Annotated in this window: 52 protein-coding genes, 1 other RNA gene and 1 pseudogene (2 of these 54 cut by a window edge); 30 read left to right on the top strand and 24 right to left on the bottom strand. The window is 66.6% G+C overall.

From position 1 onward, the window contains the following. Nucleotides 1-756, top strand: partial view of an ABC transporter ATP-binding protein gene (locus K4G67_RS03440; protein WP_239804984.1) — the 3' portion only. 183 nt of this gene lie to the left of the window's left edge; only the last 756 of its 939 coding nucleotides appear in the window; its start codon lies beyond the left edge, outside the window; its stop codon occupies nt 754-756. Nucleotides 757-769: 13 nt separating this feature from the next. On the opposite strand, the gene K4G67_RS03435 is transcribed toward K4G67_RS03440, so the two are convergent. From K4G67_RS03435 to K4G67_RS03420, 4 genes are read right to left on the bottom strand one after another with little or no spacing between them, the layout of a single operon-like run. After that, nucleotides 770-1327 (bottom strand): NUDIX hydrolase, encoded by a 558-nt coding sequence (locus K4G67_RS03435; protein ID WP_239804983.1) that lies wholly within the window; start codon nt 1325-1327, stop codon nt 770-772. Further along, a complete protein-coding gene (locus tag K4G67_RS03430) occupies nt 1324-2004 on the bottom strand; it encodes a TPM domain-containing protein (RefSeq protein ID WP_239804982.1) in 681 nt (226 codons plus the stop codon). Before K4G67_RS03430 ends, K4G67_RS03435 begins: the two co-directional genes overlap by 4 nt. Next, nucleotides 1998-2852 carry a TPM domain-containing protein gene (locus K4G67_RS03425; protein WP_239804981.1) on the bottom strand — a complete coding sequence of 285 codons (855 nt, stop codon included), beginning with the start codon at nt 2850-2852 and terminating at the stop codon, nt 1998-2000. Before K4G67_RS03425 ends, K4G67_RS03430 begins: the two co-directional genes overlap by 7 nt. Before the next feature lie 32 nt (nt 2853-2884). Then, a complete protein-coding gene (locus K4G67_RS03420; protein ID WP_239804980.1) occupies nt 2885-3559 on the bottom strand; it encodes a LemA family protein in 675 nt (224 codons plus the stop codon). Nucleotides 3560-3685: 126 nt separating this feature from the next. Between K4G67_RS03420 and mscL the strand changes: the two genes are divergently transcribed. After that, the gene (gene mscL / locus K4G67_RS03415) at nt 3686-4213 is read left to right on the top strand and encodes a large conductance mechanosensitive channel protein MscL (RefSeq protein ID WP_239804979.1); all 528 of its coding nucleotides are present in this window, start codon (nt 3686-3688) and stop codon (nt 4211-4213) included. 7 nt (nt 4214-4220) lie between these two features. After that, nucleotides 4221-4565: a transfer-messenger RNA gene (ssrA, locus tag K4G67_RS03410) on the top strand. Between the two features lie 37 nt (nt 4566-4602). Here the strand turns inward: ssrA and K4G67_RS03405 are convergent. From K4G67_RS03405 to K4G67_RS03370, 8 genes are all read right to left on the bottom strand, one after another. Next, nucleotides 4603-4815, bottom strand: coding sequence for a hypothetical protein (locus K4G67_RS03405; protein WP_239805095.1), 213 nt, complete (start codon nt 4813-4815; stop codon nt 4603-4605). 137 nt (nt 4816-4952) lie between these two features. Then, a complete protein-coding gene (locus tag K4G67_RS03400) occupies nt 4953-6206 on the bottom strand; it encodes an N-succinylarginine dihydrolase (RefSeq protein WP_239804978.1) in 1254 nt (417 codons plus the stop codon). Further along, a complete protein-coding gene (locus K4G67_RS03395) occupies nt 6203-7216 on the bottom strand; it encodes an arginine N-succinyltransferase (RefSeq protein WP_239804977.1) in 1014 nt (337 codons plus the stop codon). The genes K4G67_RS03400 and K4G67_RS03395 overlap by 4 nt, the downstream gene beginning before the upstream one ends. After that, nucleotides 7213-8430, bottom strand: coding sequence for a hydrolase (locus K4G67_RS03390; RefSeq protein WP_239804976.1), 1218 nt, complete (start codon nt 8428-8430; stop codon nt 7213-7215). The genes K4G67_RS03395 and K4G67_RS03390 overlap by 4 nt, the downstream gene beginning before the upstream one ends. Nucleotides 8431-8534: 104 nt before the next feature. Next, entirely contained in the window at nt 8535-9356 is an 822-nt protein-coding gene (gene rsmA, locus K4G67_RS03385) for a 16S rRNA (adenine(1518)-N(6)/adenine(1519)-N(6))-dimethyltransferase RsmA (RefSeq protein WP_239804975.1), read from the bottom strand. After that, nucleotides 9353-10348 (bottom strand): 4-hydroxythreonine-4-phosphate dehydrogenase PdxA, encoded by a 996-nt coding sequence (gene pdxA / locus K4G67_RS03380; RefSeq protein WP_239804974.1) that lies wholly within the window; start codon nt 10346-10348, stop codon nt 9353-9355. The genes rsmA and pdxA overlap by 4 nt, the downstream gene beginning before the upstream one ends. A gap of 21 nt (nt 10349-10369) precedes the next feature. Beyond that, entirely contained in the window at nt 10370-11752 is a 1383-nt protein-coding gene (locus K4G67_RS03375) for a peptidylprolyl isomerase (protein WP_239804973.1), read from the bottom strand. A 225-nt stretch (nt 11753-11977) separates the two neighbouring features. Continuing rightward, on the bottom strand, nt 11978-14377 hold the full coding sequence (locus K4G67_RS03370; RefSeq protein ID WP_239804972.1) for an LPS-assembly protein LptD: 2400 nt from the start codon (nt 14375-14377) through the stop codon (nt 11978-11980). A gap of 122 nt (nt 14378-14499) precedes the next feature. Between K4G67_RS03370 and K4G67_RS03365 the strand changes: the two genes are divergently transcribed. The 3 genes from K4G67_RS03365 (at nt 14500) to ndk (ending at nt 16935) form a co-directional block, all read left to right on the top strand. Then, nucleotides 14500-15960, top strand: a complete 1461-nt coding sequence (locus K4G67_RS03365; RefSeq protein WP_239804971.1) for a leucyl aminopeptidase — start codon at nt 14500-14502, stop codon at nt 15958-15960. Nucleotides 15961-15980: 20 nt separating this feature from the next. Next, nucleotides 15981-16409, top strand: a complete 429-nt coding sequence (locus K4G67_RS03360; protein ID WP_239804970.1) for a DNA polymerase III subunit chi — start codon at nt 15981-15983, stop codon at nt 16407-16409. Nucleotides 16410-16512: 103 nt separating this feature from the next. Then, complete coding sequence (gene ndk, locus K4G67_RS03355) at nt 16513-16935, top strand: nucleoside-diphosphate kinase (RefSeq protein WP_202082905.1); 423 nt, start codon at nt 16513-16515, stop codon at nt 16933-16935. Nucleotides 16936-16995: 60 nt separating this feature from the next. Here ndk and K4G67_RS03350 read toward each other — a convergent pair whose 3' ends face one another. Together K4G67_RS03350 and purN are read right to left on the bottom strand one after the other, a co-directional pair. Continuing rightward, complete coding sequence (locus K4G67_RS03350; protein ID WP_239804969.1) at nt 16996-18213, bottom strand: sulfotransferase family protein; 1218 nt, start codon at nt 18211-18213, stop codon at nt 16996-16998. Nucleotides 18214-18227: 14 nt separating this feature from the next. After that, a pseudogene (gene purN / locus K4G67_RS03345) lies at nt 18228-18818 on the bottom strand (phosphoribosylglycinamide formyltransferase); the annotation flags it as partial. A gap of 167 nt (nt 18819-18985) precedes the next feature. On the opposite strand from purN, the gene K4G67_RS03340 reads away from it, so the two are divergent. After that, nucleotides 18986-20065 (top strand): AI-2E family transporter, encoded by a 1080-nt coding sequence (locus tag K4G67_RS03340; protein ID WP_239804967.1) that lies wholly within the window; start codon nt 18986-18988, stop codon nt 20063-20065. Nucleotides 20066-20072: 7 nt separating this feature from the next. Here K4G67_RS03340 and purM read toward each other — a convergent pair whose 3' ends face one another. Then, entirely contained in the window at nt 20073-21215 is a 1143-nt protein-coding gene (gene purM, locus K4G67_RS03335; protein ID WP_239804966.1) for a phosphoribosylformylglycinamidine cyclo-ligase, read from the bottom strand. A 62-nt stretch (nt 21216-21277) separates the two neighbouring features. On the opposite strand from purM, the gene K4G67_RS03330 reads away from it, so the two are divergent. The 5 genes from K4G67_RS03330 to K4G67_RS03310 all read left to right on the top strand — a co-directional run bounded on the left by K4G67_RS03330 (nt 21278) and on the right by K4G67_RS03310 (nt 25871). Further along, complete coding sequence (locus tag K4G67_RS03330; protein WP_239804965.1) at nt 21278-22618, top strand: heavy-metal-associated domain-containing protein; 1341 nt, start codon at nt 21278-21280, stop codon at nt 22616-22618. 8 nt (nt 22619-22626) lie between these two features. Continuing rightward, nucleotides 22627-23241, top strand: coding sequence for an HdaA/DnaA family protein (locus K4G67_RS03325; protein WP_239804964.1), 615 nt, complete (start codon nt 22627-22629; stop codon nt 23239-23241). A 43-nt stretch (nt 23242-23284) separates the two neighbouring features. Then, nucleotides 23285-23995, top strand: coding sequence for a serine O-acetyltransferase EpsC (gene epsC / locus K4G67_RS03320; RefSeq protein WP_239804963.1), 711 nt, complete (start codon nt 23285-23287; stop codon nt 23993-23995). A 34-nt stretch (nt 23996-24029) separates the two neighbouring features. After that, nucleotides 24030-24365: a DUF2794 domain-containing protein gene (locus K4G67_RS03315; protein WP_239804962.1), complete on the top strand. Its 336-nt coding sequence runs from the start codon at nt 24030-24032 to the stop codon at nt 24363-24365. A gap of 96 nt (nt 24366-24461) precedes the next feature. Further along, the gene (locus K4G67_RS03310; protein WP_239804961.1) at nt 24462-25871 is read left to right on the top strand and encodes an OprO/OprP family phosphate-selective porin; all 1410 of its coding nucleotides are present in this window, start codon (nt 24462-24464) and stop codon (nt 25869-25871) included. Between the two features lie 6 nt (nt 25872-25877). Here the strand turns inward: K4G67_RS03310 and K4G67_RS03305 are convergent, their stop codons facing one another. The 4 genes from K4G67_RS03305 to K4G67_RS03290 form a co-directional block, all read right to left on the bottom strand. Continuing rightward, nucleotides 25878-26585 (bottom strand): HAD-IA family hydrolase, encoded by a 708-nt coding sequence (locus K4G67_RS03305; RefSeq protein WP_239804960.1) that lies wholly within the window; start codon nt 26583-26585, stop codon nt 25878-25880. Nucleotides 26586-26734: 149 nt separating this feature from the next. Beyond that, the gene (locus tag K4G67_RS03300; protein ID WP_202082922.1) at nt 26735-27418 is read right to left on the bottom strand and encodes a carbonic anhydrase; all 684 of its coding nucleotides are present in this window, start codon (nt 27416-27418) and stop codon (nt 26735-26737) included. 40 nt (nt 27419-27458) lie between these two features. Continuing rightward, on the bottom strand, nt 27459-28865 hold the full coding sequence (locus K4G67_RS03295) for an ATP-binding protein (RefSeq protein WP_239804959.1): 1407 nt from the start codon (nt 28863-28865) through the stop codon (nt 27459-27461). Next, the gene (locus tag K4G67_RS03290) at nt 28865-29575 is read right to left on the bottom strand and encodes a response regulator transcription factor (protein ID WP_239804958.1); all 711 of its coding nucleotides are present in this window, start codon (nt 29573-29575) and stop codon (nt 28865-28867) included. The genes K4G67_RS03295 and K4G67_RS03290 overlap by 1 nt, the downstream gene beginning before the upstream one ends. Nucleotides 29576-29800: 225 nt before the next feature. Between K4G67_RS03290 and glmU the strand changes: the two genes are divergently transcribed. The 5 genes from glmU (at nt 29801) to K4G67_RS03265 (ending at nt 36164) form a co-directional block, all read left to right on the top strand. Beyond that, the gene (glmU, locus tag K4G67_RS03285; RefSeq protein WP_239804957.1) at nt 29801-31162 is read left to right on the top strand and encodes a bifunctional UDP-N-acetylglucosamine diphosphorylase/glucosamine-1-phosphate N-acetyltransferase GlmU; all 1362 of its coding nucleotides are present in this window, start codon (nt 29801-29803) and stop codon (nt 31160-31162) included. Nucleotides 31163-31166: 4 nt separating this feature from the next. Continuing rightward, nucleotides 31167-32990: a glutamine--fructose-6-phosphate transaminase (isomerizing) gene (gene glmS, locus K4G67_RS03280; protein ID WP_239804956.1), complete on the top strand. Its 1824-nt coding sequence runs from the start codon at nt 31167-31169 to the stop codon at nt 32988-32990. Between the two features lie 105 nt (nt 32991-33095). Next, entirely contained in the window at nt 33096-33590 is a 495-nt protein-coding gene (gene dps, locus K4G67_RS03275) for a DNA starvation/stationary phase protection protein Dps (protein ID WP_239804955.1), read from the top strand. A gap of 76 nt (nt 33591-33666) precedes the next feature. After that, the gene (locus K4G67_RS03270) at nt 33667-34446 is read left to right on the top strand and encodes an SDR family NAD(P)-dependent oxidoreductase (protein WP_239804954.1); all 780 of its coding nucleotides are present in this window, start codon (nt 33667-33669) and stop codon (nt 34444-34446) included. An 83-nt stretch (nt 34447-34529) separates the two neighbouring features. Next, nucleotides 34530-36164, top strand: a complete 1635-nt coding sequence (locus K4G67_RS03265) for a mechanosensitive ion channel family protein (RefSeq protein WP_239804953.1) — start codon at nt 34530-34532, stop codon at nt 36162-36164. Here the strand turns inward: K4G67_RS03265 and K4G67_RS03260 are convergent. Next, nucleotides 36107-37108: an alpha/beta hydrolase gene (locus K4G67_RS03260; RefSeq protein ID WP_239804952.1), complete on the bottom strand. Its 1002-nt coding sequence runs from the start codon at nt 37106-37108 to the stop codon at nt 36107-36109. The two genes, K4G67_RS03265 and K4G67_RS03260, sit on opposite strands and share 58 nt — an antisense overlap. A 138-nt stretch (nt 37109-37246) precedes the next feature. On the opposite strand from K4G67_RS03260, the gene K4G67_RS17650 reads away from it, so the two are divergent. From K4G67_RS17650 to K4G67_RS03245, 3 genes are read left to right on the top strand one after another with little or no spacing between them, the layout of a single operon-like run. Next, nucleotides 37247-38029, top strand: a complete 783-nt coding sequence (locus tag K4G67_RS17650) for a Crp/Fnr family transcriptional regulator (RefSeq protein ID WP_239804951.1) — start codon at nt 37247-37249, stop codon at nt 38027-38029. After that, entirely contained in the window at nt 38026-40248 is a 2223-nt protein-coding gene (locus K4G67_RS03250) for a DUF305 domain-containing protein (protein WP_338026387.1), read from the top strand. Before K4G67_RS17650 ends, K4G67_RS03250 begins: the two co-directional genes overlap by 4 nt. 39 nt (nt 40249-40287) lie before the next feature. Then, a complete protein-coding gene (locus tag K4G67_RS03245) occupies nt 40288-41040 on the top strand; it encodes a fatty acid desaturase (protein ID WP_239804950.1) in 753 nt (250 codons plus the stop codon). Here the strand turns inward: K4G67_RS03245 and fghA are convergent. The 4 genes from fghA to K4G67_RS03225 are packed head-to-tail and all read right to left on the bottom strand — an operon-like array spanning nt 41037 to nt 43778. Next, nucleotides 41037-41870 carry an S-formylglutathione hydrolase gene (gene fghA / locus K4G67_RS03240; protein WP_239804949.1) on the bottom strand — a complete coding sequence of 278 codons (834 nt, stop codon included), beginning with the start codon at nt 41868-41870 and terminating at the stop codon, nt 41037-41039. The genes K4G67_RS03245 and fghA overlap by 4 nt on opposite strands. Before the next feature lie 28 nt (nt 41871-41898). Beyond that, the gene (locus tag K4G67_RS03235) at nt 41899-42288 is read right to left on the bottom strand and encodes a VOC family protein (protein WP_239804948.1); all 390 of its coding nucleotides are present in this window, start codon (nt 42286-42288) and stop codon (nt 41899-41901) included. A gap of 31 nt (nt 42289-42319) precedes the next feature. Continuing rightward, a complete protein-coding gene (locus tag K4G67_RS03230) occupies nt 42320-42658 on the bottom strand; it encodes a hypothetical protein (protein WP_239804947.1) in 339 nt (112 codons plus the stop codon). A 13-nt stretch (nt 42659-42671) separates the two neighbouring features. Then, nucleotides 42672-43778, bottom strand: a complete 1107-nt coding sequence (locus K4G67_RS03225; protein WP_239804946.1) for an S-(hydroxymethyl)glutathione dehydrogenase/class III alcohol dehydrogenase — start codon at nt 43776-43778, stop codon at nt 42672-42674. Between the two features lie 107 nt (nt 43779-43885). On the opposite strand from K4G67_RS03225, the gene K4G67_RS03220 reads away from it, so the two are divergent. From K4G67_RS03220 to K4G67_RS03175, 10 genes are all read left to right on the top strand, one after another. Further along, nucleotides 43886-44809, top strand: a complete 924-nt coding sequence (locus K4G67_RS03220; protein WP_338026386.1) for a LysR family transcriptional regulator — start codon at nt 43886-43888, stop codon at nt 44807-44809. An 88-nt stretch (nt 44810-44897) separates the two neighbouring features. Continuing rightward, entirely contained in the window at nt 44898-46016 is a 1119-nt protein-coding gene (locus K4G67_RS03215) for an NADH:flavin oxidoreductase (protein WP_239804945.1), read from the top strand. A gap of 84 nt (nt 46017-46100) precedes the next feature. After that, on the top strand, nt 46101-47642 hold the full coding sequence (locus K4G67_RS03210) for a flavin-containing monooxygenase (protein WP_239804944.1): 1542 nt from the start codon (nt 46101-46103) through the stop codon (nt 47640-47642). After that, complete coding sequence (locus tag K4G67_RS03205; RefSeq protein WP_239804943.1) at nt 47639-48457, top strand: SDR family NAD(P)-dependent oxidoreductase; 819 nt, start codon at nt 47639-47641, stop codon at nt 48455-48457. Before K4G67_RS03210 ends, K4G67_RS03205 begins: the two co-directional genes overlap by 4 nt. 2 nt (nt 48458-48459) lie before the next feature. Continuing rightward, nucleotides 48460-49416 carry an alpha/beta fold hydrolase gene (locus K4G67_RS03200; protein ID WP_239804942.1) on the top strand — a complete coding sequence of 319 codons (957 nt, stop codon included), beginning with the start codon at nt 48460-48462 and terminating at the stop codon, nt 49414-49416. A gap of 62 nt (nt 49417-49478) precedes the next feature. Then, nucleotides 49479-51119 carry a long-chain-fatty-acid--CoA ligase gene (locus K4G67_RS03195; RefSeq protein WP_239804941.1) on the top strand — a complete coding sequence of 547 codons (1641 nt, stop codon included), beginning with the start codon at nt 49479-49481 and terminating at the stop codon, nt 51117-51119. A 390-nt stretch (nt 51120-51509) separates the two neighbouring features. Continuing rightward, the gene (locus K4G67_RS03190) at nt 51510-52286 is read left to right on the top strand and encodes an ATP-binding cassette domain-containing protein (protein WP_239804940.1); all 777 of its coding nucleotides are present in this window, start codon (nt 51510-51512) and stop codon (nt 52284-52286) included. Between the two features lie 5 nt (nt 52287-52291). Beyond that, on the top strand, nt 52292-53836 hold the full coding sequence (locus K4G67_RS03185; RefSeq protein WP_239804939.1) for an ABC transporter permease/substrate-binding protein: 1545 nt from the start codon (nt 52292-52294) through the stop codon (nt 53834-53836). 206 nt (nt 53837-54042) lie between these two features. After that, a complete protein-coding gene (locus K4G67_RS03180; RefSeq protein ID WP_239804938.1) occupies nt 54043-54768 on the top strand; it encodes a Crp/Fnr family transcriptional regulator in 726 nt (241 codons plus the stop codon). A gap of 62 nt (nt 54769-54830) precedes the next feature. Continuing rightward, on the top strand, nt 54831-56193 hold the beginning of the coding sequence (locus K4G67_RS03175; RefSeq protein ID WP_239804937.1) for a chemotaxis protein CheB. Its footprint extends 3065 nt past the window's final position; only the first 1363 of its 4428 coding nucleotides appear in the window; its start codon is at nt 54831-54833; the stop codon falls past the right edge of the window.

Here is a 56193-nt window from a genome sequence, read left to right as displayed (position 1 = left end):
CTGGTCGGCAAATCGTCGGGGAGCGCGTCGATCTGGGGCTTCGACATCGATTCGCAGCGCCGCAATGCAAAGCGCGCCATCGGCATCGTGCCGCAGGAAATCGTCTTCGACCCGTTCTTCACGCCGTATGAGGTGCTGGAGAATCAGGCCGGATTCTATGCCGTGCCGAAGGACGAACGCCGCAGCCGCGAATTGCTCGCCGCCGTGCATCTGTCGGACAAGGCGAATGCCTATGCCCGCACGCTGTCGGGGGGGATGAAGCGCCGGCTGCTCATTGCGAAGGCGATGGTGCATTCGCCGCCGGTGCTCATCCTCGATGAGCCGACGGCGGGCGTCGATGTCGATCTGCGCCGGCAATTGTGGGAGCTTGTCACCCAATTGAACGACGAGGGCGTGACCGTGGTGCTGACCACGCATTATCTCGAAGAGGCGGAGCAGCTTTGCGACCGCATCGCCATCATCAACCATGGACAGCTGATCGCCGATACCTCGACCCGCGAATTGCTCGAAACCGCGCGGGAAAAAGTGGTGGAGGTCGTGCTCGACAACCCGATCACCGCGGCGCCGACGCATCCGGCGTTTCACAAGTCGGCGCTGATCGGCGAACGCTCGGTGGCGATCACCTATGACAAGGACCGGATGACCGCGGGCGAGGTACTCTCCATCCTTCAGGATCAGGGCCGGGCCATCGTCGACGTGACCACGCGCGAGGCCGATCTGGAGGAAGTGTTCGTCAACCTCACCCGCGACCGGTAAGCGGCGCGGGGTTTCAGCCCGCCATTTCCTGCGCACGGGCGAGCAGGCCCGGCGACAGCAGCATCAACAACCGCACGTCGATCCCCTTGCCCTGCGCGCGCTGTTCATCGAGGAAAGCCTCGATCCCGGAAAGCGGCACGCGGTGGACGGTGATGTTCTCCATGTCGGTCCCGCCGCCTTCGCCCACCTGGGTCAGGCCGCGGGCCAGCACCATGGTGAAGCTTTCGCTGACCATGCCGGGGCTGGAATAGAAATCGCCGATGTCGATGAGTTCCGCGGCGCGATAGCCCGTTTCCTCGATCAGCTCGCGCCCCGCGGCGGCCAGCGTATCCTCGCCCGCGACGCTTTCGTAATCGCCGACGAGGCCAGCGGGCATCTCGATGCTGAAACGGCCCATCGGCACGCGATATTGTTCGACCAGGATCACGTCGCCCGCGTCGATGGCGAGGATCACGGCGGCGCGCATGTTGCGCGGGCGGGTGACATATTCCCACCGTCCGCGCGTCTTGGCGACGACGTAATCGCCCTGCCACTCGATACGTTCGGGGGCGTCGTGGTCGGGAACGCTCATATCTCGATCAACCTGTCGGGAATTTCATTGGGATTGGTGTGGTCGGCGGGCAGATGCTCGGTCAGGACCGCGCCCACGCGCTCGATCGCGGCGACCATGCCCGCCGTCGTATCCCCGCGTTTCAGATGGACCAGCATCGCGGCCATTGCCTCGCCCCAGATGTCATCGGAAACCTTTGCGGCAATGGCCTCGTCGGCGAGGATCTCGGCGCGATGTTCCTGCATGGAGAGGTAGATCAGCACGCCGGTGCGGCCGTGGGTGCGGCGTTCGGCCCCGACGCGGAAGATCGAGATGGCCCGTTCGTGCACCCGCTGCGTCCGCACGCGACCGGGCACCGTGGCAAAGCGCAAGCGGTCGAACCCCAGCGCCAGCCACAGGCCAAGAAAGCCCACGATGCCAAGCGCGGCCCCTGCCTCCAGCACGGGGCCGGGGGCATATTGCGTGTCCCATCCCCCCTGCACCATGTCGAGCAGGGCGAGCAAAGGCGCGGGAAACAACCCCGCCAGCACGATCAGGCCGAACCCGAACAAAGCCGCCCAGGCAAGGGCAATATCGCTATACCCGTCGGAGCGGTCGGCGAGCACGGTCACGAGTTCGCCCGAGGTGCGCGCCTCCGCCCGGCTGACCGCCGCCGAAATCGCATCGTGGTCGGCGGGGGTGAGGATCGCGCTCACCATCCGCCCCCGGCACCGCCGCCGTTAAAGCCGCCGCCCCCGCCGCCGAAACCGCCGAAGCCGCCACCAAAACCGCCATCGCCGCCGCCGATTCCGCCGCCGCCAAAGCCGCCGCCACGATCATGGCCGCCGCCCATCGCATTGCCGATGGCGGACCACAGGATCACGTCGGCGACCGCATTGCCCGCGCCGTAACGCCGCCGCCGGCCGCGCCGCCCGCGTCCGCCCCCGCGCCCGAACATGAACATGAAGGCCACGATCATCACGACCCAGAAGATCGCGCCGCCGATGGTGCCGGCGTCGACCTCGCCCTCCTGCGCGGCGGCGGCGGCGGCGGCCTCGGCCTCCGCGATGGCTTCGGCCTGCGCCGGCTCCATGTTCAGCCGTTCGATGATCGCGTCGACGCCCGCGGCGATCCCGCCGGGCAGGTCCCCTTCGCGAAAGGCGGGAAGGACGACATTGCGCACGATGCGCCCCGTCGAAATATCGGTCAGCCGGGTCTGCACCCCGCGCGAGGTGGTGATGAACACCTCGCGTTCGTTCGGCGCGACGAGCATCAGCACGCCCTGCTCCGTTTCCTCGCCGCCGATGCCCCATGTTTCGGCCAGCCCCTGCGCATAGGCAAAGGGTTCCGCGCCATCGAGGCTCTCCACCGTGGCGACAATGACCGCATTGCCGGTTTCGCGGTTATAACGCCGCAATTTTCGGTCGAGCGCCGCCTCTTCCGCCGTGGGGAGGACATTCGCCGCGTCCAGCACCGGGCCATCGGGGCGCGCGGGATAATCCTGCGCGCGGGCCGTCCCGGCGACCATCGCCATAACAGCGATCAGCAGGGCGAGAACAAACCGCATGGGCAAACCCGCGGGCAAGGAAAGGCGGGCGGTCAATTCGCCGCCGCTGCGGGCGCCTGCGTGCTGTTGTCGTTGGCGGGGGCGGCACCGGGTGCCATGCCGGGCGCGCCCATGTTGCCGAAATCGACATCGGGCGCCGTCTGTGCCGACGGTTCGGCGGTGAACGCCTGCATCGGTTCGGCGCCGTGAATGATCTTCGCCCCGATGACGGAGGGGAAGGTGCGGATCTCGGTGTTATATTCCTGCACCGCGTCGTTATAGCGGGTGCGGGCGGTGTCGATGCGGTTCTCGCTGCTTTCGAGCGAAACCATCAGATCGGCGAACCGGCCCTGGCTCTGCAATTGGGGGTAGTTTTCGACCACCGTGCGCAGCTGGCCCAAGGCCTGCGTCAGCTGGTTCTGTGCCTGTTGAAACCGTTGGAATTCCGCGGGGTCGGACAGGTCGTCGGTCGTGACGGTGATGCCGGTCGCGCGGGCACGCGCCTCCGTTACATTGGTCAGGATCTGCGTCTCCGACTGCGCTGCGGCACGGACCGTCGCGACGAGATTGGGGACGAGATCGGCACGGCGCTGATACGCGCTTTGCACGTCGGCCCAGCGCGCCTTGGCGTTTTCCTCCGCCGTGGGAACCGAATTGATGCCGCACGCGGAAAGGCCGAGCGCGAGAAGACCGGCCACGGCGATGCGAAAGCTGCGCAGAACAGGCATTGACGAAAGATCCCTTGCAATAAGATCCGCCGCCCGAAAAACCCGCGCGGCAGGTGTATTGCCAGTATAAGGCGCCTGTGCGCGCACGCAATGGTTTTCGCCCCGGATTGCATGGCTCGCGGGGCCATGCCACATGATCGTTTCGACCAGACGGGCGTGCGGAGCGCCGGCATACGGGGGACATCGGTGTTCAACGAGTTCAAGAAATTCATCGCGCGCGGCAACGTGCTGGACCTCGCGGTGGGCGTCGTAATCGGCGCGGCGTTCGGTAGAATCGTGACCTCGCTTACCGAGAGCATCATCATGCCGATCATCGGCGCGATTTTCGGGACGATCGATTTTTCCAACCATTTCCTGCGCCTCGGTCCGATCCCCGAAGGCTATAGCGGCGCGCCCGACAATTATGCCGCGCTCAAGGAAGCGGGCGTGCCGATGCTCGGCTATGGCGATCTCGCGACGCAGGTGGTCAATTTCCTGGTGATTGCGGCGGCGCTGTTCCTGCTCGTGAAATCGGTCAATCGCGCGCTCGACGCGATCGAGGAGGAGAAGAAAGCCGCCGATTCGACCTCCGACACGAACAAGGCGCCCACCGATTCGCAGCTCGACGTGCTCAAGGAAATTCGGGACGCGTTGAAAAATCGCGACGCGACCTGACCGTCTTCCCCTTCACATCGCGCGCCGATGCCCTATATGGGGAAGTGCCGGTTTCGACCGGCTATGGCGATAAATTGTGATGTGCAATAGGCACAGCGGACCCGGGGGCAGTACCCGGCGGCTCCACCATATACCCCGTTTCGATGGGGCGCATGACGGGGCCGAACCAGGATCGACGTGTGTTGAAAGACATTATTTTTGCCCGGGCTGAGTAACCCGTAAAACTGTTCAAAACACACAAGTGCCAACGATAACGAAGCACTCGCTCTCGCCGCGTAATGTGACGGCCTAACGGCCTGAATTTACAAAGCTAAAGCGCGGTTGGACCCACCGGGCAACAGAAGTGGATTCCGGGGCTCCGGGGGTAGCTAGCAACAGAAACCCCCACCTTATTCCTGCATCGTCGTGCCTTCGTCCCCATGGTCGGCCTCCGCCGCCCGGGCCGCGGCCTCATGGGCGAGGCAATCGAACAGCTTCACCCCTGCCATGAACACCGAACCCGTGCAGGCGAGGAACAGCAGCCGTCCGCCCCAGCCGGGATATTCGACGAGATAGGCCGAACCGCGCTCCGCCGCGCCGAGCGCGAGGGCGTAGATCACCATCGACGCCTCGAACCGCGTCTTGATGACGAAAAGCCTGCCGACTTTCCGCAACCTGTCCCGCACCTTGCCGATTCCCGATCACCCTTTCGCCGTGGAATATGCGAAAGGATAGGCGGCCCACCGGCGTTGACAAGCTGTTAACCAAGCTCCTCAATATCGAGCACGGTCAGAAGCGCATTTCGCGCCGTTTCAACGGTTTGCGCCAGCGCATCATCGCCCAGCCGGTCCGGCGCGATGGTTTCGGGCCAGTGTTCGGCAATGACCGATTCGATTCGCGCCGCCTTCTCCTCGTTCAGCAGAAAGCGCGCATCGACATGTGCGGGATCGCACGCCACGCGCAGGCGCAGGCATGCCGGACCGCCGCCATTGGCCATGGATTGGCGCACGTCCACGGGCAAGACCTGCCGGATCGGGCCATTGCCGGCCAGCATCGTGTCGAGCCATTGTCGCACCGCCGGATCCTCCCAGGTTTCGCGCGGCACGATCAATGCCATGCCCCCTTCGGGAAGCGTGACGAGTTGGGCATTGAAGAGATAGCTCGCCACCGCCTTTTCAAGGCTGACGGCGCTGGCGGGGACGATGACGAATTGCGCGCCCGGAACGATGGCGCGGATCGCGTCATAGGTGCCTTGCGCATCGGCAAAGGCCTGTTCATGCGCGAACAGCACGGTTTCATTGGCCACCGCGACGACATCGTTGTGGAACGCGCCAGCCTCGATCGCCTCGGGCGCCTGTTCGACGAACAAGGTGCGTTCGGGGGAAAGGCCGTGCAACCGGGCGACGGCGCGGCTCGCCTGTTCATGCTGCCGCGCGGGAAAGCGGCCACCCTGGCGCCCATAGACGAAGATTTCGAGCGCGCGATCGGCATGGCCGGTGCCCATCCGCATGTGATTGGCCGCGCCCTCGTCGCCATAGGTGGCGGGCACCGGCCCGTGCACCGCGAAATGATCGTCGGCAAAGGCGAGCCGCAATTGCCGCAAGGTGTCGGGCCATTCGATCGAGCGATGCGCCATGGTGACGAGATTGGCGACGGTCAGGTGACAGCGGCCGTCCGCGGTATCGGGCGCGGGCGAAACCGTCGCGGCGTTGGCGGTCCACATGGACGACGCCGACCATGCGGAGGCGAGCAGCGCCGGGTCGAAATCGCGCCCCTCCGTAACCCCCATCGCGGCGGGAAACGCACGATTGGGACGGGGCAGCGGCACCAAAAACCCCTGCGCCAAGCCTAGCGCCATGTTGTGCCGCATCTTCGCCACGCCCTGCAACGCGGCGGCGCGCGGGTGCGACACATCGCCCTTGTGCCGGGTCGCGGCCAGGTTGCCGAGGCTCAGCCCCGCATAATTGTGCGAGGGGCCGACGATGCCGTCGAAATTGATCTCCCGAATGCTCATCGCGCCACGCTCCAGATTTCGTCGCCGGTTTTCACGTTCAGCAGGCGCTTCGCCTCGGCATCGATGGCGACGCCGTCCTCCTCCACCTTGCGATGGCCATAGCAGCAGCGAAAATCGCCAAGCCTCCCCGTCGCGATCAGCGCGCGTTCCCCGTCCGCGCCATCGGCGTCGAGCAAAGGAGCGGCATGCGCGTCCGCGATCGTGCGCACATTGTCCGTGCGCGCCGTCATGGTCGGCCCGCCGTCGAAAATGTCGACATAGCCTTCGGCCGCGAACCCCTCGTTTTCGAGCATGCGCATCGCCGGGCGCCCGGTTTCATGCGGCACGCCGATCGCCTCGCGCGCGCTGTCCGAAATCATCGAGACATAGATGGGATGGCGGGGAAAAAGGTCGGCGATGAACTGGTTGCCGTGCACCGCGTTGAATTCGTCCGCCTCGCGAAAGCTCATGCCGAAGAACCGCCCGGCGACCCCGTCCCAGAACGGGGAATTGCCCTGCGCGCCGACGATACCGCGCAATTCGGCGAGCAGGCGCTCACCGAACCGGTCGCGGTGCATGGCAATGAACAGGTACCGGCTACGCGCCAGCAACATGCCCAGCCCGCCCGCGCGTGCATTGGGATGGAGGAACAGCCCGCCGACCTCGCTCGCCCCTTCGAGATCGGTGACGAGTTGCAGCGTTTCGTTGCGGAAGGTGCGGTCCAGCTCGCGGCTGTGCTGCGTCTGGCTCGTGATGCGGTAGGAGTAGAAGGGGAGATCGCCGCCGATGCTGCTGAAAATCTGGCAGGTGCCGCGCACCGCGTTGTCCTCGCTATCCTCGAGCACCATGACGAACAGATCGTCGCCGACACCGCTCGCCTCGCGCCCCGTCGCCTCCGCCGAACGGGACAGCTTCTTCATCAATGCGTCGCGATGCGGCGGCAGGTTGGTGAACCCCCCACCCGTCAGCTTCGCCATTTCATAGAGATGCTCCAGATCGTCGGTGCGCGCGGGCCGGATGAGATAGCTCATGCCAGTTCCCCCGCGGCGATGCGGTGCAGGACCAGCGCCGACAATCCCGCACGCTCGGCCAGCGAATCGACGATCATGAATTCGTCCGCCGAATGGATCGACCCGCCGCGCACGCCCATCGTGTCTACCACCGGCACGCCGCAGGCCGCGATATTATTGCCGTCGCACACGCCGCCTGTATCCTTGCGCCCGAATTCCTGACCGAGGTCGCGGCCGGTGCGCTGCACCAGGGCGAACAGTTTTTCCGCCCCTTCGTCGACCGGCTTGGGCGGGCGCGAAATGCCGCCGTGCAATTGCATGGTCACGTCGTGGGCACGCGCGATATTCGCGATCATCCCGTCGAGCGCGCGGGTAAAGCTTTCCGCCGCCGCGTGGCTCTTGGGCCGGATGTTGAAGCGCAATACGGCAAGGTCGGGCACCACATTATTGGCCCCGCCGCCGTCGATCCGCGCCGGATTGATGGGAATGTCGGCGTTCTGCAATTCCTTCAGCCGCACGGCCAGCTCCGCCGCCGCGACGATGGCATTGCGCCCGTCGCCGGGGTTGCGCCCCGCATGGGCGGACTTGCCGGTGACGGTCACGCTGTAATTGCCGGACCCGCCGCGCGCGCCCGCGAGCGTACCGTCGGGAAGCGTCGCCGGTTCATAGGTCAGCGCCGCATGCTTTCCTTGGGCGAGCCGGTCGATCAGCGCGGCACTCCCCGCGCTTCCCGTTTCCTCGTCCGAATTGATCATCACGTCATAGCCGAGCCGGCCCGCATCGGCGCTGCTTTCGAAGGCCTTCAAGGCTTCCAGTATCACGCACAGCCCGCCCTTCATGTCGGCAAGGCCGGGACCGTTGAGCACGCCGGGTTCCAGCTCGGCAATATCCTGAAACGCGGAATCGGCGGGAAACACCGTGTCCATGTGCCCGGTGAGGAGGACGCGCCGCTCCGCATCGGGCCGGACGGAGAGGACCATGTGGCGCCCACGCTGCACCTCTTCCTCGCGGCCGTCGGGGGCGATGGCGGTGACGGGGTCGGGTTCGATCATGGTGACATCGCCCGGCAATTGGGAAAACGCCTCGGCGAGAAGGTCCGCCTGATGCGCGAGACCGTCCAGATTGGCGGTGCCGGTGTTGATCCGGCTCCACGCCAATGTGCGGTCCAGCATGGCGGAGGCGTCGATGGTGTCCAGAAGCGCGGCTTCGGTCGGATTGAGTGATGCTGCTTTCATATGCGACCAACTCCTAAGCCGCGCGGAGCGAATTGGCCAGTGTGGTTGCATCAGGCGCGTGCCCGGAGCAGGCGCGCCCCCGGATCAGGCGCGGATGGCGTGCCTCACGACAGTGCGCGCGCGATCGCGGTAAATTCCGCGATGGTGAGCGTTTCGGCGCGCCGCTGCGCATCGATGGCAAGCGTGTCGAGCGCAGCCAAGGCGCCCGGCACACCCTTCAGGCTTTGGCGCAGCATCTTGCGCCGCTGGCCGAAGGCCGCCTCCGTCACGCGGGCGAGCACGCGCATCGACACGCCCGGCGGCGCATCGGCGGGCGTGACGTGGACGATCGCGCTCATCACCTTGGGCGGCGGGGTAAACGCGCTCCGGTGCACCTTCATCGCGATTTTCGCGCGCGCCCTCCATCCGGCCAGCACGGACAACCGGCCATAGGCACCCGTGCCCGGTTCGGCGACGATGCGCTGCGCGACTTCCTGCTGAAACATCAGGGTGAGCGAGGTCCATTGCGGCGGCCACTCTTCCTGCCCCATCCAGCCCGTGAACAGCGCCGTGCCGACATTATAGGGCAGGTTCGACAAGATCGCATAGGGACCGGGAAAGAGCGTCGCCGGGTCGATGGCCATGGCATCCCCCTCGATCACGCGGAGCTGTCCGGGAAACGCATCCTGCAACTCGGCGAGCGCGGGGAGGCAGCGGCGGTCCATCTCGATCGCCGTGACCTGCGCGCCCGCCCGCAACAACGCGCGCGTCAGCCCGCCGGGCCCCGGCCCGACTTCCAGCACGTCGCGCCCGGCAAGATCGCCCGGTATCGCCGCGATACGGTCGAGCAATTGTTCGTCGAGCAGGAAATTCTGACCCAGTGCCTTGCTCGCCGACAAACCGTGCCGCGCGATCGTTTCGCGGATGGGCGGAAGGGTTTGCGTCACGCGGCCAGCCGGCGAAGGGCGCAATCATGGGCCATGCGGATCGCGGCGATGGTCGGGCCGGCGTGGGCCGCATCGGTGCCGGCGATGCCGAAGGCCGTGCCGTGGTCGGGCGAGGTGCGCACGATCGGAAGGCCCAGCGTGACATTCACCCCGGCATCGAAATCGAGCACCTTGAGCGGGATCAGCGCCTGGTCGTGGTACATGCACGCGGCGAGATCATAGCCTGCGCGCGCGGCGGCGTGGAACATCGCATCGCCCGGATGCGGGCCGGTGATGGCCATTCCCGCCTCGCGCAGCGCGGCAATGGCGGGGGCGATGATGCGCGCTTCCTCGTCGCCCATGCGCCCGTTCTCCCCGGCATGGGGGTTGAGCCCGGCAACCGCGATGCGCGGGGCGGCAATGCCGAAATCGCGGGTGAGCGCGGCCGCGGCAATGGTGATCCGCTTCTCGATCAGCGCCGCGCTCAGCCGGCCCGGCACCTCGGACAGCGGGACATGCACGGTCAGCGGCACCACGCGCAGCGACGGCCCGGCCAGCATCATCACCGCGTCTTCGGCCGGTACGCCGCAGGCCTCGCCGACGAATTCGGTCTGTCCGGGATGGGCGAAACCGACGTCCTGCAACGCTGCCTTCGCGATCGGCCCGGTGATCAGCGCCGATGCCTCGCCCATGACGGTCAGCCGCGCGGCCTCCCCCAACGCGGCGAGGGCGAGCCGTGCGCCATCGCGGTCCGGGTGTCCGGGGCGGTAGGGGACGTCGCCGAGGTCCAGCACCGGCATCGCATCGCCCGCCGCGTCCATGTCGGACAGGCTGGCGATGGTTGCGATGTCGACCGAGAGCCCGTGATGCGCCGCGACGCCGCGCATCAATTGCGCGCTACCGACGATGGCGAAAGGCGGGAGACCCTGCGCCGCGCGGTCGCAAAATGCCTGCGCGAGCAATTGCGGCCCCACGCCCGCCGGATCGCCGACGGAGGCCACCAAGGGGCGCATGTGCGGCGTCACGTGCGCGGATCAGTTATATTCGATGACGGCATCGCGGCGCAGGTCGCGCAGGTAGATCTGCGCCCGCTTGTTGATGCGCTCGTCCTCGATCTGCGACATGAGCTGATCGAAATCGGGGCCGGACGCGGCGGTCGGCTCGCTCCGCCCGCACAGCATCAGCACGCGCACGCCTTCCTCGACCGAGCCGAAGGGCTGCGTCACGCCGCCCGGCGGCAGGGTCATCATCGTATCCTGCAACGGGGCGGGAAGATCGCGCACGCGGACATTGTCATTCGACACGACCTCGGCGCCCAGCTGTGCCGCCGCGGCATTGACGCCGCCGCAACCGCCGAGATTCTGCACCCCTTCGGAGAACCGTTCGGCCCGCGCCGCCGCTTCGTCCTGCGAAATGCCGGCGGGGAAGGCGATCGAAATCTGCTTCAGCGAGAGCAGCGCATCCTTCGGATCGGAGACGAGCACCTGGCGCTTGTCGATGAGATAGAGGATGGAATAGCCGCCCGTCAGCGGGATCGGCCCGACGAGCTGCCCCTGCTGCATCTGTGCTGCGGTGCGGGCGAGTTCGGGGGGCAGCGTGCCGAGCCGGACCCAGCCGAGATCGCCGCCGACCGCCGCGGTGGAGGCCTCCGAATATTGCCGGGCATAGGCGACGAAACTGCCGCCCTGCTGAATCTGCTGCATCACCTGCTGCGCGCGCTGTTCGACGGCGGCGGCGTTCTCGCTGGTTGCCGAAAGGAAAATTTCGCCGACGCGATATTCCTCGGTCCCCTTGTCCGCCTCGAGCCGGTCGAGCCGTTCCTGAACCTCTTCTTCCGACACGTTGATGAAGGGCGCGATATTGCGGCGCAGCAGGCGCTGCCACGCGAGTTCGCCGCGGATCTGCTGCTTCATCGAACGGGGGGAGGAGCCGATGGATTCCAGATAGGCATCCAGCTCCGCCGGGGTCAGGTTGAAATTCTGCTGCGACACGCGGTTGTAGGTCGCCTCCACCTCGGCGTCGGACACCGGGACCTCGGACGCGGTCGCTTCCTGAATCTGCAGCGTCTCGTCGATCAGGTTCGTCTGAATCTGTGCGCGCAGGCGTTGCCGGTCCTCGGGCGAAAGCTCCGTTTCATTTGCGGCCAGCACGATGGCGAGCCGGTGGTCGATATCGGTGCCGGTGATGATGTCGCCATTGACGATCGCCGTCGCGCCGCGGAACCCGCCGCCGGTGTCGCCGCTGGTGAAAACCTGCGGCTGTGCGGGAATGTCGAGCGGCTGCGTCGCGCCGGGATCCTCGCGATTGGCGGCCTGCGCCGCGTCGGAGGCGACCTGTGCCAGCACCGGCGTCACCGTGAGCGCCATCGCACCAAGCGCGCAGGCGGTGCGGGAAAAGGCGCGCAGGCCGACGCCCATCGGTCCGGTTTTTTTCGGCAAGGAAGAACTGTTGCTCATCATGTCCATTCTGTCGTTTCGCCGCCCCATGGGCCGGCCCCTATCTGCCGTCATTTGCCGCGCCGGCGGTGAACGGCGCATGAGTGAACCGCCCCTGCCGCCGGGCGATAGCCGCTTTCACCCGGGGTGAACAGGCCCGCGGCGCATATCGCCCGTCATCGCGCGCCCATCATTGCGCGTTGACGCTCACAGGCCGAGATTGCGGAGCGCAAAATCGAACAGGAACGTGCTGCCGCGCTGTACGTCGCCCGATTCGAAATTGTCGTAGCGCCATGTGACCGCGAATTGCAGGCACTCATCGTCATAGGCAACGCCGAGCCGCGTGCGCAACGCCTCGAACCCGTCGGAGGCGAATTGCGGATTGATCGCCTGATCGGTGAGGTTGATGACGGTCGATCCGAACACCGACCAGTAGCTCGCAAAGGCATAGCGCCCGGCGAGGCGCAATTCCTCACGGTCCTGCAGATCCTCCAGCACGACGGGGATGTTGCGATCGAGCTTGAGATAGCCGATTTCCGCATAGGTTTCGCGCGTGCCGACGGTGAGATCCCATTCGTTGCGGCGAAAGGCGAGATTGTCCTTGTCGATGCGAAACCGATAGGCCGCCTTCACGAAATCGCGGAACCGCAATTCGGCGCGCCCGACCACGTCGGAGGTGCGATTGACCAGCCCCGTGCCGTCGGGGAGCAGCGTATCGTCACGCGTGATGCGATAGCTTTGCCCGATCGTCGCCAGCGCGCGCCAGTCCGGTCGGGTCCAGCGCCAGTCCAGCCCGTAGGTGAAGCGCGTCCCGTCCTCCACCCGGTCATAGCCGGGAAAGCGGTTGAGCGCGAAGAGATTGGAATCCTCAAGGTCGATCGCGCGCGAATCCTCGTTCGGGATGACGCTGTTGCGAAATTGCGGCGCCGCGACGAGCTGCACCCGCGGGGTCAGCACCTGCTGCCCGCCGAACAGCCCGCCGGTGAGCGGCCATTTCACGTCCACCGCACCGAGCGCGATCCCGCGCCCGTGCCAGCCCGGATCGCCGCGATATTGGAGGATCGTGCTGCGGTCGTTCTCGTCCGAATGATAGACATCGCCGCGCAGCAAGGCCGTCGCCGTCACCTGCTGTCCCCAGGGGGTGACCGCGTGCCGGCTCCACGTCGCGCCGGCAAAGGCGCGCTGCGTATCCTGCCCGTCGGTGCGGACGAGCGCGAGCGAGTTCGCCTGCAGCATGATGCGCCCGCCCAGCAGCGGATCGTCCACCCGGCGGCGATAATCGATGAGCGGGAGCGCGAAGGGGACCTGCCCCTGATCGTCGCCGAAGCGCAGCGTCTGCGCACCCCAGCCGGTGAATTCGAAAAAGCTGTCGTCGTCGATCCGGCGCAGCGACACGGTCGAGCGGAGCCGGTCGTCCCGGCTGATGTCATAGCGGCGCAGGAACGTGCGGTCGGTCGTGACGCGCACCGAACCCGTGACCGATAGATGCTCGTTCAGGTTGTAGCGCCCGTTCCCGTCGAGATAGCCGCGAAACGATTCCTGTTCCGTGCGGGTGGGGTTGTTGCCGACCGGCACGCGCGAACTGCTCGTCGCGTATCCGGTGACCTGATACGCGCCCTTTTCGGTCAGGGCGCGATAGCGGGCCGACACCATCGGGAGCACGTCGGAATAGACGTTCGCGCCCAGCGTCAGCTCGCGATTGGGGGCGATGCGCATGTAATAGGCGGCGGAAACCTGCACCCCGTTCGATTGGGTAAAGCGCAGGTTCGGGCTGGTGATACCGGACACGGCGCGGTCCGCCGCCAGGATCGAAAGCGTCGGCAGCGGCAGCGCCACCGTGTCGAACAGGACAAGCCGCGCCCCGTCGAAATCGATCTTCTGCGTCGCGGGATCGTAATGCACCTGCCGCGCGGTGATGCGCCAGCTTGGCCGTTTGGGGCATCCATCGCCGGTCTCGATCGCGCAGGCGGTGTAATTCGTGGAATCGAGCGTGATGCTGCCATCGTCGGCGCGGGTGCCCGAACGCGCGGCGAGCCGCCCCCCTTCGCCCAGCACGATGAGCAGGTTTTCAAGCGCACCCGCCCGCAATTCCTCGGTCAGGGCGATGCGGTCGGTGTAAAGGACATTGCCGCCATCGTCGACCGACCGCACATTGCCGACAGCGACGATCGCCCCGCTCGCCCGGCTCCATTCCACCGTATCGGCGCGCACCTCCTGGCGTCCCCGGCGGAGCAGGACATTGCCATTGGCGGTGACGATCTGTTGATCGGTATCGTATTGCAGTTCGTCGGCGGCGAAACCCACCGTGCCGTCGGCGGGTTCGTCCAGCTCGAACGCGGGGACGTACCAGCGGTCGTCGCCGGGCGCGGCGCCATCGGGGCGATTCTCGTCGATCTCCGGCTGGTTGTCGGGGTCGCCTTCGTCCCAGAATTGCGGTGCATCGGGGCCGGTGGCCTGCGCGAAGGCCGGCACGGCACACACCGCCATCGCGCCCAGCGACGCCGCGGCCAGCCAGTGGCGCGCGCAAAGGGATGCCCGAACCGGCGATCGGTCCGGGGCGGCAGTGCGGTCAAACGGTGTCGTCACAGGGTCGGCGCGGGGCGGCATGGCTTGCCTATCGCACCGACGATCCTTAACTGCAATCCACGATCACGCGGCCCCGCGCATATGCAAACGGCATGGGCGCCGGGCCGCGACCAGAACAGAACATAAAGCCCGCAGGAGCTGCCATGAAAACCCGTTTCGAAAGCGCCATCCCCAATGATGCGCGCACCGTCGCCTATATCGTCGATACCGATTCCCTGCCGGGCGACCTGCCCGCATCCCTCAAGGACGGCGCGGAAATCAGCCGCTTTACCGGCAAGGCAGGGCAGGTCTTCGAAGGGTTCGGCGAGGCGGGCGGCAAGACCCGCCGCACCGTGCTGGCCGGCGCGGGCAAGCCCGATGCGAAGGACCGCCAGGCCGCTTTGGAAAAGGCGGGCGCGGCGCTGGTCGCGAAATATCTGACCTCTGGTGAGGGCATGCTGGCCATCGATTTCGGCATCGGCTCGCTGGGTGCGCAGGATGCGGCGGCGGTGCTGACCGGCGCACGGCTCCGCGCGTTCCGCTGGGACAAATACCGGACGAAGATGAAGGACGAGCAGAAGGTTTCGCTCACCGAGATCGTCGCCGTCAACGCGCCCGACGGGACCGAGACGGCATGGAACGACGATGCCGCCGCCGTTGCCGCCGGTGTCGAATTCACGCGCGAGCTGGTCACCGAACCTGCGAACATCATCTATCCCGAAAGCTTCGTCGAACGGTGCCGCGAACGGTTCGAGGGCACGGGCGTCGAGATCACCGTGCTCACCGACGAAGACATGAAGCGCATGGGCATGGGCGCCATCCTCGGCGTGGGGCAGGGTTCGGCCCGCCCGCCGCGCATCATCGCCATGCACTGGAAGGGTGGCGGCGACGAGGCGCCCATCGCGTTCGTCGGCAAGGGCGTGACCTTCGATTCGGGCGGCATTTCGATCAAGCCCGGCGCCGGCATGGAAGACATGAAGTGGGACATGGGCGGCGCCGGCGCGGTCGCGGGCGCGATGCTGGCCGTGGCGGGGCGCAAGGCGAAGGCCAACGTGGTCGGCATCTGCGGCCTTGCCGAGAACATGCCCGACGGCAATGCGCAGCGCCCGAGCGACGTCGTCACCACGATGAGCGGGCAGACGGTCGAGGTCATCAACACCGACGCCGAAGGGCGCCTCGTGCTCTCCGATTCGCTGACCTGGACGCAGCAGACGTTCAAACCGTCGCGCATCGTCGATCTCGCCACGCTGACCGGGGCGATCATCATCACGCTGGGCAATGAACACGCCGGATTGTTCAGCAATGACGACACGCTCGCGGGCGAACTGACCGCGGCGGGGCAGGCCGTGGGCGACAAGATCTGGCGCCTGCCGGTGAACGATGCGTATGACAGGCTGATCGATTCGCCGATCGCCGACATCCGCAATGTCGGCCCGCGCGGCGCAGGCTCCATAACCGCGGCGCAATTCCTGCAACGCTTTATCGAGAACGACACCCCCTGGGCGCATATCGACATCGCCGGGATGGTGTGGGCGGACAAGGCCGGCGCGACCTGGGACAAGGGCGCGACCGGGTTCGCCGTGCGGCTGATCGACCGGTTCGTGCGCGACACGGCGGAAGGCTGAACGACCGGAAGGGGCGGGACATGCGCGTCGATTTCTACCATCTGACCCGCGATCCCGCCCCGCAGGCCATCGCCGAAATCGCGCCCAAGGCGCTTGCCCGCGATCTGCGCATGCTGATCGTGAGCGGTCATGCGGAGCAGCGCTACGCGGTGTCGCAGGCGTTGTGGAATGCGCCCGGCTTTCTCGCCCATGGGGAGGCGGGCGGCGCGGCCGATGCGCGGCAACCGTTGCTCCTTTCCGACCGGGTCGATGCGGCCAATGGCGCGCACATCGTCGGATTCGCCGATGGCCAATGGCGGGAGGCCGACGGGTTCGAGCGCGCGATGCTGTTCTTCGACGAAAGCGCGATCGACGCGGCGCGCGACACTTGGCGTTCTCTCAAATCCCGCGAAGGGGTCGAGCGGCACTACTGGAAACAGGAGGAGGGCGGCTGGCGCGAAATGGGGTGATCCCCGTTTTGCCCTGCGCACTTGCCCGTGGCGCCGCTCCCCGCTAGGGGCGCGCGCAACCCATTCGCGTAATTTCATTTCGATTCTGCAAAAGGATATACCCATGGCTGCCACGCGCACCTTTTCGATCATCAAGCCCGACGCCACCCGCCGCAACCTGACCGGCGCCGTCACGAAAATGCTGGAGGATGCCGGCCTGCGCGTCGTCGCGTCGAAGCGTATCCAGATGACCAAGGAACAGGCCGAGGGCTTCTACGCCGTGCACAAGGAACGCCCGTTCTATGGCGAGCTGGTCGATTTCATGATCAGCGGCCCGGTCGTGGTCCAGGTGCTCGAAGGCGAGGACGCGGTGAAGCGCAACCGTGACGTCATGGGCGCGACCAACCCCGCCGACGCGGACGAAGGCACGATCCGCAAGGCCTATGCCGAATCGATCGAAGCCAATTCGGTCCACGGTTCGGACAGCGAAGAAAACGCGAAGACCGAGATCGCCTTCTTCTTCGACGAGAACGAAATCGTCGGCTGATCGCCCGCGCGGTTTGAACGATTGAAAGGCCGCTCCGCCACCGGGGCGGCCTTTTTCGGTTCAGCGTGCCGTGCCCGCGCGTGGCAGGCCGAAATCCGCCGGGTCGTAGCGGTGCCGCCGGTGCGGCGAATGGCGCGCCCGTTTCATGCGGGCGGCCATCGCGGCTTCGGCCTGAGCCGAGAGGGGCAGGTCGAGCCCTGCGTAACACCGCCCGATCGCCGCGCGCCAGTCGGCATCGAACTCGGCAAAGGACAGGCGCACGAACGGGCCGTCCCAACACTTCAACGCCGCCTCCATCCGCGCCTCGCGCAGCGCGACCTTGCGCGTCCATTCCGCGCCGATCCACGCCGGGTCGACATGGTCCGACTGCACGATCATCTGGTTCGCGACGAGGGAGGCCGCGCTTGCCGTGACGTCGCGGCGGGCGCGGTCGATCGTGACGATGCGGGCGTCGGGAAATGTCGCCATGACGGCGGCGAGGTCTTCGCTGAATTGCGGGACCTTCAACACCCGCGGGCGATCCGCATTGCCGCGATGCGCCGCATCACTGGCGAGGATGCGGGCAAATTCGCGGTAGCACGGGGCGGGGTCGCGCGCCTCGCTCCATGCCGAAAAGGACGGAATGCGCCATTGCGCCTCGAGCGCGGGGTGCAGCAAGGCGGTGGTGAGCCAGCCCAGCTCCTCGTCCACCCGCGCCGCGCCGAAGGGGTGCAGCGAATCGATCCACGGGTCGAGCCGTCGCGCGATCCAGAGCATGACCCCGCCCATCAGCGGACGCAGATCGGGCGTCTGCGGCACCGGCGACCAGCTGTCGCAGAACCGGGTCGCCGACAGGGCCGGATCGGCGGCGAGCAGGCGGTGCAGGCGCGTCGTGCCGGACCGCATCTGCCCCACCACGATGATCGGCGGCGCCATCGGGGTGCGCGCCATCTCCGGCCTGTCCCGCCACAGCCGGCCGAGGCCGAGATGCTGCCGCATGATCCGCACGATCTGCCCATGCGCCATCGCCCGGCCCAGCGGATTGAGCCGCGCCTCCTCCTCCAGCGCGGTGCTCAGGCGGCGCACCCGTTCGGCAAAATCGGCGACGTCGGCGGCGCTGCGCCCGAAATTCTCGCAATCGCCCGAAAATCCGCGCCGCGCCTTTGCCCAGAGCGCGTCCGGGTCGAGTGTAGGATAGGGCAGCCAGCCGCGCCGCCATGCCGCCGCCAGCGCATCGCTCGCCCGGTCGGCCAGCCGTCCGCGCGCCAGCGGATCGCGCGCATCGCGCATGTCGTTCATCGCCCGGTCCGCGCGCGATCCGCCTTCACCAACGCGGCGAGACAGCGCGCGTAGAGCTGATGCTCCGCAATGAGCACGCGTGTGGCCAGCGACCCCGCATCGTCACCCGGCAAGATCGCGACCCGCGTCTGGCCCAGCACCGGCCCGTCGTCGAGCTCCGGCGTCACCAGGTGGACGGAGCACCCGCCATGCGAATCGCCCGCGGCAATCGCGCGGGCATGGGTGTCGAGCCCCTTGTACGCCGGCAGGAGCGAGGGATGGATGTTCACCATGCGCCCGGCCCAGCCGGCGACGAAATCCGCGCTCAATATCCGCATATATCCCGCGAGCGCGACATAATCGCACCCCGCGCCGCGCAGCCGTTCATCCACGGCCGCATCGTGGTCGGCGCGCGTTATGCCGCCATGCGGGATGGCGAAGGTATCGATCCCCTCGCCCGCGGCGAGCGCGAGCCCCGGCGCCTCGGCACGGTTCGACCCGACGACCGCGATCTCGAACGGGCAATCCGCAGCGCGCGAGGCATAGAGCAGCGCCGCCATGTTCGTGCCGCTGCCCGAAATGAGCACGCCGATGCGCGCTCGCCCCCCGTTTGTGACGGTTGTCATTGCGGGGGGAGGACGGGCATGGGATAGGAGGACGGGCGCATGCGAAGCGGCCGCGCGGCAGAGCGAGGGATCATCATCATCAGACGCCTACACCTATGCGCAGCGGCGCCGCGCGGCAATATGCTGCATGCCCGCGCCGCCATGCAATCGCGGGGGCGGAACTGCACATGCCGATGATCCGCACGCCATTCGCCCCCCGGCCCGAGGACATGCCCTTCCTGCGCAAGATCGCGTGGCTCGTGGTGATCAGCGCGGCACTGCTCATCGTGTGGCGCGCGGCGAGCCTGCTCATCCTCGTGTTCGGGTCGGTGCTGGGCGCGGTGGTGTTCCATGCCGCGGCCCGGCTGTTCCGGCGCATCGGGATCCGGGGGGAGGGCGCCTCGCTCATCCTCGGCATCCTGCTGGTGCTGTCGGTGGTGGGGCTGATTATCTGGCTGTTCGCCTCGCAATTCGGGTATCAGATCCGCAATCTCGGCACCGAACTGCCCGCTGCCCTCACCGAACTTGCCGACAATGTCGACGACACGCCGCTCGGCCTGACGGCGGTGGCGGCGGTGCGGGATGCGATCGACGGCGCCGCGTTTCGCGAATTGCTCGGCAGCCTGAGCTTTGGCGTGGTGGAGATCTTCCTCAATTCCATCATCGTGCTGGTGGGCGCGCTGTTCTTTGCCGCGAGCCCCGATGTGTACAAGCGCGGGCTGGTGGTGATGACGCCGCCCGCCGCGCGCGAAAAGGTCGGCATCGTGATCGAGGAGATCGCGCTTGCGCTCCGGCTGTGGCTCGTCGCGCAATTGCTGTGCATGGCGTCGATGGGGCTGCTGGTGGCGGGTGGGCTGTGGCTGATCGGGGTCGAGGGGTGGGCGATGCTCGGCCTGCTCGCCGGATTGTCCGAATTCGTGCCCTATGTGGGGCCACTGGCCGCGATGGTGCCGACGCTCGCGCTCGCCGCGCCCGAAGGAGGGCAGATGATCGGCCTCGTCTTCGTCGTATATTTCGCCGTGCGGATGATACAGACGAACCTCATCACCCCCTTCGTCACACGCTCGGTCGTGTCGATCCCGCCGGCGCTGACCCTCTTCGTGATCCTCGGCGTGGGGGCGGTGTTCGGGATTTACGGGCTGTTCTTTTCTGCCGCGATGCTGGTCGTGGCGTTTGTCGGGATACGCGAGATCTACCTGCGCGATACGCTCGGCGAGGAAGGGATCGAGGCGATTCCGCAGGAGGTCGACGAGGACGAGCCGCAATAGGCGCGGCTCATGCCTCGTGGACGGCGCTCCACGGCTCCCGCGCGGCCCAGTGCGTGCCCGACACGGTGCAGCCGCGCTGGCCCTCGACGATCTCGCCGATGCGGTGCACGGTTTCGCCCGCCGCCTTCAGATCGGCGGTGAGGCTTTCCACCTCGTCCGCCGCCACCGACAGCACCATGCCGATGCCGCAGTTGAAGGTGCGCGCCATCTCCTCGGGCTCGATATTGCCCTGCGCCTGAAGAAACGCCATCAACCGCGTCTGCGGCCAGCTGTCGGCGTCGATGCGCGCGTGCAACCCTTCGGGCAGGACGCGCGGCACGTTTTCGAGCAGGCCCCCGCCCGTGATATGCGCCAGCGCATGGATGCGCCTCGCGCGCACGGGACCAAGCAGGCTCCTCACATAAATCCGCGTCGGCGCGATGAGCGCGTCGATGAGCAGGACATCCTGATCGAAGAGGGCCGGGCGGTCGAGCTTCCACCCCTTGTCGGCGGCGAGCCGGCGGACCAGCGAATAGCCATTGGAATGCACGCCCGACGAGGCAAGGCCGAGCAGCACGTCGCCCGCCGCGACCCGGTCCCCGGTCAGCTGCTCGCCGCGTTCCACCGCACCGACGCAGAACCCCGCAAGATCGTAATCGCCCGGCCCGTACATGCCCGGCATTTCCGCCGTTTCCCCGCCGATCAGCGCGCAGCCCGCCTGTTTGCACCCCTCGGCGATGCCGGCGACGACTCGCACCGCGACATCGCTTTCCAGCTTTCCGGTCGCGAAATAATCGAGGAAGAACAGCGGCTCGGCCCCCTGCACGATTAGATCGTTGACGCACATGGCGACGAGATCGATGCCGATATGGTCGTGCCGGTCATGGTCGATGGCGAGCTTTACCTTGGTGCCCACGCCGTCGTTCGCCGCGACGAGCAGCGGATCGGAATATCCCGCCGCCTTCGGGTCGAAGAACCCGCCGAACCCGCCCAGCTCCGATGTCGCGCCGGGGCGTGCCGTCGATTTCGCGAGCGGGCCGATCGCCTTGACCAGCGCATTGCCCGCGGCGATGGAAACGCCGGCCTTGGCATAGCTGTAGGATTCGTTCGTGCCGTGCGCGCCATCGGGGCGGGCGGCATCGGGGCGGGCGGCGTTGGGTTCGTCGGTCATGTTTGCGCCGGTAATGCTTTCGCGCTTGGATTTCCACGCATCATTGGGCAAAGAGGCGCGAAATGTTGTCCTTTCCCGCCCCCACCCCCGCATTTTCCGGTCTTGGCACGCGTGCGTTGCGTGGCTGGCGGCTCTTGCTCGTCGTGGCGGGCGTGGTCCTGCTCGCCCTGATCGGGTGGCGCGCCATCGCGCAGGTCGATGGCGACCGCGGCATTCCGCCCATCGCCAGCACCGGCGATTTCGAGATCGGTGGGATCACCGTCAACACCACGGGTAAAAACGCGACCGACGCGCGTCAGAACGGCTGGCGCGAGGCGCAGCGCAAGGCGTGGGGCGTGCTCTACGCCCGCTCCAACGGCGGGGCCGAAGCGCCCGAACTTCCCGATTCGCGAATCGCGTCGATGGTCTCCGCCGTCGTGGTGGAGGAAGAACGCATCGGCCCGCGCCGCTATGTCGCGCGGCTCGGCGTGATCTTCGATCGGGCGCGTGCGGGCGAAATCCTCGGCTCCGTCGGCGGGGCGCAGGCCCGGTCGGCGCCGATGCTGGTCGTGCCGGTCACGTTTTCGGGCGGCGTGGCGTCCCTGTACGAAACGCGCACCCCGTGGCAGCGTGCGTGGGCCGAGTTCCGCACCGCGCAAAGCCCGATCGATTATGTCCGGCCGAGTGGTTCGGGCTACGAATCGCTTATTCTCAATGCGGGGCAGATGGGCCGGCGCAGCCGCAGCTGGTGGCGGGTCGTGCTCGATGAATTCGGGGCGAGCAGCGTCGTGTTCCCGGTCGCGCGGCTCGAACGGCAATATCCTGGCGGCCCGGTGAAGGGTACGTTCACCGCGCGCTTCGGGCCGGAAAACGATTATCTCGGCAGCTTCACCATGACGGCGGAAAGCGAAGAGGCGCTGCCGGTCATGCTGGCACGCGCGACGCAGCGGCTCGACCGGATCTATGCCAATGCGCTGGCGGCCGGGCGGCTCGGCGTCGACGATACGCTCGACATGCAGGAGCAGGCCCTCGACCCCGCGGTGCTCGAGGCGCTCGCCCGCGACCTGCGCCAGGCCGCCGCACCCTCCGCACCGTCGCCGTCGCAGGCACCGCAGCCCGCACCGTCCGCCGGATCTTCCGCCGGCGAGGGCACGAGCAGCCCGCAACCAGCGCCCAGCACGCCGGCGATCGCGAATTACACCGTGCAGGTCGCCACGCCCGATCCGGCCGCATTCGACGGCGCCCTCTCCGCCATCCGCAGCGTTCCGGGCGTGCAATCCGCGACGGTCGGATCGACGGCGATCGGCGGGACGTCGGTCGTGCGGGTCGGCTATGCCGGCGATCTGTCCGATCTCGCCGCGTCGCTTTCGGCACGGGGATGGCGCGTGACGCAAGGGTCGGGTGCGCTCTCGATCAGCCGGTAGGCACGCGCTTGGCCCGTCAGATTCCCCTCCCGCTGGCCGCCGGCGACGGTGAGCAGCGCATCGTCGTCGGCAATGCGAACGAGCCCGTTCTGCGCGCGTGTCAGGATGCGGCGAACTGGCCGTTTCGCACCGCATTGCTGTCGGGCCCGCGGCGGTCGGGCCGGTCCCTGATCGCGCGCTGGTTCATGGAATCGGGGCAGGGGCACGCCATCGACGATGCCGAGGATGCGGACGAGGCGGAGATTTTCCACGCCTGGAACCGGGCGCAGGCAGGCAATGTCCCGTTGCTGATCATCGGGCGCCCGGTGCCCGATGTGTGGCCGGTACGCCTGCCCGATCTGCGCAGCAGGCTTTCCCCGGCGCTCAACCTCGCCATCGGGGAGCCGGACGATGCGATGCTGGCCGCGCTGATCGAGGCGCATGCCCGGCAAAGGGGGCTTGTCCTCGGCGAAGGGGCCACCACCTATCTGGTTCCGCGCTGCACCCGCAGCTTTGCGGGTGTCGAGGAACTGGTCGCGCGGATCGATCGTATCAGCCTCGAACGTAAGAGTTCCGCCACGCTGGCCATCTGGCGGGAGGCATTGGCCCGTCCGCGCGGGCCGGTGCAGGACGGGCCGAAATAGCCCCGCGCTTGCCAGCCTGCGCGGCAAATGAGAGAATGAGCCGATGTTCGAACGCCTGATTGCCTATCTGGACTCCATTCGCGCCCGCGACCCTGCGCCCCGTTCGCGCTGGGAAATCCTGCTGTATCCCGGCGTGCTGGCGGTGGGGCTCTACCGCGTGTCACACTGGCTTTTCGATGGCGGGCTGTTTTTCGCGGCGCGCTTCGTCAACCATCTCGCCCGGTTCCTCACCGGGATCGACATTCATCCCGGTGCGACGATCGGGCGCAATCTGTTCATCGACCACGGGTTCAGCGTGATCGGCGAAACCGCGGAGATCGGCGACAACGTCACGATCTACCAATGCGTCACGCTGGGCGGGACCAACCCCACCAATGGAAAGGCGGGCAAACGCCACCCGACCCTGCTCGACGGGGTGATCGTGGGGTCCGGCGCGCAGATCATCGGGCCGGTGACGGTCGGGCGCCGCGCCCGGATCGGCGCCGCGGCGGTCGTGACCGACGACGTGCCCGAAGGGGCGACCATGGTCGGTATCAAGGCCCGCTCCACCGTGGTCCCTGTCGAAACGTGGCAGCGCGAATTCGTCCCCTACGGCACCCCGTGCAAGGATCCGTGCGAGCCGATCAACCCCCGGATCGAGGATCTTGAGGAACAGATCGCCGCGCTTCGTGCCGAGCTATCCGCGATGCGCCGCGCCGGTGCCGAGACGCAGGACGCCGAGCCAAGACGGACCGACGAGGCAGGCCACGGATGAATCGCGAGCGCGTGCGAATCGAAGGCTGCGGCGCATGAGCAATATCGTCCCCCTTCCACTGGGCAAGGCCGGCCAGGTCGGGTTCGAGCGGATCGAATTGTCGCGCATCATGGATCTTTACGGGCGCATGGTCGCGGCGGGCGAATGGCGCGATTACGCGATGGATTTCGACAAGGACGCGGCCAGCTTCTCCGCCTTTCGCCGGGCCGCCGAACGGCCGCAGATGCGCGTGGAAAAGCGCCCGTCGCTGCGCGGTCGGCAGGGCATGTGGACGCTTTTCGGGGAGGTGGGACAGGTGCTGAAACGCGGGCACGAATTGCCCGGCGTGCTGGCGGTGATAGAGCGCAGATTGCTCAAGATCGTCGAGTGATCGTGCCGTTTGTACGAAATCTGTAGGATGAATGTTAGATTTCTGTAACAAAAACGTCATAGCGGCGATGCTCTCGATCATCGAAGGCCTCTCGCTATGCATAAACGACCGCTTATTGCCCTGCTCGCCGCCGCCACTGCGCTGACCGCGCCGCCTGTGTGTGCGCAGGACAGCGAAGTCGACATACTGCGCAGCGAGATCGAGGCGATGCGCGCCGAGATGCAGGCGATGAACGCGCGCATGGATGCGCTGCAATCCCGCCTTGCCGAGGCACAGGCCGACAATCGTAGCGAAACGCAGCTCGCCGCCGAAGCGCCGGTCGATACGCCGCCGGGTGTCGCGCCGACCGTGCCGGTCGCGCCCGCCGCCCGCGACACAGCCGTGGCGGTCGTATGGAAGGGCGGCCCGCAGATCAGCGGCGAGGGCGGGTGGAGCTTCAAGCCGCGCGGCCGGCTCAATTACGATTTCGGCTATGTCTCTGCCCTCGATGGGGTGGAGGATGACGGCACCGGCTTTACCAGCGAGGCGCGCCGGGTGCGGCTCGGCATGCAGGGCGAGGTGCCGGGCGGCTTCGGCTACAAGGTGGAGGTCGATTTCGCCGGCGATCAGGTGTTCCTCACCGATGCGCTGATCGGATACGAGGTCGGCGATCTCGAAATCATCGCCGGACAGCACAATCCGTGGCAGGGGCTGGAGGAGTTGACCTCCAGCCTGCACACCAGCTTCATCGAACGCGCGGCCTTTACCGATGCGTTCTTCTTCATCCGGCGCGTGGGGTTGAGCGGGCAATATTCCCGCGGCGACGTCCTGCTTCAGGGGGGCGTGTTCACCGATAACAGCGCCGCGCTCAACGACGATGGCAATAATTCGCACGGGGTCGACCTTCGCGCGGTGTACATGCCGCGCATCGGCGACACGCAATGGCATGTCGGCGGATCGTTCCATCATCGCGATCTGGGCGACAGCATTCCCGCCGTAACCTATCGGCAGCGCCCGTTCGAACATCCCAGCGACACCCGCTTCATCAGCACGGGGTCGATCTCCGCCGATTCGGAAACGGGCATGGGCCTCGAAGGGGCGGCGGTTTTCGGGCGGCTCCACGTCATGGGCGAAACCTTCTGGCAGCACGTATCGCGGCCGGGCCTTGCCGATCCGACGTTCTTTGGCGGGGCGGTCGAAGTCGGCTATTTTCTCACCCCCGACCGGCGCGGATACAAGGGCGGCGTGTTCGACCGCGTGGTGCCGACCGACGGGCTGGAAAAAGGGGGGATCGGCGCGTGGCAGGTCAATGCGCGCTACGACCGGCTCGACCTCACCGATGCGGGGGTGCGCGGGGGCACGCAGGATGGCTACATGCTGTCGCTGATCTGGACGCCGACGGCCTTTACCCGCCTGCTCGCCAATTATGCGCGGCTGGAATATACCGGATCGGTGCTGCCCGATGCGCAGGGCAACCGCGACTACGGCGTGGACGTCATCGCCATGCGCGCGCAGATCGATTTCTGAGCGGGATTAGAGCCGGGCGAGCGTCGGCACCAGCGCATCGTAATGGTCGATGACGGCATCGGCGTTCAGCTCCGCAACCGGCCCGTCGCGATAGCCGAAGCTGACCGCGACGCAGGGCTGTCCCGCCGCGCGCGCCGCACCGGTGTCATAAACCGAATCGCCGACGAAGGCCGCCGGCCCGCCGCCGCATAGCTCCACCATGTGATGCAGCATGTCGGGCTTCGGCTTGGCCCGGTCGGTGCCGAGCGTATCGCCGCCGACGATGGCGTCGAACCTGTCGGCGAGGCCGATCCGGTGCAGCAGGTCGCGCGCGAGCGATTCCAGCTTGTTCGTCGCCACGCCGAGCCGGATGCCCCGCCGCGCCAGATCGTCGAGCGCGGGTTCCAGCCCGTCGAACATGCGCGTATCGACGCAGATATTGCGGCGGTAATGGTCGAGCAGCCGGTCATAGAGCGGGTCGAGCATCGCCGGATCCACGCGCCCGTTCGCCGCAACCCCCAGATGATCCGACAGCGCGCGGGCGAGCAGTTTCTTCGCCCCGCCGCCCACCATGCCGCGAACCTCCGAAAGCGGCAGCGGCGCGATCCCCGCATGGTCGAGCGCATGGTTCAACGCGCCCGCAATATCGGGCACGGTGTCGAGCAGCGTTCCGTCGAGATCGAAACCCACGACGGAAAAACGGATGGTGTCGGCATTGGTCATGGCCACGGACATGCCCGTTTGCCCGCACGATGCAAGCCTCTTGAATGGCATTCGCCCCGCCCTGCCATTCCGGCGGGACGGGGCGAGCGGTGCGCCAAGAAAGAAGGGGGCCGGCGCACCGAGGGAAAGCGAAGCTTCCGCCTTATGACGCGAGAGAGGGCCTATTCGGCGGGCTCCGCGATGGCGGGGCGGCGGGCAGGCAGCGCGACGGGAAGATCCTCATCGGCGCGCAGCGGGCGAAATTCGCCCGTCCGACCGTCGAGGCCGAGCACCTGGCCCTCGTGAATGTCGACGAACCACCCGTGCAGCGTCATCTCGCCGCGCGCGATGGCGGTGGCGACGGTGGGGTGGGTGCGAAGATTGGTGAGCTGCGCCTCCACATTGGCGAGGCTAACCTCGCGCACGCGGTCATCGCCCGACAGTTCGGGGTTGCAGCCATCGACGATATGGCGGGCCGCCGATGCGTGCTTCAACCATGCCGCGACGCTGGGCATGGGGTCGAGATCGGCGGGATCCCCGGCAAGCGCGGTCATCGCGCCGCAACCCGAATGGCCGCACACGATGATGTCCGTCACGCCCAGCGCGGCCACCGCATATTCGATGGTGGAGGACACGCCGCCGTTCTGCGTCACATAGGGCGGCACGATATTGCCCGCATTGCGGCACACGAACAGGTCGCCTGGGTCTGCCTCCATGATCTGTTCCGGAACGATCCGCGAATCGGCGCAGGAGATGATCATCGCCTGCGGGCTCTGCCCATCGGTGGTCAGCTTGTTGAACAGCTCGCTGCGATTGGGGAAATTGGTCTTCTCGAAATTGAAGACCCGTCCGATCAGTTCGTTCATGATGGCACGCTTTCGCTTTGATGGCTGTTTTCTCTTGCTCTCAATATAGCGCGAGGCGTCCGACGATGTTTGGCGGGCCTGTAACAAATTGTTGCGAAGGGCGGCCCGCCGCCCGCGACCAGCGCGGCGTTTTTGGTTCGTGCGTGCGGCGCGGCAGGACGATCTTGGCGAGCAGTCCGCCCTCGTGCCGGTTGCGGATGACGAGCCGCGCACCTTCGGCCGCGACGATGTCGCTCACGATGGCGAGGCCGAGGCCCAGCCCCGCCGTGTCGCGGGACCGCGCATTGTCGAGCCGGGTGAACGGCTTCATCGCCTCGGCCAGTCGCTCCGTGTCGATGCCGGGGCCGTCATCCTCCACCGAAATGGTGTATTCCATCGCGGTGATGCGGATCGAGACCATCGCATTGCCGCCGTAATGCAACGCGTTTTCGAGGAGGTTCGAAATCGCCCGCCGCATCGGCACCGGGCGGGCCATGATCTCCAGATGGCTTGGCCCCATATAGCGCGCATTGCGCCCGGTATCGAGCGCGTCATCGACCAGCGTTTCGACCATGGCGGCGATGTCGATACGTTCGCGCGACACGCGGGTATCGGTCCCGCTCGCATAATCCTGAAGCGAGGCGAGCAGGCCGTTCATTTCATCCACGTCGGCCAGCATGGAGCGGCGCGCGGCATAGGGAATGTCGGCATCCTCCACCCGCATGCGCAGGCGGGACAGCGGCGTGCGCAGATCGTGGCCGATGGCCGCCATGGTCGTGGCGTTGCGGCGGATGGAGCGGTGCACGCGGTCCTGCATCACGTTGAAGGCGTTGATGAGCGTGCGGATCTCCGCCGGCCCGCTTTCGTCGAGGGGCCGCGGTTCGCCCGCGCCGACGCGCGTGCTCGCCTCCACCAGCCGGCGCAGCGGGCGCAGCGCCGCCCGCATCAGCACCGCGGCGAGCAGCACCAGCAGGCCGATCGGCAGCAACAAGGTCACCATCCGCTCGATATTCAGCGACCGGGCGAGCCGGGTGTAGGTGCGGAACGACACCTGCGTCCCGTCGTCCAGCAGCATGGACCCTGCAAGATCGCCCGATTGCGCCACGCCGGGCAATTGCAGGCGCAGGTTCGTGCCGAGGAGATCGGGTTCGAGATCCACGACCTGATCGCGCAGCGCGTCGAGTTCGAAACTGCGCGCCGCGCGTTGCCGCGACGGGGTCCAGTCGATGCGGAACCGTTCGGTGCTCAGCTCCCGCGCGATGGCGGGGCGATCGGCGGGCGCGTTGCGTTCGAGCACGCGATGCGCGATCACGAGATGCTCGGCCATGCGCGCGGCGTCCTCCTCGCGCAGGGAGAAATTGTTCGCCCGTTCGAACAGGAATGCATTGGCCAGCGAATCGAGCGCCAGCACCAGCAGGAAAATCGCCAGCAACCGTCCCAGCAGGCCGAACGACGGCAAGCCGCGCATCAGCCGCGCGTCACGCCTTCGGAAAACAGATAGCCGACGCCGCGCACGGTGACGATGGGCGCATCCTTGTCCCCGCGCGACAATTTGCGGCGCAGCCGGCTGACGAGCACATCGACGCTGCGATCCGAACTGTTGCCGAGCCTGCTGCGCGACAGTTCGATCAGCCGTTCGCGGCCGATGACGCGCTGCGGTTCGTGGAGGAACACGCTGAGCAGGTCGAATTCCGCCGAGGTCAAATCGACGATGCCCCCGCTGGGCGAGCGCAGTTCGCGCCGTGCGAAGGACAGCGTCCAGCCGTCGAAATGGGCCTCGTTGACGCGCTCCTCGGTGCCGCGGTCCTCGCCCGAATGGCGGCGCAGCACGGCCCCGATGCGCGCGATGAGCTCGCGCGTGCCGAACGGTTTCGGCAGGTAATCGTCGGCGCCCAGTTCGAGGCCGATGACCCTGTCGGGCTCGCTCACCCGCGCGCTGATGAAGATGACGGGCACGTCGCTGTCGCGGCGCAGACGGCGCAGCAATTCGATGCCGCTCGTCCCCGGAAGCATGATGTCGAGCACGATGAGATCGGCCGGCGCATTGTCGAGCGCGACCCACATCTCCGCCCCGGTTTCGGCGGCGCGCACGTGATAGCCGTGCTGCTGCAACGCGCGCATGGTCAGCACGCGCAGGGAGGGATCGTCCTCGACCAGAAGGATGGAGGGGGCGGTCATGGCGGCGGGGCGGCTTTCCGTTCTTCGATGATTGCGCGACGCTATACGGGGATGGCGCGGCAATCAATGGCGCGCAGTGGGCCGCACAGGGACGGTGCACGCGGCCCGACGCGGACGCCATGCGAGGCGGGGGGTCGGGCCGGGGGGCGGCCCGGGCACGGATTGTGCGCGGATAGCGGGCCGATGCCTATGGAAACGATGCGCAAATGCTGGCAAGGCGTCGCCATGAGCGAACTGGCCACGATCGTCCTTGCCGCGGGTAAGGGAACCCGCATGAAAAGCAATCGGCACAAGGTGCTGCACCCGATCGGGGGACGGCCGATGCTGCTCCACCTGATGGATGCGGCGGCCTCGCTTTCGGCGAGCCGCACCGTCGTGGTCGTGGGCGAATATCGCGAACAATTGCACGATGCACTGGGCGAAAGCGTGGATTATGCGGTGCAGGAGCCGCAGCTCGGCACCGGGCACGCCGTCGCGCAGGCGAAGGACGCGCTGCGCGGGTTCACCGGCGACGTGCTCATCCTCTATGGCGACGTGCCGTTGGTGCGGGCCGACACGATGCGGGCGATGCGCGAACGGCTGCATGGTCCCGATACGCCCGCGGTCGTGGTGCTTGGCTTTCGCCCGCCCGAAACCCGCGCCTATGGCCGGATCATCGCGGCGGATGACGGGCGGATCGAAAAGATGGTCGAACATCGCGATGCGAGCGAGGAGGAACGCGCCTGCACGCTGTGCAATTCGGGCGTGATGGCGGTGCGCGGCGATGAGCTGTTCGCCCTGCTCGACCGGGTGGGGAACGACAATTCGCAAGGGGAATATTACCTCACCGACATCGTCAATCTCGCCAACGGGGACGGGCGCACCTGTGCCGTGGTCGAAACCGACCGGCCGGGCGAGGTCGCAGGCGTCAATAGCCGCGCCGAACTCGCCAGCGCGGAGGCGCAGTGGCAAAACTTCCGCCGCGAGGAGGCGATGGAGCAGGGCACGACGATGCCCGCGCCCGAGACCGTGTTCTTCAGCTGGGACACGAAGCTTGGCCGCGACGTCACGATCGAGCCGAACGTGGTGTTCGGCCCCGGCGTCGTGCTCCACGACAACGTGACCGTCCGCGCGTTTAGCCATCTGGAAGGTGCGGTGCTGCACGAGGGCGCGGTGGCCGGACCCTATGCGCGGCTTCGTCCCGGCGCGGTCATGGAAGAAGGCGCGAAGGTCGGCAATTTCGTCGAGATGAAAGCGGCGGTTCTGGGCAAGGGGGCGAAGGCCAGCCACCTCACCTATCTCGGCGATGCGGAGGTGGGTGAGGGCGCCAATATCGGCGCGGGCACCATCACGTGCAACTATGACGGATATTTCAAGCATCGCACCACCATCGGGCCGCGCGCCTTCATCGGGTCGAACAGCGCGCTCATCGCGCCGCTCACCATCGGGGCCGATGCGATCGTCGGCGCAGGCAGCGCGGTCAGCCGCGACGTCGGCGATGGCGAATTGCGCATGGTGCGCGGCGAACAGCTGGTAAAGCCGGGCTGGGCCGACAGATTCCATGACGCGATGAAGAAAAAGAAGAAAGCCCAGGCGAAGGACGGATAGGCCCATGTGCGGAATTATCGGGATTGCAGGCCGCGAGCCGGTGGCCGACCGGCTGGTCGATGGGCTGCGCCGCATGGAATATCGCGGCTATGACAGTGCAGGGCTGTGCACGCTTCACGATGGCGCGATGATCCGCCGCCGGGCGGAGGGCAAGCTTGCCAATCTGGTCGCCGAATTGCGCGATCATCCCGCGCCGGGCGAGGTCGGCATCGCGCACACCCGCTGGGCCACGCATGGCGCCCCGACGGAGGCGAACGCCCACCCCCATGCCACGGACGAGGTCGCCATCGTCCACAACGGCATCATCGAGAATTTCAGGGCGCTGCGCGAGGAGATGATCGCGCGCGGTCGCGTGTTCGAAAGCGAAACCGACAGCGAGGTCGTCGCCCATCTCGTCTCCGAACAGGTCGAGACCGGCGCATCGCCCGAGGACGCGGTGCGCGAGGTGCTGCCGAGGCTGCGCGGTGCGTTTGCGCTCGGCATCGCGTTCCGGCGGCATCCCGATCTCATCATCGGGGCGCGGCGCGGTTCGCCGCTCGTGCTCGGCCATGGGGAGGGGGAAACCTATCTCGGCTCCGACGCGCTGGCGCTGGCCCCGCTGACGCAGCGGATCTCCTATCTGGAGGAGGGTGACTGGGTCGTGGTCACCCGCGACGGGGCGCAGGTCTATGACGATGAAAACCACCCGGTGGAGCGCGCCATCACCCTTTCGGGGGCGAGCGCGGCGGCCACGGAAAAGGGCAATTACCGCCATTTCATGCAGAAGGAGATCTTCGAGCAGCCGACCGTCGTCGCGCAGACGCTGACCTCCTATATCCGGCAGCTCGAACGCGAGGTGGCGCTGCCGCAGATCGATTTCGACCTGTCGGCGATCAATCGCGTGACGATCGTGGCATGCGGCACCAGTTTTTACGCCGCGATGGTCGCGAAATACTGGTTCGAGCAATTCGCCCGCGTGCCGGTCGACATCGATGTCGCCTCCGAATTCCGCTATCGCGAGCCGGTGCTGGAGGAGGGCGGCCTCGCGCTTTTCATATCGCAGAGCGGGGAAACCGCCGACACGCTCGCCGCGCTGCGCCATTGCCGCGAGGCGGGGCAGACCATCGCCGTCGTCGTCAACGTGCCGACGAGCACGATGGCGCGGGAGGCGGACCTGTTGCTCCCCACCCATGCCGGGCCGGAAATCGGCGTCGCCAGCACCAAGGCGTTCACGTGTCAGCTTGCCGTGCTCGCCGCGCTGGCCGCCCATTTCGCGAAGGTGCGCGGGCGCATCGATGCCGCGGGGGAAAGCGAGATCGTCGATCATCTGCTGCGCGCGCCTGCCGCGCTCAATGCCGCGCTCGACCATGATGACGACATCGCCGCGATGGCGCATCTCATCGCGCCGGCGCGCGACGTGCTCTATATGGGGCGGGGGCCGGATTATCCGCTCGCGCTCGAAGGGGCGCTGAAACTCAAGGAAATCAGCTATATCCATGCCGAGGGCTACGCCAGCGGGGAGATGAAGCACGGGCCGATCGCATTGATCGACGAGGATGTGCCGATCATCGTGCTCGCCCCGTCCGGCCCCCTGTTCGAAAAGACCGTCTCCAACATGCAGGAGGTCCGGGCCCGCGGCGGGAAGGTCGTGCTGATCTCCGATGCCGAAGGGCTGGCCGAGGCGGGCGAGGGGTGCATCGCCACGATCGAGATGCCGAAGGTGCATCCGCTGATCGCGCCGCTGGTCTATGCCGTGCCGGTGCAATTGCTGGCCTATCACGTCGCCTGCGTCAAAGGGACCGACGTGGATCAGCCCCGCAATCTCGCAAAATCCGTCACGGTGGAGTGATCGTCGCCCGTATCGGGCCCGTATCCGGAACGCAGCGGCGGGATACCCGTTGATTGGTCAAAGGGCGCAGACCCCATGAAAACCAATCGAAGGAGACATACCCCCATGGCACAATTCTATGCCGCCGGCCTCGACGACAATGCCCGCAAGAATTCGATCGCGCTGCTCAATGCGCGGCTGACCGATTCGATCGATTTGACGCTCGCGGTGAAGCAGGCGCACTGGACCATCAAGGGGCCAAGCTTCATCGGCCTGCACGAATTGCTGGATCAGGTGGCGGGCCGCATGCTGGAGCGCACCGACACCATTGCCGAGCGTTCGATCATCCTCGGCGGGCAGACGCCCGGCACGTCGCAGGCCGTCGCCGAAAAAAGCGAGCTCGAAGCCTATCCGCAGGACATCTCGGATCAGAAGGACCATGTCGAGGCGCTGACCAAGCGTTTCGTGGCCTTCGGCGCAAAGCTGCGCGAATCGATCGATGCGGCGGGTGAAGCCGGCGACGAGGACACCGCCGACCTGTTTACCGAGATCAGCCGCGGCATCGACAAGGATGCCTGGTTCATCGGGGCCCATTACGATTCGGCCAATGCCAAGGGCTGATGACTGATCGAAGGGGGCGCGCCGCACGACCGGCGCGCCCCTTTTTTTATTTTGCGGCCTTGCGAGGATATTCGACATGGATCTCATGATTGCGGGCAAGCGCGCGCTGATTACCGGGGCGTCCGGCGGGCTGGGCAGCGAAACCGCGCGGTTTCTGCATGACGAAGGTGTCGCGCTCTTCCTGACCGACCGGGACGAAGATGCGCTCGATACCGTGGCCGACCGGTTCGGCGCGGACCGGGCGGTGGCCGATCTGTCGAGCAAGGAGGGATGCGACGCGCTCGCCGAAAAGGTGGGGACGATCGACATCTGGGTCCATGCCGCCGGCGTCACCGGGGCCAAGGGCGACCCCCTGCGGATGAGCGAGGACGACTGGCACGACGCGCTCGCCATCGATTTCCTGTCGGCGGTCCGTCTCGCCCGCCATCTGTGCCCGCCCATGGTGGAGCGCGGATGGGGCCGCGTGGTCATGCTCGCCAGCGAAAATGTCGCGCAGCCCTATCCCGACGAAACCGTCTATAATTCCGCGAAAAGCGCCCTCGTCAGCTTTGCGAAAAGCGTGGCGATGCAGCATTCGGGTTCGGGCATGCTGGTCAATTGCGTCGCGCCCGCCTTCATCGAAACGCCGATGACCGACGGCATGATGGAAAAGCGCGCCGACGAGATGGACGTGTCCGAGGACGAGGCCGTCGCAAGCTTTCTGAAGGAAGAACGCCCGTATCTCGTGCTGGGCCGGCGCGGGAAACCTGCGGAAGTCGCCGCGGTCATCGCCATGCTGTGCAGCGAACGCGCGTCCTTCGTGACGGGCGCGAACTGGCGCGTGGATGGCGGTTCGGTCGGTTCGATCGATATCTGAGACCGCCGTATCGCTGCCTCTGCACGGCGGATCCGTGGCATTCCATGGTTGAACCCGGCGCGCGGGTGTAGGATGGGGCGCGCATGTCCATCATCCTGCGCCCCGTATTTCTCCTGTTCTCGATCCTGTGCCTGGTGGCCATGCCACACATGGCGCAGGCGCAATTGCTGCCCGCGACGGGCGGCGACGAAGAAGCCGCCGAGCAGGCGCCCGACCCCTATGGCCGCGAAACGCCGCGCGATGCGGTGACCGAACTGATCCGCGCGCTCGCCGGGCAGGATTATGCGCAGGCCTCCCATTATTTCGATTTCGAGAATGCGGACACCACCGCCGGCGAATCGGATGCGCAGGTGCTGGCCGCGACATTGCAGGCCTCGCTTGATGCCGGCGGCAAGCTGCGCAGCTTCTCCGAATTGTCGAGCGATGCGGCGGGCCGCGTCGACGATGGCCTCCCGCCCGATCGCGAACGCATCGGCACGCTGGGCGATGCGGACAGCACGCCGATCATCCTGATGCGGTCGGAATCGGCGGATGGCGCGATGGTGTGGCGCATCGCCCCCGAAACGGTCGACGCGCTGGAGGGGCAATCGCGCGATCTGCAACTGACCGACAGCAATATCGACGAGATCGAGGGCGGCTGGGCGATTGCGGGCGCGCCGATTGGCGACTGGCTGATGGTGATCGGCGTGTTTCTCGGCCTGTTCATTGCCTTTCGTCTCGTTGCGGCGGCGATCTTGTGGCTGCTGCGCGCGGCGCTGTCCGATCCGCCGACGAACGGATTGTATCGTTTTCTCGATGCCGCGCTGCCGCCGTTCGCGCTCCTGCTCGCGGTGATCGTGTTTCAGCTTTGGGGCGGGGGCGCCTCCATCTCCATCATCGCGCGTCAGACGGCGCTGCGCTATATCGGCATTGCCGCGTGGGTGGCGCTCGCCTGGTTTGCCCTGCGGTTGATCGACACGGTCGCGCGCACGCTCACCCACCGGATGGAGAAGGCCGAGCGGCGACAGGCGGTGTCGGTCGTGACGCTGGCGCGGCGCGCGGCGAAGATCATCCTGCTCGGCATCGCGACGGTGGCCATTCTCGACACGCTGGGCATCGACGTGACGACGGGGATCGCCGCGCTCGGCATCGGCGGTCTGGCGCTCGCTCTCGGCGCGCAGAAGACGATCGAGAATCTCGTCGGCAGCGTGATGGTGATTGCCGACCGTCCGGTGCAGGTCGGCGATTTCTGCCGCGTGGGCGACGTGACCGGCACGGTGGAGGATATCGGCATGCGGTCCACCCGGATCCGCACGCTGGACCGGACGCTGGTGACCATTCCCAATGGCGATTTCAGCTCGCTTCAGATCGAGAATTACGCCGCGCGCGACCAGTTCCTGTTCCACCCGACGATCGGCCTCGAATATGCGCTCACGCCGGAGCAGTTGCGCGATGGCATCCGCATCATCGAAAGCGTGCTTCAGGAGAACGAGCATGTCGCGATCGACTGGCGTGCGCGGTTGAAGAATTTCGGGGCAAGCTCGCTCGATATCGAGGTGTTCGCCTATATCGCGGTGAGCGATTATGCCGAGAGCCTCGCCATTCGTCAGGCGCTCCTGCTCGACATTTACGACCGGCTGCATGCCGCGGACATTGGCGTCGCCTTCCCGACGCAGACGCTCTACCTGCGCCGCGATGCCGATGCGTCCGAAGGGGATGGGGACGCGGCGGAGGGCTGAGCCGCTGCCGGAGCACCCGGAGCCGCATCGCCGCTTTCCGGGCCGGCGACGGCGCGCACGAAAGCGGCGATGTCGGACAGGGCAGGGCTGTTGCCGCGCAGCGGGCGGGCGAGGCTGGTGACGATGCCGACATGGCCGACGCCGTCGTAGCGCCGCAATGTCGCTGCAACCCCGCCCGCGCGCAGCCTTTGCGCGAGCGCTTCGCTGTTGCGGGGGAGCACGGTCTCGTCCTTCGCCCCGAACATGAGCAGCGCCGGCGGATCGCCCGCCCCGGCCCAGGTCACCGGCTGCGTTTCGGCCGGATCGGGCCACTGGCCAAAGGCGGCGCGGCTGGCCTCCACATCGAAGGGCGCGAAATCATAAGGGCCGGCCAGCCCCGCAAACCCGCGCACCGCGGCCCGGTCCCTGCCGAGCCAGCGATCGTCGAACGCCAGCATCGCGGCGATATACGCCCCCGCCGAATGGCCGGCGAGCACGATGCGCGATCCATCCCCGCCATATTCGCCCGCATGCGCCCGTGCCCAGCGCACCGCCGCGGCCCCATCCTCGACAAAGGCGGGATAGCGTATGTCGGGCACCAGCCGGTAATCGGGCACGATGGTCACGAAACCCTGCGCCGACAGGGCCCGGCCCACGAAATCATAGCCGCGCCGCGTCCCGCTGCTCCAGCTCCCGCCGTAGAAGAACACGACCACCGGCCGGTCGCCGGCGTTCGCGGTCGCACCCGGCGCGCTATCCCTCGGCGCATAGATGTCGAGCCTTTGCCGCGGGTCGCTGCCATAGGGGACGCCGGTCGCGACCCGCCGTGCGCCGCCGTCCTTGGGCACGAGGCTGTTGAACGTGCGCAGCGGCGAACATGCGGCCACCGCCCCCGTGCCGAGCAGGATCGCGGCCATGGCGATCCATGCCGGTGCCTTGCCGCCCCGTTGCCTCGACCGTGTCATTCCCGTCCCCCTGCGCGTCGGCACCATCGCTGCTATCCGTGTCCGCCCCGCATTTGGCAAGCGCCTGCAAACAGGAGAAATTAGACTTGTCGCCGCCCCGCGCTTCATTACACATGCAACGGGATGAAAGGGATTGGTGTGAGCAGATCGTTCGGTTCGCTTGAAAAAGCCGGGAAGCATTGCGGCGGACTGCTCGCCATGGACCGGCGGATGCGGCCCCATCTTCCCGATGGTCATCGCTGGAACCTGTCGGACGCGATCCTCGACACCCGCCGGGTGCAGCGCGATACGCAGATCTCCTTTGCCGAACGCATGGCGGAACCTCTCCTGCATATCGAGGAAGGCCTCGCCTACAGCTTCACCACGCTGCCCGACGGGCGCCGCCATGTCGAGGATCTGTTCGGCAGCGGCGGCGTGTGCAACTGGAAGCAGAGCCTGCGCGCCGCGCTCCCCTATGCGCTCATGCTGAAGGCGGGGACCACGATCACCCGGCTCGACAATGCCGCCGTCCTGCGCGAGATGGAGCGCGATCCTCATCTGGCGGAGGCATTCCGCAGGCTCGACCTGTCGCGGCAATGGCGCCTGCGCCAGCGCAGCCGCACCCTCATCAGCGGGGCCATCCATGACGGGCTCATGCATGTCCTCCTCGATCTCAGCTTCGAGACGCACGGCACCTTCGGCCGCTTCGACCCGATGCCGGTGCAGATGACGCAGGAGGAGATCAGCACCATCCTCGGCTCCTCCACCGTCCATGTGAACCGGACGGTGAAAAAGCTCGTGGCCGATGGCCGCCTGCGCCGCCGCAGCCGCGTGTTCGAAATCGTCGACCCGGACCGCGAACGCCAGCGTCTCGCCTATGACACGCCCTCATTCCCGGCTATCGCCGACCAACCCGCTCTTGTGAAGGAACCATCCGCATGATCGTCACGCCTGCCGTTTTTCGCCTTTCATTGCCGGCCATGCTGCTCGCCTCGGTTCCGATGTTCGCCCCGGCCATGGCGCAGACGGCGCCGATCTTGCAGCCCGGCGACGTGGGCGCCGGTGCGCGCAATCTTTCGGCGGAGCAGGCGCGCGCGCTGGCAGGGGCGCAATATTCGCCCGCCGATGTCGATTTCATGCAGCAAATGATCGCCCACCACCGGCAGGCGGTCGAGATGGCCGCACTCGTTGCCGATCGCACCAATCGGGAGGAGATCGTCGCGGTTGCGGGCCGCATCGACGCAGGGCAGGCGGACGAGATCGCCTTCATGACAAACTGGCTCGCCGAACATGGCGAACCTGTGGAAATGGCCGGCATGGGCCATGCGCACCACACCGACATGAAAGGCATGGCCAGCCCGCAGCAGATGGCCCGGCTCGCCGCGTCGAACGGCGCGAATTTCGATGCGCAGTTCCTCACCCTCATGATCGCGCACCACGAAGGCGCGGTCGACATGGTCGATGCCCTGCTGCAACAGCCGGGCACGGCCTATGACCCGGTCATGCTGGAATTCACCGACGATGTGAAGAACGACCAGAACGCCGAGATCGAGCGGATGAACGCCGTCCTCGCCAGCCTGTCGGACGATCCGCGCGCGACATTGACCGCAGGGCTGACCGATGCGGGGCAGGCGATCGAGAACCTGCGCCTCGTCACCAGCCTGCCGAAACCCGCCGGGTTCTTCGACCCCGCCAATCCGGGCGAGTTGCAGCCGCTGAAACCCAAAAAGACGGGCGAGGAGGACGCAGACGCCGCCGTCGCCGCCGACCCCCGCGACGAGGAAGCGGACAAGCCACAGTTCGGCACGCGCAGCCCGCTGCTCTCCTTTGCCAATACAGACATGGCCTTTGCCGGCGATTTGATGGTGGCGGGCAATTACCACGGGTGGAACGCCTATCGCCTGAGCGAGGATGGCGTGCCCGTGCTGGTCAGCTCGGTCGTGTGTCCGGGCGGGCAGGGCGACGTGTCGATCGTCGGCGATCTGTTGTTGATGAGCGTGCAGGACACGCGCGCCCGCAAGGATTGCGGATTGCAGGGCGTGTCCGGAAAGGTCAGCGACGAACGCTTCCGCGGGCTGCGCATCTTCGACATTTCGGACATCACGAAGCCGGTGCAGGTCGGACAGGTGCAGACCTGCCGCGGCTCGCACACCCATTCGGTCGTGTCGCAGACGAAGGACGCGCTCATCGTTTATAACTCCGGCACATCGCGGGTGCGGGACGAGGAGGAGCTGGCCGGTTGCATCGGGGAGGTGCCGGGCGACGATCGCACGGCCCTGTTCCGCATCGACGTGATCGAGATCCCGCTTGCCGATCCGTCGCAGGCGCGCATCGTCGACAGCCCCGCCGTTTTCGCGGATGAGGAAACCGGGCGGCTTGCCGGCCTTTGGCAGGGCGGCGACCACGGCGACGATACGCAGGATACCAGCCGCACCGACCAATGCCACGACATCACCGTGTTCCCGTCCAAGAACCTCGCCGCGGGCGCATGTTCGGGCAACGGGATCATCTTCGACATTTCCGACCCCCGCAAGCCGAAGCGCATCGACGAGGTCGTCGACAAGGGCTTTGCCTACTGGCACTCCGCGACGTTCAACAATGACGGGACGAAGGTGCTGTTCACCGACGAATGGGGCGGCGGCGGGCGCCCGCGCTGCCGTGCCTCCGACCCGAAGAACTGGGGCGCCGACGCGATCTACGAAATCGTGGACGGACAGCTCGAATTCCGCAGCCTGTACAAGCTGCCCGCGCCGCAGGGGGACAAGGAAAACTGCGTCGCGCACAACGGTTCGATCATTCCGGTGCCGGGACGCGATATCTTCGTGCAGGCCTGGTATCAGGGCGGCATCTCGGTCATCGATTTCACCGATCCGGCCAACCCGTTCGAGATTGCCTATTTCGACCGCGGCCCCATTGACGAGGATCAGCTGGTGACGGGCGGATACTGGTCCGCATACTGGTACAACGGGCGCATCTACGCGACCGAGATCACGCGCGGGCTGGACGTTTTCGCATTGGAGCCGAGCGAGTTTTTGAGCGCGGAGGAAATCGCCGCCGCCGAAGCCGCCGACCAGGGCAACACCTTCAACCCGCAGCAGCAGTTCCCCGTGACGTGGCCCGCATCGGTGACCGCCGCGCTCGACAAAAAGGCAGAAGGCTAAGCCTCACCTTCGCGGCGAAACCGTGCTAGGACACCGGCCATGTCGCATCGCCTCGTCCTTCGTTTCTCCGCAATACCCGATACGGCGGTCAGCATCGCGCTGGCCGCCGGGATCGTGGCGGCGTGGCTCGCCATTCATGTCGGCGCGATCTTCGCGTGGGAATGGCAATGGGGCACCGCGCCGCTCGCGGTGCTGCTCATCGCGGTGCAGACGTGGCTCTCGGTCGGGCTGTTCATCATCGCGCATGATTGCATGCACGGCTCGCTCGCGCCCGGTCATGACAGGGTGCAGCATGCGCTCGGCACGTTTGCGCTCGGTGCCTATGCGGCGCTGTCCTATCGCGCGATGCTGCCCGCACATCACCGGCACCATGCCGTGCCCGGCTCATCGGAGGATCCCGATTTCCACGCCGGCAATCCGCATGCGCTGCTGCCGTGGTTTGCCGCGTTCTTCCGCCGCTATTACACCCATGGGCAGATCGTCCGGATCACGCTCGTCGCGCTGCTCTACATGGCGCTGGGTGCGTCTCTTGTGAATATCGCGGCGTTCTGGGCGGTGCCGGCGGTGCTGGCGCTGGTGCAATTGTTCGTGTTCGGCACGTGGCTGCCGCATCGCCACGGCGCCGACGGTTTCGCGGACCATCACAATGCGCGCAGCCTGCGCGGGGGCGGGCGGGGCGCGATGCTGCGCTCGCTCCTCGCCTGCTTTCATTTCGGCGGCTATCATCACGAGCATCATCTGTCCCCCGGCACGCCATGGTGGCGGCTGCCCCGGGTGACGCGGAGGCGTTAGGCCTTCAACCGCTCCGCGTGCCAGGCCACGTGATCCGCCATGAAGGTGGAGATGAAGTAATAGGAGTGGTCGTAGCCCTCCTGCATCCGGATATCGGCGGCAATGCCCGCATCCTTGCAGGCCTGCCGCAGCAGTTCGGGCTTCAGCTGCTCGACCAGGAAATTATCGGCGGTCCCCTGATCGATCAGCATTTCGAGCACGCGCGCGCCATCCTCGATCAGCGCGACGGCATCGTATTCGCGCCATTTCGCCCGGTCCGCCCCGATATAGCGGGTGAGCGCCTTGTCCCCCCACGGGCATTGCAGCGGGGCGACGATGGGGGCAAATGCGCTGACCGAGCGGAACCGCGCCGGATCGCGCAGCGCCATGGTCAGCGCGCCGTGACCGCCCATCGAATGGCCCGTGATCGATTGCCGGTCCATGTCGGCGGGGAAATGCGCCCCGATCACCGCGGGCAGCTCGGTTTCGAGATAGGACCGCATGCGGTAATGCTGCGCCCACGGCTGCTCGGTCGCATCGACGTAGAAACCGGCACCCTTCCCGAAATCATAGGCCTCGTCATCGGGCACGTCGTCCCCGCGCGGCGAGGTGTCGGGCGCGACGAAGATGATGCCCTGTTCGGCGCAGGCGGCGCGATATTCGCCCTTTTCCGTGACATTGGCATGGGTGCAGGTCAGCCCCGACAGATACCACAGCACCGGCAGTTTCGCGCCCGGCGCATGATCGGGCACGAATACCGAGAATGTCATCTCGGTCCCCGTTTCCGCGCTGGCATGGGTGTGGACGCTCTGCACGCCGCCGTGCGAACGGTTCTGCGCTGTGGTTTCCATGGGTTCTGTCCTTCTCGCTGGTATCGTATCAGGGGCGGTGGAGGCCGCAGATCTTGTGCCCGTCGAGATCGCGGAAATAGGACAGGTAGATCGTGCCCATGCTCCCCTCGCGCTTGCCCGGGGGGTTTTCGATGCTGGTCGCGCCGTTGGCGACCGCGACATCGTGCAGTTCCTTCACCTGTTCCGGCGAATCGCAGGCAATGCCGATGGTCATGCCGTTCGCGGTGGTGGCCGGCTCGTCATTGATCGGCTGCGTGATGGCCAGCATGGACCCGCCGTGCGCGAAGAATACGCGGCGATGTCCGCTGTTGGCGGTGTTGTCCATCCCGCCTTTGCACCCGACGACGGCAAGAACCTTTTCATAGAAGGCCTTCGCCTTGTCGATATCGTTGGTGCCGATCATCACGTGGCTGAGCATGCATTCTCTCCTTATTACGGGGTCCGGCCATTCACGGGGTCGGGCCATTCACGGGGTCGGGGGCGGGCGGGCACCACAGGTCCGAAACGAGGTCGAGATCCATGCGCTGCACCTCGCGTTCCATGGCGTCCCGCATGGCATCATAAGGCCCGGCGGCGATTTCGGTTCCGGCCAGCGCGGCAAAGGCCGCGTCGCGCGCCGCCCGGTCGGGCCACCGTGCAAAGGCGCAGAAATGCCCGGCCTCATTCGTGAAAAGCGCGGAGCCGTGGCTGTTCTTCTCCAACAGCAGCCGCGTCATCGCGTCCCAGGCGTCGCGAAATTGCGTTTCGCGGCCGGGACGGATGCGCCATTCGAAAAAGGTCGCGAGCACGGACCGCCGGTGATCAGTAGACGACGACGCTGCGGATGGATTCGCCCGCATGCATCAGGTCGAAACCCTTGTTGATCTCGTCCAGCGTGAGGACGTGGGTGATCATCGGGTCGATGTCGATCTTGCCATTCATGTACCAGTCGACGATCTTGGGCACGTCGGTCCGGCCCTTCGCCCCGCCGAACGCCGTCCCGCGCCAGTTGCGCCCGGTGACGAGTTGGAACGGGCGCGTCTCGATCGTGGCGCCTGCCTCGGCAACGCCGATGATGATCGAGGTGCCCCACCCCTTGTGACAGCATTCGAGCGCGTCGCGCATCACCTTGGTATTGCCGGTGCAATCGAACGAATAATCCGCCCCGCCATCGAGCATGTTGACGAGATGTTCGACGACATTGCCGACATCCTTGGGATTGACGAAATCGGTCATGCCGAACTTGCGGCCCCATTCTTCCTTGTCGCCGTTGATGTCGACGCCGACAATGCGGTCCGCGCCGGCCATCCGCGCACCCTGAATGACGTTGAGGCCAATCCCGCCGAGGCCGAAGACCACGACATTGTCGCCGGGCTTCACCTTGGCCGTGTTGACCACCGCGCCGACGCCGGTCGTGACGCCGCACCCGACATAGCAGCTTGTCTTGAACGGGGCGTCCTCGCGGATTTTCGCGACGGCGATTTCGGGCAGCACGGTAAAGTTCGAGAAGGTCGAACACCCCATGTAGTGGTAGATCGTCTCGCCCTTGTACGAAAAGCGGCTGGTCCCGTCCGGCATCAGCCCCTTGCCCTGCGTTTCGCGGATGGCGCTGCACAGGTTGGTCTTGCCCGACAGGCACATTTTGCACTGCCGGCATTCGGGGGTGTAGAGCGGGATGACATGGTCGTCCGGCTTCACGCTGGTGACGCCGGCGCCGATTTCGCGCACGATGCCCGCGCCTTCGTGGCCGAGCACGCTCGGGAACAGCCCTTCGGCGTCCAGCCCGTCGAGCGTGTAGGCATCGGTATGGCACAGGCCGGTCGCCATGATCTCGACCAGGACCTCGCCCTCTTTCGGACCTTCGAGATCGAGTTCGACGATTTCGAGGGGCTTTTTCGCTTCGAACGCAACGGCGGCGCGGGTTTTCATAAAGGTATCTCCTGCTTTGCGCGCGAGTGTAGCGATCCCGCCGGATGGTGATAAAGGGGCATTTGAGAAAAGGATTATCGCAGCACGGTTATAATGACGATGGGCGAATGGCCATGATCGGCGGATGGGACGGCATCGAGGAATTCGTCGCGGTCGCGCAGGCGGGCAGCTTTACCGCCGGCGCCCGCGCATTCGGCGCGTCGGTCACGCATATGAGCCGCGCCGTCGCCCGGCTGGAGACGCGGGTACAGGCGCAATTGTTCCATCGCACCACGCGCTCACTCCGCCTGACCGATACGGGACGCATATTTTTCGAGGATTGCCGCCGCATCGTGGACGAGCGGGAGGAGGCGATCGCCGCCATCACCCGCGACGGCGAACCGCGCGGCGAATTGCGGCTCACCTGCTCCTACGCGCTGGGCGAACAATTCGTCGCGCCTCTCGTCCGCGAATTTACGCAGGGGTTCCCGGCGCTTTCGGTGACGGTCGATCTCGACAATGACGTGATCGACCTCATTGCCGAGGGGTACGACATCGCCATTCGTACAGGGCAGCTGAACGATTCGCGCCTGATCGCGACACGGGTGGCGGAACGCGCACTGATCACCTGTGGCGCGCCGGACTATCTGGCGGCGTACGGCTATCCGCGCACGCTGGCGGAGCTTTCGGACCACGCCTGTCTCGGCGGGTCGTCGGGGGCGTGGCGGTTTCGCGGCGATGCGGTGGTGCGCCCAGTGGGCCGGTGGCGCTGCAACAGCGGGGCGGCCGTGCTCGACGCTGCGCTGCACGGGATGGGGATATGCCAGCTTCCGGCGTTCTATGCCCGGCGCCATGTGACCGCGGGGCGGCTGATCCCCTTGCTGGAGGACATGGCCCCGCCACCCGAGCCGATCTGGGCCGTCTATCCGCAGCGGCGGCATCTCTCGCCCAAAATCAGCCAGCTTGTCGCCATGCTGCGCGCGCGTCTGCCGGCGCGGCTGGCGGGGGTGCACGACGTTGCAAGGCATGGAAACGACATACCGGAACCTTGAAATTTCGCATTTGCGGCATAGTTGGCGGATCGATCCGAATTTTTGGATCTGTCCTGCCCCCCGCCAGTTTTCCGGAGTATCCGCCGCCATGCCGTCCCCTGTTACCGATATTTTGTTTCAGCCTTTCGACCATGCGGGCCTGTCGCTCGACAATCGCATCGTCATGGCGCCGATGACGCGCGCCGCCGCGCCCGATGGCATTCCCGGCACTGCCAATGCCGAATATTACCGCCGCCGGGCCGAAGGGGGCGTCGGACTCATCCTGTCCGAAGGGACGGTGATCGACCGCCCGGCATCGCGCAATGAAAAGGATATTCCTCTCTTCCATTCCGATGCCGCGCTCGCCGGGTGGAGCGAGGTGATCGACGCGGTGCACGATGCCGGCGGGAAGATGGGGCCGCAGATCTGGCATACCGGCGCGACCAAGGGGAACGCCGGCTGGACCCCCGATGCCGAGGTGGAGAGCCCGTCGGGCCTGCTCGCCCCCGGCAAGCCGCGCGGCAAGGCGATGACGGAGGAAGACATCGCCGACACGGTCGCCGCCTTCGCCCGTGCGGCCGCGGATGCCAAGCGGCTGGGCTTCGACACGGCCGAATTGCACGGCGCGCACGGCTATCTCGTGGACGAATTCTTCTGGCCCGGCACGAATGCGCGGCAGGACCGGTACAATGGCCCCACGATTGCCGAACGTTCGCGCTTCGCCGCCGAGATTGTCGCCGCCATGCGCGAGGCGGTCGGCCCCGGCTATCCGCTGATTCTCCGGGTGAGCCAGTGGAAGCAGCAGGATTTCGACGCCCGTCTTGCCGCCACGCCGGAGGAGATGGAGGCATGGCTCGGCCCGCTGGTCGATGCAGGCGCCGATATTCTCCATTGTTCGCAGCGCCGTTTCTGGGAACCGGAATTCCCGGAGATCGACGGCGAGGACGGGCTGAACTTTGCCGGATGGGCGAAGAAGGTCACCGGCGCCCCGACGATCAGCGTCGGCTCGGTCGGGCTGTCGGGCGAGTTCATCGCGGCGTTCGGCGGCGAAAAATCGCAGAGCACCGGCGTCGAAAATCTCGTCGCGCGGATGGAGCGGGAGGAATTCGACCTCATCGCCGTGGGCCGCGCGCTCATCAGCAATCCCGACTGGGCGAACCGTATTCGCAAAGGCGACGCGGACGGTTTGAAGGGGTTCGATCCGGCCGATCTCGCCACGCTTGCCTGAACCGGGTGTTCAAGCGGCGCGGCCCGGTGCGAGAGTGCCGGCCGCGCCGCTTGACATCGGCGTACCGAGTTTTCAAACAGGGGCATGACCGCTGTTCCCCCGACGCCTCGCGACGATGGCCGGCCCGATGGGGCCGACCGCGGCGTGCAGTCCGGTGGGGAGACGTGCGAAATGCTCGACGTGCTGATCGTGGGCGGGGGTCTTTCGGGGATCAGCGCGGCCCATGCGCTCATCACCCAATGTCCACGCAGCCGCTGGGCGATCTTCGAATCGCGCGACACGATCGGCGGCACGTGGGATCTGTTCCGCTATCCGGGCATCCGGTCCGATTCCGACATGACGACGCTGGGCTTCCCCTTTCGCCCGTGGCGCGGCGACAAGGCGATCGCCAACGGGGCGGATATTCTGGACTATATCCGCGACACCGCGCGCGAATATGACATCGACCGCAAAGTCCGCTTTGGCCACCGCGTCATCGCCGCCGAATGGTCGGGCGCCACCGCCCGCTGGCAGGTGACATATGAAACGGAGGCGGGGGCGGGGCGCATCGAATGCCGGTTCCTGTTCCTGTGCGCCGGGTATTATGATTACGAAGAGGCGCATCGGCCGCAGTTCGAAGGCGAGGACCGCTTCGCAGGCGAAATCGTGCACCCGCAGTTCTGGCCCGAGGATATCAGGGTCGAGGGCCGCCGTTTCGTGGTCATCGGGTCAGGCGCGACGGCGGTGACGATGGTGCCAGCCCTGGCGCAGCGGGGGGCGCGGCGGGTCACCATGCTGCAACGCTCGCCGGGCTATATCGTGTCGCTGCCCTCGCGCGACCGGGTCGGGGCGATGCTGCGCCGGGTGTTTCCGCAAAAACTGGCCGATTTCCTCATTCGATGGAAGAATATCGGGCTGTCGACGTTCTTCTACAATTTCGCGCGCAAACGCCCCGATGCGATGCGCCGCCGGGTCAAGGCGATGCAGCGCGACGCGCTCCGCCCCGATTTCGATATCGAGCGGCATTTCACCCCCGATTACGACCCCTGGGATCAGCGGCTGTGCCTCGTGCCCGATGGCGATCTGTTCGAGGCGCTGAATGCCGGGACCGCCGATATCGTGACGGACGAGATCGCGCGTTTCGATGCCGATGGCATCGTGCTGACATCCGGCGGGCATGTGCCGGCCGACGTGATCGTGACCGCGACGGGGCTCAAGCTCAAGGTGATGGGCGGCATGGCGATTGCCGTCGACGGGGAGGAGGTGACCCCCGGATCGCGGCTCGTCTACAAGGGCGCGATGCTGGACCGGGTGCCCAATTTCGCCTTTGCGGTGGGCTATACCAATGCGTCGTGGACACTGAAATGCGACCTGACCGCGCGGCTGGTGGCGCGATTGCTCAACCACATGGACAGCACGGGGGCGGATTTCGTGCAGCCCGTCGCGGGGCCGGACGATGCGTCGGACGAACCGATGCTCGACCTGCAATCGGGCTATCTGCAACGTTCGGCGGGGATACTCCCGCGGCAGGGGCGCCGGCCGCCCTGGCGCGTGGAGCAGAACTATTTTCGCGACCTTCGCGCCTTCCGCAAGGGGAAGCCGCGCGATGGCGTATTGCAATATGGCAAGGCGAGGGATCAGGCATGAGCAGGTCCATGAATCTGGACGGAAAGATCGCCGTCATCACCGGTGCGGGCGGCGGGATCGGCCGGGCGCTGGCCCGCTCGCTGGCGCGGCGGGGGTGCAATGTCGCGCTGTGCGATGTGGACGAGGCGGGATTGGCCGAAACGGCGCGGCTCGTCGGCAATGGGGTGCAGAATTCGGTCCATGTGCTCGACGTGTCGGACAGGGACGCGGTGGCCGCGCTTCCCGATGCGGTGATCGCGGCGCATGGCGCGGTCGACATCGTGGTCAACAATGCGGGCATCGCGCTAGGCGGTGGTTTTGGCGAGATCAGCACGGCGCAGTTCGACCGGGTGATGGCGGTCAATTTCGACGGGGTGGTGTCGATGACGCGCGCGTTCCTGCCGCATCTTGAACAACGGACGCAGGCGCGGATCGTCAACCTGTCGAGCCTGTTCGGCCTGATCGCGCCGCCGGGGCAGAGCGCCTATGCCGCGTCGAAATTCGCCGTGCGCGGTTTTTCCGAAGCCTTGCGTAACGAGCTTGAGGCAGCAGGCTCGCCCGTCGGCGTGACGGTGTTGCATCCCGGCGGCGTGCGCACCAATATCGCGGCCAATGCAACCATCGGCGAGGGGGTCGACCCCGAAACGCGGGAAAAGCACAAGCGCAAGTTCGAAAAGGCGCTCGTCATGGATCCGGCGGAGGCGGGCGAAATCATCGCGCGCGGGATAGAAGCGCAGCGTCCGCGCGTTCTCGTTGGGAAGGACGCGAAAATCGTGTCCGTGATCGAACGCATCATGCCGGTGGGATACTGGCGCCTGCTGGGACGGAGATTGTAATCATGAGTTTTATGAGACGCATGGCCACGCTGGCCGCGAGCGGCGCCGCGCTGGGCGGGCTGGGGCTTGTCGGGTTCACCGCGCTGACCGCGCGCAAGGCGGAACAGATGGTGCCGCGCGACGGGCGCTTTCTCCGCGTGAACGATGCGCGCATTCACTATGTCGACATGGGTTCCGGCCCGCCGATCGTGATGATCCACGGCCTTTACGGACAGATGCGCAACCTCACCTATGCGCTGGCCGAACGGCTGGTGAAGGATCACCGCGTCATCGTGATCGACCGGCCGGGATGCGGCTATTCCACGTGGACCGGGGCTGAGGACAAGGGGCTGCGCGCGCAGGCCGCCATCATCGCGCAGGTGATCGCCGCGCTCGATCTCGACCGGCCGCTGGTGGTGGGGCATTCGATGGGCGGGGCGGTGTCGCTCGCGCTCGCGCTCCACGCGCCGGACGCGGTGGGCGGGCTGGCCCTGCTGGCCCCGCTGACGCAGCCGGTGGACGAGCCGGGCGTGTTCGCCAATCTCGCCATTCCCTCGCCTGCAAAACGCGAGGCGGTGGCGTGGACGCTGGCGACGCCGATGTCGCTGCGCCGGGCGGAGGAGCAGCAGCGCTTCGTCTTTTCCCCCGATACGCCGCCCGCCGATTTCGCGACGCGGGGCGGCGGGGCACTGGCCCTGCGTCCCTCCGCCTTTCGCGCGGCGTCGTCCGACCTGTGTCATGCGAAGGACGACATGGAGGCGATTTCTCCGCGCTATGGCGAGATCATGATGCCGGTGGGCATCTTGTTCGGGGAGGGCGACACGCTGCTCGACCCGATGGTCCACGGAACGCGCACCGCCGATGCGCTCCCCAATGGCGAGCTGACCGTGATCGAGGGCGGGCACATGATCCCCGTGACCTGGCCGGACAAGACCGCGCAATGGGTGCTGTCCCAGGCGAAGCGCATTTCGCGCGAATGATTGAAAAGGCGGGACCGGGCGCATGAAAACACCCGGACCGCGTGTGAGAGGAGAATGAACCAATGGCGCTGCGCTATGCCAGCCGGGCGGACGAGGCCTATGATTTTCCGCTGACGATCGGGCATCTGCTCGATGCGGCGCTGGCGACCTCCGCCGATCAGGAGATCGTCTATCGCGACCGGCTCACCATGACCTATCGCGACCTGCGCGGGCGGATCGGCCGGCTCGCCCGCGTGTTGTCCGACCATGGCGCGGGCGAGGGGACGACCGTCGCCGTCATGGACTGGGACAGCCACCGTTACCTGGAGGCGTATTTCGCGGTGCCGATGATGGGCGCGGTGCTGATGACGGCGAACGTGCGCCTGCCCACCGCGCAGATTCAGTACACGCTGAACCACGCGAAAACTGAGATTATCGTGGTCCACCGCGATTTCCTGCCCCTGCTCGACGCGGTGCGCGATACGCTCACCGGCGTGAAGGCGATCATCGTCATCGAGGAGGACGAGGAAAGCGCCGGCGCGGCCCTGCCCGAATATGCGGCGGGCGAATATGAGGCGCTGCTTTCGCAGGTGGAGGAGCCATTCCCGTTCCGCCCCATCGACGAAAACGCGATCGCCACCACCTTCTACACCACCGGGACCACCGGCGATCCCAAGGGCGTGGAATATTCGCATCGGCAGATCGTCCTGCTCACCCTTGCATCCAACGCGCCGTTCGGGACGACGCGCCGGCCCGGTTTCGGCATCAACGATGTCTACATGCCGTTGACGCCGATGTTCCACGTGCATGCCTGGTGCCTGCCCTATGTCGCGACGATGATCGGGGTAAAGCAGGTATATCCGGGGAAATACGAGCCCGACATGATCTGCCGCCTGCGCCGCGACCATGGCGTGACCTTCAGCCATTGCGTGCCCACCATCCTGCAGATGGTGCTGGGCGCAGCGGCGGAGAGCGAGGTCGATCTCGCCGGCTGGACCATGATCATCGGCGGCAGCGCACTGACCGAGGCGACGTGGAAGGACGCGACCGCGCGCGGCATGAACGTCAATGTGGGCTACGGCATGTCGGAAACCGGCCCGATGCTGACGCAGTCGCGGGCCGCGCAATACAGGGATGAGAGCGAGCCGCTCGACCCGCATGTGATGACCATGGCGGGCGTGACGGTGCCGTTGGTGTCGGCCCGCGTCGTGGACGAGGACATGAACGACGTGCCCCATGACGGCGTGGCGCGCGGCGAGCTGGTCGTGCGGGCGCCCTGGCTGACGCAGGGGTATGTCGGCAATGCCGATGCCTCCGCGCAATTGTGGCGGGGCGGGTGGATGCACACGCAGGACATCGCCACCATCGATGCCGAGGGGCGGGTGCAGATCCGCGACCGGTTGAAGGACGTGATCAAGAGCGGCGGCGAATGGATCCCCTCGCTCGAGATCGAGGATCTCATCGCGGGGACCAGGGGCGTGGCGGAAGTGGCCGTGATCGGCGTGCCCGATCCGCACTGGGGCGAAAGGCCGGCGGCGGTGATCGTCGCCAGTGGCGATGCGACCCCCACGCTCGAAACGGTGAACGAACCGCTGCAACAGGCGATCGCGGAGGGCCGGCTCAGCCGCTATGCCGCGATCGAGCGGATGGAACTGCGCGATGCATTGCCGCGCACCAGCGTCGGCAAGATCGACAAGAAACGCATCCGCGCCGACATATCCTGAGCGAAGAGGGCCGCGCGCCGGGCGGCCCGCTTCGCCTTGTCGTGGCGGGGTGAAAACGATTCCGGCATGGCCGGGTTGCGCCGGGCCGTATTCTGTCGGTGCGCGATAGGACCAACCTTGCGATTTTGCCTGGCCCCCCGGCCTCCCGCTGGCGTTCCTCGCAATCGTGCCCGCAACCATCATCTTGGCATCGAGGCGGCACGCGGCCCCGGTGACGACGCCCCGCCTGGCCGACCGGGCGCATGAATTTGCCTTTTCTGTTCGAACATAAGCAGGACGACGCCGGGCCATGATCCGTCCGCGTGCCGGGCGATACGCGCGCGATGCGGGGCCGACCGGCGCGCTTAGCCCGCGCTTGCACGATGCGGCGCGCTGCGCGAAGGGTGGGGCATGACCGAACCTTCTCCCCGGCTGTCCCTGCGCGGTGTCACGGTTGCCTATGATGGGCATCGCGCGCTCAGCGATGTCGATGTGTCGGTGGGGCGGGGCGAATTTCTGGCGCTGGTCGGGCCGTCGGGCTCGGGCAAGACCACGCTGCTCAAGACCGTGAACCGGCTCGTGGAATGCGATGCGGGCGCGGTGTTCATCGACGGTGCGCCGGTACAGGACCGGTCGGCGGCGGATCTGCGCCGTTCCATCGGCTATGTGTTTCAGGATATCGGCCTGTTTCCACACATGACGGTCGCGCAGAACATCTGGCTGGTGCCCGCCTTGACGGGGGCGGAACGGGCCGGACGCGATGCGCGGGTGGCGCAATTGCTCGACATGGTGGCGCTGCCGCGCGAACTGGCCGGGCGGATGGCGACGCAGCTTTCGGGCGGACAGGCGCAGCGGGTCGGCTTTGCCCGCGCGCTCGCCGCAGAGCCGCAAACCGTGTTGATGGACGAACCGTTCGGAGCGCTCGACCCGGTGACGCGCGGCGATCTTGGCCGGGCCTATCGCGCGCTGCACGACACGATGGGGCTGACCACGGTTATGGTCACGCATGACATGGGGGAGGCGATGCTGCTGTCCGACCGGATCGCGGTGATGCGGGGCGGGCGGATCGCGGCATGCGGGACGCCGGCGGAGCTGCTGTCGATGCGGGATGACGAAACCGTGGGCGGCCTGCTCGCCGAACCGTTGCGGCAGGCGGAACGGCTGCTCGCCATGCGGGGCGAGGGGTGATGGCCATGTCCGCGCCCCTGTCCCGCGCGCTCGCCGACCTGCCCGACCTGTTGCAGGCGCATCTGGTGCTCAGCCTCGCGGCGATCGCGCTGGCGGTGGGGATCGGGTTGCCGCTCGCCATTGCGGCGTCGCATGCCCCGCGGCTGCGCGCGCCGGTGCTGGCCATTGTCGGGGTGTTTCAGACGATCCCCGGCCTGGCGCTCCTCGCGCTGTTTTATCCCGCGCTCGTGCTGCTTGGCCGGGCGACGGGGTGGGCGGTTCCGGCGCTGGGGTTCCTGCCGGCGCTTCTTGCGCTGTCGATCTATGCGATGCTTCCGATCGTGCGTAATGCGGTGACGGCGATTGCCGGGCTGGACCCCGTCCTGCGGCAGGCCGCCGACGGCATCGGCATGACCGCGCGGCAAAGGTTGCTGCGCGTGGAATTGCCGCTGGGCGCGCCGGTGATCCTTGCCGGCCTGCGGACCGCGGCGGTGTGGACCATCGGGACCGCGACGCTGGCGACCACGGTGGGGCAGCCAAGTCTCGGCGATCTGATATTCTCCGGGCTGCAGACGGAAAACTGGGTCCGGGTGCTGGTCGGGTGCGGCGCGGCGGCGGTGCTGGCGCTGGTGACCGATGCGCTGCTCGGCCTGATCGAACGGGGGATCGCGCGCCGATCGAAGGCCATGGTGCTGAGCGGGATCGGCGCGCTGCTTTTCGCGGTGCTGCTGGCGTTCGTGCCGCTTTCGGGCGGGTATGGGGACGCGGACCGGCCCGCCTATGTCGTGGGGGCGAAGAATTTCAGCGAGCAATACATCCTCGCCGCGCTGCTCGAACGGCGGCTGGAGGCGGCGGGGATGCGCGTGGAGCGGCGCGACAACCTGGGCTCCGCGATCGCCTATCGCGCCGTGGCGGCGGGCGATATCGATGTCTATGTCGATTATACCGGCACGCTGTGGGCCAATGTCCTGAACCGGAACGACAATCCCGACCGCAAGACGATGATGCGCGCCCTTTCGCGCGGGTTGATGGCGCGTGATGGCGTGCGCGTGCTGGGCTCGCTCGGTTTCGAAAATGCCTATGCCTTCGCCATGCCGGCGGCGCGGGCGCGGGCTTTGAACATCGCCGATCTGGACGATCTTGCAGCCAAGGCGCCGGAGCTGACGCTGGGCAGCGATCTCGAATTCCTGAGCCGGCCCGAATGGCGCGCGGTCGAAGGCGCCTACGGCATGCGGTTCGGCGGCAGCACAGCCTACAGTCCGACCTTCATGTATCGCGCCGTGGCGAACGGGCGCGCCGACGTGATCTCCGCCTTTTCGTCCGACGGGCGCATCGCCGCACTCGATCTCGTGACGCTTGCCGATCCGCGCGGGGCGTTGCCGCGTTACGATGCGGTGATCCTCCTTTCGCCAAGGGCGGCGGACGATGCCGCACTGGTGCGCGCGCTGCGCCCGCTCATCGGGGCCATATCGATCGCGCGCATGCGGGAGGCCAATCTCGCCGTCGACCGCGAGGAGAATGCCATCGATCCCGCAGCCGCCGCTGCGGCCCTCGATGCCGATCTTCGGTGAAGCGGCGGGCGGTGTATGACGCTCTCGCGTCCAATACTTGATCTTGATTAAGTAGCGGAATGGTTTTTCAGCGGGGTCTTGCTTTTTTCATTGTAATTAGTTAACAATGCCAATTGCTTATGAACAGCCAAACGAACGTTGAAACCGCGCCGAATGTCTCGGCGGATGTTTGCTCAGTTGCGGGCTCCGATTCGTTTGCGCGCCGATTGCTGCCGTTCGAGCGTCGTCTCCGGCTCGCTGATTTCGACGATCTCGAGATGACGCAGCGGGTCATCGGTTCCGACCGCCCGATCTGGGCGGAGGAGGACAGCGGCAACAATTTCTATGTCCTGCAAAGCGGTTTTGCCTATAGTTTCACGCTTCTGCCCGACGGTCGCCGCTATATCAGCGATATTTTCGGACCGGGCGCGATCTGCAACTGGACGCGGCCGCGGCAACCCTCGTTTCCGGCCAATATCCTGTTCAAGGCACGCAGCGTGCTGGGCGTGCTGCCGACCGATCGCCTCATCGCGAAGTTCGGCGCGGTGCCCGGCATCGAGAACGCGATCGTGCGCCACGAACACATGCGCGCCCTGCGCTCGTCGCAGCGGACCCGCACGCTGGTCGTGGGGCAGTCGGCGGACAGGTTGCTTCATCTACTGATCGATCTTGCCGACGAATTGTCGGTGACGGGCGGCGATTGCAAATCGATTCCCGTCCCTTTGACGCAGCGGGAGATCGCGGACATGCTGGGCATGTCGCCGGTGCATCTCAACCGCACGATACAAAGCCTGCGGCAGGAACGCCGGATCGTGCGCTATCGCCGCACCTACACGATCTGCGATCCGCAGCGGGAGAAGGAATTGCTGGGGTATCGCTCCTTTCGGCGTATCGTCGGGGGGGGCGGCACCGGTGCCGCCGTGTCGGCACGTCAAAAGGCGAAAGCAGGATAGGCTCCGCGACGGAGTGGGCAGGGGGGTAGCATGACGAACAGGGACTGGCGGACGCACGTCCGATGAGCCGGAAAACGGCGCAAGCGGTTCGTCCTGTGGTTGCCGTGGGCGCCTCTGCCGGAGGGGTGGAGGCATTGAAGGAATTCGTCTCCTTCCTTCCCGGCGAAATTGGCGCAAGCTTCGTGATCCTGCAGCATGTGGCCCCCGATCAGGACAGCCGCATGACCGAAATCCTGGAGCGGGTCAGCCGGCTTCCGGTGGAGCAGGCCCTGCCCGACACCCGCATGATGCCGGGCCATATCTATGTCCTGCAGCCCGACAATTACCTCACGATCGAAGACGGCATCCTGCGTGTCGAGATGCCGATGGATGCGCGCGGCCTGCGTCTGCCGATCGACCGTTTCATGGACTCGCTGGCGCGGGGCGTGGGGCGTGACGCGGTCGGCATAATCCTGTCCGGAACGGGGAAGGACGGCACCGAAGGGCTTGCCAGGATCAAGGGCGCGGGCGGGCTCACCTTTGCGCAGACGCCCGACACCGCGCTTTACGGCGGGATGCCGGAATCGGCGATTGCGGCAAGGGTCGTGGACCGGGTCGGCACGCTCGGCGAACTGGTCGAGGCGGTCGCGGATCTCTCCCGCAGGATGGACGATACGCCGGATGGCAGCCTCTATTCCCGCCGCGACATGGCGGTGCTCGTCGGCTTGCTGAAGGCGCGGCTCGGCCATGATTTCAGCGCTTACAAGCGAGGCACGATCGAGCGCCGGATGCGGCGGCGCATGAACCTGCTTCGGTTCGATGCCTTGCCGGATTACATCGAACATTTGCGCGGCAATGCGGATGAATTGCTCCGCCTGTTCGATGACATGCTGATCAATGTGACGGGATTCTTTCGCGATCCCGCGGTGTGGCCCGCGGTCGTGGACAAGGCGATCCGCCCGATGATCGAAGGCCACGACCCCGCCAACGGCCCGGTCCGGGTGTGGATTCCCGCCTGCTCCACGGGGGAGGAGGCCTATACCGTCGCGATGCTGATCGACGAGACCTGTCGTGCGCTCGGCAGCACGGCCGAGTGGCAGATTTTTGCGAGCGACCTCGACAAGGACGCGCTCGCGCACGGGCGGGAGGCGCTCTACCGCGAAAATGCCGTCGCCGACATCGGGGAGGAACGGCTCGAACGGTATTTCACGCGGGAGGCCGATGGCTGGCGCGTGGACAAGCGCCTGTGCGAGCGGGTCGTGTTTGCGCAGCAGAACGTGCTCACCGATCCACCTTTTTCCCGGCTCAACCTCATCAGCTGCCGCAACCTGCTGATCTATCTCGACACCAGCCATCAGCAGGAATTGATACAGCGGCTGCATTTCGCGCTGGTCGAGAATGGCGTGCTCGTGCTCGGCACGTCGGAGACGACGAACGGGCGTTCGC

It is taken from the genome of Croceicoccus hydrothermalis, assembly GCF_022378335.1.
In the GTDB taxonomy this organism is placed as follows: domain Bacteria; phylum Pseudomonadota; class Alphaproteobacteria; order Sphingomonadales; family Sphingomonadaceae; genus Croceicoccus; species Croceicoccus hydrothermalis.
The sequence above is the reverse complement of the archived record's forward strand: the minus strand, read 5'-3'. Positions and strand labels throughout refer to the sequence as shown.

Bases quoted from the DNA above. Each gene is read 5' to 3' on its own strand.
- glmU (WP_239804957.1), top strand. From the start codon at position 29,801: ATGAGCGAACTGGCCACGATCGTCCTTGCCGCGGGTAAGGGAACCCGC.
- K4G67_RS03245 (WP_239804950.1), top strand. From the start codon at position 40,288: ATGTCGCATCGCCTCGTCCTTCGTTTCTCCGCAATACCCGATACGGCG.
- K4G67_RS03215 (WP_239804945.1), top strand. From the start codon at position 44,898: ATGCCGTCCCCTGTTACCGATATTTTGTTTCAGCCTTTCGACCATGCG.
- K4G67_RS03190 (WP_239804940.1), top strand. From the start codon at position 51,510: ATGACCGAACCTTCTCCCCGGCTGTCCCTGCGCGGTGTCACGGTTGCC.
- K4G67_RS03400 (WP_239804978.1), bottom strand. From the start codon at position 6,206: ATGAGCATTCGGGAGATCAATTTCGACGGCATCGTCGGCCCCTCGCAC.
- K4G67_RS03300 (WP_202082922.1), bottom strand. From the start codon at position 27,418: ATGAACGAACTGATCGGACGGGTCTTCAATTTCGAGAAGACCAATTTC.
- ndk (WP_202082905.1), top strand. From the start codon at position 16,513: ATGGCTGCCACGCGCACCTTTTCGATCATCAAGCCCGACGCCACCCGC.
- K4G67_RS03310 (WP_239804961.1), top strand. From the start codon at position 24,462: ATGCATAAACGACCGCTTATTGCCCTGCTCGCCGCCGCCACTGCGCTG.
- K4G67_RS03370 (WP_239804972.1), bottom strand. From the start codon at position 14,377: ATGCCGCCCCGCGCCGACCCTGTGACGACACCGTTTGACCGCACTGCC.
- K4G67_RS03365 (WP_239804971.1), top strand. From the start codon at position 14,500: ATGAAAACCCGTTTCGAAAGCGCCATCCCCAATGATGCGCGCACCGTC.
- dps (WP_239804955.1), top strand. From the start codon at position 33,096: ATGGCACAATTCTATGCCGCCGGCCTCGACGACAATGCCCGCAAGAAT.
- K4G67_RS03435 (WP_239804983.1), bottom strand. From the start codon at position 1,327: ATGAGCGTTCCCGACCACGACGCCCCCGAACGTATCGAGTGGCAGGGC.
- K4G67_RS03265 (WP_239804953.1), top strand. From the start codon at position 34,530: ATGTCCATCATCCTGCGCCCCGTATTTCTCCTGTTCTCGATCCTGTGC.
- K4G67_RS03200 (WP_239804942.1), top strand. From the start codon at position 48,460: ATGAGTTTTATGAGACGCATGGCCACGCTGGCCGCGAGCGGCGCCGCG.
- K4G67_RS03210 (WP_239804944.1), top strand. From the start codon at position 46,101: ATGACCGCTGTTCCCCCGACGCCTCGCGACGATGGCCGGCCCGATGGG.
- K4G67_RS03295 (WP_239804959.1), bottom strand. From the start codon at position 28,865: ATGCGCGGCTTGCCGTCGTTCGGCCTGCTGGGACGGTTGCTGGCGATT.
- K4G67_RS03395 (WP_239804977.1), bottom strand. From the start codon at position 7,216: ATGAGCTATCTCATCCGGCCCGCGCGCACCGACGATCTGGAGCATCTC.
- K4G67_RS03195 (WP_239804941.1), top strand. From the start codon at position 49,479: ATGGCGCTGCGCTATGCCAGCCGGGCGGACGAGGCCTATGATTTTCCG.
- K4G67_RS03340 (WP_239804967.1), top strand. From the start codon at position 18,986: ATGCCGATGATCCGCACGCCATTCGCCCCCCGGCCCGAGGACATGCCC.
- K4G67_RS03270 (WP_239804954.1), top strand. From the start codon at position 33,667: ATGGATCTCATGATTGCGGGCAAGCGCGCGCTGATTACCGGGGCGTCC.
- K4G67_RS03390 (WP_239804976.1), bottom strand. From the start codon at position 8,430: ATGAAAGCAGCATCACTCAATCCGACCGAAGCCGCGCTTCTGGACACC.
- mscL (WP_239804979.1), top strand. From the start codon at position 3,686: ATGCCACATGATCGTTTCGACCAGACGGGCGTGCGGAGCGCCGGCATA.
- K4G67_RS03360 (WP_239804970.1), top strand. From the start codon at position 15,981: ATGCGCGTCGATTTCTACCATCTGACCCGCGATCCCGCCCCGCAGGCC.
- K4G67_RS03250 (WP_338026387.1), top strand. From the start codon at position 38,026: ATGATCGTCACGCCTGCCGTTTTTCGCCTTTCATTGCCGGCCATGCTG.
- K4G67_RS03220 (WP_338026386.1), top strand. From the start codon at position 43,886: ATGGCCATGATCGGCGGATGGGACGGCATCGAGGAATTCGTCGCGGTC.
- K4G67_RS03350 (WP_239804969.1), bottom strand. From the start codon at position 18,213: ATGAACGACATGCGCGATGCGCGCGATCCGCTGGCGCGCGGACGGCTG.
- pdxA (WP_239804974.1), bottom strand. From the start codon at position 10,348: ATGCGCCCCTTGGTGGCCTCCGTCGGCGATCCGGCGGGCGTGGGGCCG.
- glmS (WP_239804956.1), top strand. From the start codon at position 31,167: ATGTGCGGAATTATCGGGATTGCAGGCCGCGAGCCGGTGGCCGACCGG.
- K4G67_RS03235 (WP_239804948.1), bottom strand. From the start codon at position 42,288: ATGCTCAGCCACGTGATGATCGGCACCAACGATATCGACAAGGCGAAG.
- K4G67_RS03225 (WP_239804946.1), bottom strand. From the start codon at position 43,778: ATGAAAACCCGCGCCGCCGTTGCGTTCGAAGCGAAAAAGCCCCTCGAA.
- K4G67_RS03425 (WP_239804981.1), bottom strand. From the start codon at position 2,852: ATGCGGTTTGTTCTCGCCCTGCTGATCGCTGTTATGGCGATGGTCGCC.
- K4G67_RS03420 (WP_239804980.1), bottom strand. From the start codon at position 3,559: ATGCCTGTTCTGCGCAGCTTTCGCATCGCCGTGGCCGGTCTTCTCGCG.
- K4G67_RS03260 (WP_239804952.1), bottom strand. From the start codon at position 37,108: ATGACACGGTCGAGGCAACGGGGCGGCAAGGCACCGGCATGGATCGCC.
- K4G67_RS03330 (WP_239804965.1), top strand. From the start codon at position 21,278: ATGTTGTCCTTTCCCGCCCCCACCCCCGCATTTTCCGGTCTTGGCACG.
- K4G67_RS03290 (WP_239804958.1), bottom strand. From the start codon at position 29,575: ATGACCGCCCCCTCCATCCTTCTGGTCGAGGACGATCCCTCCCTGCGC.
- K4G67_RS03430 (WP_239804982.1), bottom strand. From the start codon at position 2,004: ATGGTGAGCGCGATCCTCACCCCCGCCGACCACGATGCGATTTCGGCG.
- K4G67_RS03305 (WP_239804960.1), bottom strand. From the start codon at position 26,585: ATGTCCGTGGCCATGACCAATGCCGACACCATCCGTTTTTCCGTCGTG.
- epsC (WP_239804963.1), top strand. From the start codon at position 23,285: ATGTTCGAACGCCTGATTGCCTATCTGGACTCCATTCGCGCCCGCGAC.
- K4G67_RS03375 (WP_239804973.1), bottom strand. From the start codon at position 11,752: ATGGGCGTCGGCCTGCGCGCCTTTTCCCGCACCGCCTGCGCGCTTGGT.
- fghA (WP_239804949.1), bottom strand. From the start codon at position 41,870: ATGGAAACCACAGCGCAGAACCGTTCGCACGGCGGCGTGCAGAGCGTC.
- K4G67_RS03185 (WP_239804939.1), top strand. From the start codon at position 52,292: ATGTCCGCGCCCCTGTCCCGCGCGCTCGCCGACCTGCCCGACCTGTTG.
- K4G67_RS03405 (WP_239805095.1), bottom strand. From the start codon at position 4,815: ATGGTGATCTACGCCCTCGCGCTCGGCGCGGCGGAGCGCGGTTCGGCC.
- K4G67_RS03205 (WP_239804943.1), top strand. From the start codon at position 47,639: ATGAGCAGGTCCATGAATCTGGACGGAAAGATCGCCGTCATCACCGGT.
- K4G67_RS03315 (WP_239804962.1), top strand. From the start codon at position 24,030: ATGAGCAATATCGTCCCCCTTCCACTGGGCAAGGCCGGCCAGGTCGGG.
- purM (WP_239804966.1), bottom strand. From the start codon at position 21,215: ATGACCGACGAACCCAACGCCGCCCGCCCCGATGCCGCCCGCCCCGAT.